The organism is Janthinobacterium sp. GW821-FHT03A03 (assembly GCF_059421435.1).
Window position 1 is genome coordinate 56,762 of record NZ_JBWKUZ010000014.1, and the last position, 54,759, is coordinate 111,520.

Consider the following 54,759-nt stretch of genomic DNA (forward strand, 5'->3'; position numbering starts at 1 on the left):
CATCGAGCGCAGCCTGTCCGTGCGCCCTGCCGCGGGAGCGCCGAAATGAGCGAGCACGCCCACATCCTCTTGGTCGATGACGATCCCGACCTGCTGCGCCTGCTGACCATCCGCCTGAAGGCGGGCAATTACCGCGTCACGGCCGTGGGCAGCGCGGAAGCGGCGCTGGCGCGCCTGGCCGTGGAATTGCCGGCCCTGGTCATTACCGACGTGCAATTGCCGGGCCGCGACGGCCTGGCCCTGTTCGATGAAATCCGCCGCCAGCACGCGGCCCTGCCCGTCATTTTGCTCACGGCGCACGGCACCATCCCCGACGCCGTCGACGCCACGGCGCGCGGCGCGTTTGCCTACCTGACGAAGCCGTTCGACGGCAAGTTGCTGATGGAAAAGGTGGCGTATGCCGTCAACCTGTCCACCGTCATGCCGGCGCCGGCGCCCGGCGACGAGAGCTGGCGTGCCGAGCTGATCAGCCGCAGTGCGCAGATGGCCGAGCTGCTGGCCGAAGCCAGGCTGGTGGCCGGCTCCGACGCCAGCATTTTGATCCGCGGCCCCAGCGGCACCGGCAAGGAGCTGCTGGCGCGCGCGCTGCACAACGCCAGCCGCCGCGCCAAGGCGCCGTTCATCGCCGTCAACTGCGGCGCCATTCCCGAGCAGCTGCTGGAATCGGAACTGTTCGGCCACGTCAAAGGCGCGTTTACGGGCGCCGTCGGCAACCGCGAAGGTTTATTCCAGGCGGCCGACGGCGGCACCCTGTTTTTAGATGAGATCGGCGACATGCCGCTGCCGCTGCAGGTCAAACTGCTGCGCGTGCTGCAGGAGCGGGCCGTGCGCCCCGTCGGCGCCGACCAGACGCGGCCGGTGGACGTGCGCTTGTTGTCCGCCACGCACCGCGACCTCGATGTGGCCATGGGGGAGGGGCAATTCCGCGAAGACCTGTATTACCGCCTCAACGTGGTGACCCTGACCCTGCCGCCGCTGGCCGAGCGTCGCGAAGACATCGCCCTGCTGGCAAACCATTTCCTGCAGAAGCTGGCCGCCAAGTACCAAAAACCCCTGAACGGCTTCGCCCCCGACGCCCTCACGGCCCTGGTGGCGGCGCCCTGGCCCGGCAACGTGCGCCAGCTGGTCAATGTGGTCGAGCAGGTGTGCGCGCTGGCCACGGCGCCGCTCGTGCCCCTGAGCCTGGTGCAACGCGCCTTGCGCGTGCCGTCGCTCGAAGCGCTCAGCTACAACGAAGCCAAGCAGCGCTTCGAGCGCGACTACCTGATCCAGCTGCTGCGCCTGACGGACGGCAACGTGGCCGACGCGGCCCGCCTGGCCGACCGCAACCGCACGGAGTTCTACCGTTTACTGCAGAAATACGAGCTGACGCCGGCCCTGTTCCGGGCCGACGGCGACCCTGTCGCTGAATAGCGACAAAAATAAAGTATTCATAATCAACGACTTATCTTAAAACATTGATATTGTTGCCATGCCTTGTCGCTGTCTGGCGACAAAAGGCCCGCTTTTTCGCGCCGGATCCTGCCGGAAGCGGCCGAAAAAATTGCGTGTGAATATAAGTTGTTGATTTTGAAGGAAATTTAAAAGCTGGCACGGTGCTTGCTACATGGGTAGATGTGACGCTTCAAAGTGTTGCTTTATCTAAGTAAGAAGCTTTTAACTTCATTGAGAGGAACTACCATGCAAACATCGAAACTGTTCAATACCCTGGTCGCCGCTATCGTACTGTCGGGCGCCTCGATCACCGCTTCGCATGCAGCTGACTCCGCCCCAAAAGCACAAGCTCCTGCTAACACTGTCGTGGCCGCCAACGCCGCCGCTGCCGTCCCTGATGAAACCATCACTTCCTCGGCCAAGGCCGCCCTGAGCGCCGATGCGCAAGCCGCTGCCCTGCCGGTCAAGGTGGCAACCCAGCAAGGCGTGGTCGTCCTGTCGGGCGACGTGCCGAGCGCCGAAGCGGGCGACCGCGTCGTGCAGATCGTCGCTTCCGTGAGCGGCGTGAAAGAAATCAAGAACGAGCTGAAAGTCAAAGCCGCCGGCTAAACGTCCTCGCGCTGTACTTTACTCCGGGTTGCCCTGTCTGCGGACAGGGCATTTTTTTGCGCGTGCGCTTGTTGTTGGCAAGCCATGCTGTTAGGCAGATAGCTCGGCAATACGGTTAGAATAGCCAGCACTGGCGCCGTTTCCGGCGCTTTTTGTCATCCATGGCGCAGTGTTGCAAGGCTGGGCCGCTACCAGGCTACCGCATGTCTTCATTCTCTCCCGCCGCCCTGTTGCGCAATCTGAAACCCGACAATTTCACCATCGCCCTGCTCGCCACCGTGGCGCTGGCCAGCTTCCTGCCCTGCACCGGCCAGACGGCCGTCGTCTTCGGCCATATCACCACGGTGGCCATCGGCGCCCTGTTTTTCCTGCACGGCGCCAAGCTGTCGCGCGAAGCCGTGGTGGCCGGCATCCTGCACTGGCGCCTGCATTTGCTGGTGCTGGCCAGCACGTTCATCCTGTTCCCCCTGCTGGGCCTGGCTCTGCGGCCGCTGGCGCTGACTTTCCTCACGCCCGAGCTGTACGTGGGCATTTTGTTCCTGTGCGCCCTGCCGTCGACCGTGCAGTCGTCGATCGCCTTGACGGCCATGGCGCGCGGCAACGTGCCGGCCGCCATCTGCAGCGCCTCGGCCTCGAATTTCATCGGCATCTTCCTCGCCCCCATCCTGGTTGGCTTGCTGGTGGCCAAGGGGGCGGCCAGCAAGTCGTCGTCGGACGCCGTGCTCGCCATCGTCATGCAGCTGCTGCTGCCCTTCCTGGCCGGCCAGTTCCTGCGCCGCTGGATAGGCCGCTGGGTCGACCGCCACAAGGCCATGCTGAAATTCGTCGACCAGGGTTCGATCTTGCTGGTGGTCTACACGGCCTTCAGCGAAGCCGTCAGCGAAGGCCTGTGGCACACGATTTCAGTGGAAACCCTGGTGGCCCTGGGCCTGTTCAGCATCTTGCTGCTGGCCCTGGTCCTGGGCCTGATGACGTTCATCAGCCGCCGCCTGGGCTTTAACAAGGAAGATGAAATCGCCATCGTCTTTTGCGGCTCGAAGAAAAGCCTGGCCAGCGGCGTGCCCATGGCCAAGGTGCTGTTCGCCACACACTCGCTGGGCATGGTGATTTTGCCGCTGATGCTGTTCCACCAGATTCAATTGATGGTCTGCGCCGTGATCGCGCAGCGCTATGCGCGGCGCAAGGATGAGCTGGACAGCGGGAAGGCGGCCGCCTGAGGCTGCCAAGGGCGTGCTTGAAGCAAGTTCAGCCGTCTTGACTTGCGCCATGGCAGAACGCTATATATAAGTGTATATTACGGTCCTTGTTCACCGTTCACTTTACAAGGATACGATCATGCGCCTCACCTCCCTCGCCAAACTCCTCAGTGCCGCCCTGCTGGCCAGCGCCGCCTCGTCCGCCTTTGCCGGCGAGGTGGTGGTGTCGGCCGCGGCCAGCCTGACGAATGCGTTCAAGGATGCGGCGCAGGGCTATGAGGCGCAGTATCCGGGCAGCAAGGTGTCCTTGAATTTTGCCGCCTCGGGCGTGCTGCTGCAGCAGATCGTCAAGGGCGCGCCCGTGGACGTGTTTGCCTCGGCCGACCAGGAAACCATGGATGCGGCGCAAAAGCAGGGCCTGGTGTTGCCGGCCGAGCGTATGTACTTCGTCGGCAACAGCCTGGTGCTGATCGTGCCGCACGATAGCAAGCTGGGCATCAAGAGCTTGACGGACCTGACGCAAAAAAGCGTGACCCGCGTGGCCATCGCCAACCCGGCCAGCGTGCCCGTCGGCCGCTATTCCGAAGGCGCGCTGAAGAAGGCGAAGCTGTGGGATGCGGTGCAGCCGAAAGCCATCAGCACGCAGAACGTGCGCCAGTCGCTCGATTACGTGGCGCGCGGTGAAGTCGATGCGGGCTTCGTGTATGGCACGGACGCGGCCATCATGAAGGATAAAGTGAACGTGGTGCTGGAAGTGCCGCTCGACGCGCCCGTGCTGTACCCGATCGCCACCATCAAGGGCAGCGGCAATGCCGCCGAAGCGAAGCGCTTCGTCAGCTATTTGCAAACGGCGCCGGCGCAAGCCATCCTGGCCAAATACGGGTTTAAAAAGCCATAAAGTAAAACGACTGCACATGGATATCGCCTGGACCGCGCTGGCCCTGTCGCTGAAAGTGGCGGCGTGGGCCACGGCGCTCAATTTGCTGCTCGGCATCGGTACCGGCTATCTGCTGGCGCGCGCCCGCTTTCCTGGGCGTAACTTGCTTGATGCGCTGCTGACCTTGCCGATGGTGATGCCGCCCACCGTGCTCGGCTATTATCTGCTGGTGTTATTGGGTCGGCGCGGCCCCCTGGGCATCTGGCTGCAGGACAACTTCGGCATCAACCTCATTTTTACGTGGCAGGGCGCCGTCATCGCCTCCACGGTGGTCGCCTTTCCCCTCGTCTTCAAGCCGGCGCGGGCCGCCTTCGAAGCCGTCGACGGGCAGCTGGAACAGGCCGCCCGCGTGCTGGGCATCTCTGAAATGGCGATCTTCTTCCGCGTCACGTTACCGCTGGCCTGGCGCGGCATCCTGGCCGGCGTCCTGCTGGGCTTTGTGCGCGCGCTCGGCGAATTCGGCGCCACCCTGATGGTGGCCGGCAGCATCCCCGGCAAGACGCAGACCCTGTCGGTGGCCGTGTATGAGGCCGTGCAGGCGGGCCAGGACGACGCCGCCAACATGCTGGTGCTGATCACTTCGCTCGTCTGCATCGCCGTGCTGCTGGCCGCCGGCCGCCTGGCGCCCGGGCGCATCGTGCACAAATGACCACTATGCAACTCGACCTCGACATCCGCGCCACCTTGCGCTCCGGCAAACGCCGCTTCGACATGCAGGTGCAATGCACGTCCAGCAGCCAGCGCATCGCCGTGTATGGCCCCTCCGGCGCCGGCAAGAGCATGACCCTGAAAGCCATTGCCGGACTGTTTACACCGGAGGCGGGCCATATCCGCCTGAACGGGCGCACCCTGTTCGATTCGGCCGCCGGCGTCAATTTGCCGCCGCAGCAGCGCAATGTCGCCTACCTGTTCCAGGATTACGCGCTGTTCCCGCACCTGACGGTGCGCCAGAACGTGGGCTTCGGCCTGAGCCGCGGCTGGTTCAATCCGCGCGCGCGCGAAAAACTGCAGAAAGTCGAGCATTGGCTCGATGCGTTTCATTTGCAGGAGCTGGCGCACCAGTTCCCCGACGAGTTGTCCGGTGGCCAGCGCCAAAGGGTGGCGCTGGCGAGGGCGCTCGTGGCCGAACCGGCCGCATTGCTGCTCGACGAGCCGTTTGCCGCCCTCGATCCGGCGCTGCGTGTCAAAATGCGCCTGGAACTGAGCCAGTGGCAGCAGCGCCTGGACGTGCCCATGATCCTGATCACACATGATCCCGAAGATGCGCGCATTCTGGGCGAACATGTGCTTTACTTGCGTGACGGACAAATTGACAGCATGGAAGAAAATAAGGCATGGGGTGAACGCATTGGATAAATCAGCGGCAGCGGAAATCGGCCTGCAAGGCTCGGTATGGATGACGGTGGGCGGAGAAAACCTGGGCGGCGCCGGCAGGGTGGAATTGCTGGGCGCCATCGCCGAATGCGGCTCCATCACGCAGGCGGCCAAGCTCGTCAAGATGAGCTACAAGGCGGCCTGGGACGCCATCGACGCGATGAACAACCTGGCCGGCGAGCCGCTGGTGGAACGCCTGACGGGCGGCAAGGGCGGCGGCGGCACGCGGCTGACGCAACGGGGACGCCAGCTGGTCGACAATTTCCGTATCATCGAGCGCGAGCATGCCCGCTACCTGCGCCAGCTGGGCAGCCAGGCGGAGGGCATCGCCGACGATCTTTTACTCATACGGAGAATGGCCATGAAAACCACGGCACGCAATCAATTCCTCGGCAAAGTTGCTGAAATGAAACAAGGCGCCGTCAACGACGAAGTCACGCTGGAATTACCGGGCGGACAGCATATCGTGGCCATCGTCACGCAGGGCAGCAGCGACAGCCTGGGCCTGGCGCCGGGCGCGGAAGCATTTGCGCTGATCAAGGCCTCGTCCATCATCCTCGTCGCTGACAGCGCGGGCGCGCGCTTTTCGGCGCGCAACCAATTGACCGGCACCGTCACGCGCGTGCAGACGGGCGCCGTGAACACGGAAGTGGTGCTGGACTTGCCGCGCGGCGGCACCATCGCCGCCATCATCACGAACCAGAGCAGCACCGACCTGGGCATCGCCATCGGCAGCAGCGTGACGGCGATTTTCAAGGCGTCCAGCGTGATCCTGGGCGTGCCGGCGTAAGCGGCGATGCTGACCAGGTTCCGGGGGCAGACCCGGCAGGTCTGACCCCAGTTTTACGTTGCAGGCTTAATCCTTCAGCCTGGACAACCAATCCGCCGCGGCCGCCAGCGCCTGCTCCAGCTCCTGCGCCGTGCGTGCCAGCAGCGCCGGCACCTCGTCCAGGCGGCCGCCGTCGATGGCTTCCTCGGTGGCGAAGGCGGCGCGGATCAGGCGCTTCGTGCCCAGGGTGCCGACGGAGCCGCGCACGCTGTGCAGGATGCGCGCCACGTCGCTGTGGCGGCCCGCCTGCAGGGCCGTTTCGGCGTCGCGCAGGGGCGTCATGCCCTTGTTCAGCGCGTCTTCCACCATGCGCCGCAGCACGCCGCGCCCCTTGGCGTCGCGCCCCATCACGCGCATCAAAGGGGCCATGGAAAACACTTCTTCATCGGCGACGCGCGCCGGCCCGGCCGTCTGCACTGGCGGGCGCTTCGGCAGGTGGCGCGCGATGACGGCCATCATCTCTTCCACCACCACGGGCTTGGCGATGAAGTCGCTGATGCCGGCCGTCATGCAGCGCTCGCGCTCGGACGCCAGCACGCCGGCCGTCATGGCGATCACGGGCAGGGTCAGGCGCAGTTCCGTGCGGATGATGTGGGTGGCGCTGAAGCCGTCCATGACGGGCATCTGCATGTCCATCAGCACGATGTCGTAGCGCAGCGCTTCCGTGCGCAGCCGTTCCACGGCCTGCAAGCCGTCGCCGACCACGTCCAGGGTGGCGCCCATGTGTTCGAGGATGCCGCGCGCCACGGCCTGGTTCAAATGATTGTCTTCCACCAGCAGGAAATGCACGCCGGCCAGTTGCGTGCCCAGCGGCTGGTGCAGGATGTGCTGTTCGCCGCCGTCGTGCTTGGCGATCAGCGCCTGGTGCAGGGCGTCGAACAGGCTCGATCCCGTGATCGGCTTCATCAGCACGACGTCGGCCTCGGCCGCGCTGGAGATTTCCTCGAGGTGGTTGCGGGCGAAGGCGTTGACCATCACGACGATGGGCTGGCGCTGGCCGGCGGCCGCCTGGCGGATGGCCTTGGCCGTGGCCAGGCCGTCCATCACGGGCATGTGCCAGTCGGCCAGCACCACGTCGTAGGGCTGCTGCTGCGCCAGGCGCTCGCGGTACAGCTCGATGGCGGCAAAGCCGGAATCGACCTCGTCGGCGTTCCAGCCCCAGGCCTCGATCAGCTTGACGATCAGTTCGCGCGTGGTGCGGTTATCGTCGGCCACCAGCAGGCGCAGCTGGCCCAGGGCCGGCGTGCGCCGCGTTTCGGCCGGCTGCGCCAGCAGCTCGAACGGCACGCTGAACCAGAAGCGGCTGCCCTTGCCTTCGCTGCTGGCGACGGCGATGTCGCCGCCCATCATGTGGATCAGCTGCTTGCTGATGGCCAGGCCCAGCCCCGTGCCGCCGAAGCGCCGCGTGATGCTCTGGTCGCCCTGCGAAAACGCGGCAAACAATTGCTGTTGCTGCAACTCCGTCATGCCGATGCCCGTATCGCGCACTTCGAAGCGCAGCCAGGCGCGGCCTTGCTGGCTGTCGGCCAGGCTGACGGCCACCACCACTTCGCCGCTCTCAGTAAACTTGATGGCGTTGCCGGCCAGGTTGACGAGAATCTGCTGCAGGCGCTGGGCGTCGCCCATGAGGCGCCGCGGCACGTCCGCTTCGACGGCGATGGCCAGCTCCAGTTCCTTTTCGCCCGCATTCATCGTCATCGTCGTGGCCAGCGTGTTCATGACCTCGTCGAGGTCGAATTCGACGGGCGACAGCTCCATGCGGCGCGCCTCGATCTTCGAATAGTCGAGCACATCGTTCAGGATGCCCAGCAGCGACTGGCCCGCCACGCGCACCATGGTCAGGTATTTGCGCTGTTCCGTATCGAGCTTGGTATTGCCTAACAGATACACCATGCCCAGCACGGCATTGAGGGGCGTGCGGATTTCATGGCTCATGTTGGCCACGAAATCGCTCTTCGCGCGGTTGGCCGCCTCGGCCCGGTCACGCTCCTGTTCCAGCTCGGCCGCGCGCGCTTCGAGCTCCTGCTGCAGCCGGTCGCGTTCGCTCATCAGGCTGTTGAACGCTTCCGTCAGCTCGCCGATCTCGTCGCGCTGCTGCACGGGAACGGGGGTGAAGCGGCTGCCGCTGGTGCGCAGGGCCTGCAGGGTGTCGCGCAGGCGCACCAGGGGCGAGAGCAGGCGCACGGTGACCCAGCCCAGCACCGACGCGGCCAGCAGCGAGGCGAGGATGCTCCACAGCACCAGCCGGTACAGCACGCCGTCGAACGGCTCGAAGGCGTCGTCGAGGGGCAGCGAGGCGGCCAGCAGCCAGTTCACGGATTTCAGGCGCTTGAAGCTGTTGACGGCCGTGATGCCGCGGCTGTTGGTGCTGACCATGCTGCCTTCGCCGTCGTCCTTCAGCAGCTGCGTGGTGGTCAGGTTGGCGTTCGGCTTGCGCGGCTGCAGCAAGCGGCTGGTGTCGGGGTGCAGCACGTAGCGCGGCACGGCGCCGCGCGTGAGGATGAAGTAATAGCCGCTCTTGCCGATCTTTTCCGTGCGCAAACGCCCCAGCAGGTTATCCTTGTACAGGCGCAATACGCCGATCACCACGCCGGCCACCTGGCCGTCGGCGGCCAGCACGGGCGCCACCATCTGCACGATGGGCATGCCGCTGGACTTGCCCAGCATCGGTTCGGTGATCATGGGCTGGCGCGTGCGCAGCACGGTCTGGAAGTACTCGCGCTCGGCCACGTTGATGCCGGCGCGCCCCGCCACTTCCGGCATGTCGGCCACGACGGCGCCGTGCGCGTTGAGCACCAGCACGTCGTCGAACAGCACCAGCATCGAGCGGCGCGAATAGTACTGGCGCAACTGGGCGGGCTGCGCGATCAGTTCCGGCGGCTGCTGCCTGGCCGTCAGGGTGACGATTTGCAGCAGCATGGCCAGCTTGTCATCGAGCTCGGCGGCGGTGCGGGTGATCAGCGATGACTGCTGGCTCAGCAGAACTCGGGTGAAGTCGTCGCGCATGTGCTGCACCTGGATCATGGTGACCAGCGCGATCATGGCGATCGAGGTCAGGCTGGTTGCCAGCGCGACTTTTGCTTTGATGCCGAGAGGCTTCATGATTTCCTTTTTCGGTACCGGGCGCTACAGGCGGCAGATAATGCCGTTAGGAATTTTCCTATCAATACATCAACTTGGCAAGCGGCGCCGCGCAAATGGCCCGCCCCGCACGGGCTTTTGACGATGTTGCCATATAATTAAAGTCCGAACGTCGTTTATTCAGCGAAATTACGGTGAAATTGGCACACGGCAACCGTGTATGCAGTAAACTTGTTATTGCATTTTCTAAAAGGTACCGACATGACTGAAGCGCTACTCTCTCCAACCTTGCCCACCGTGAACGTGGAAGCGTTGCGTGCGCGATGCTCGACCTGCAGCATGCATCAATTGTGCCTGCCGATGGGCCTCGACGTGGGCGACATGGACAGGCTGGACCAGATCATCGGCCGCCGCCGCAAGATCGCGCGCGGCGCCTCGCTGTTCCGCATCGGCGACTCGTTCCAGAACCTGTACGCGATCCGCCTGGGCCACTTCAAGACCTACCAGATCAATCCGGGCGGCGAAGAGCAGGTGACGGGTTTCCAGATGGCGGGCGAACTGCTGGGCATGGACGCCATCAGCGCCGACCGCCACCACTGTAATGCGGTGGCGCTGGAAGACAGCGAAGTATGTGAAATCCCGTTTTCCAGCCTGGAACAATTGCTGGGCAATATGCCGACCCTGCTGCGCCATTTCCACCGCATGATGAGCCAGGAAATCACGCGCGAGCAAAGCGTTATGTTGCTTTTAGGTAACATGCAGGCGACGCAGCGCTTTGCCGCCTTCATCGTCAACCTGGCGTCGCGCTATGAAGCGCGCGGCTATTCGAGCAGCAAATTCCAGCTGCGCATGTCGCGCGAGGAAATCGGCAACTACCTGGGACTGACCATCGAAAGCGTCAGCCGTTTATTGTCGAAATTCAAGAAGGAAGGCTGGCTGCGCGTGTCGAACCGCGAGATTGAAATCCTGCAGCCAGCGAAATTGAAGGCCATTACGGCCGGTACGGACGTCTGCAAATAACCGCACCGTCAAAACCGACTGCGCGTCGCGCTTTGCGGCCTGCGATGCTCGCTGTGCTATAGCACAGCTGTGCTTCTCAGCCACAAATCACTGCCGCTCGCTACGGTTTTCCCGCCACTGTACGTTATAGTTCCTCATCGGCGTGCAGCGCGATGCTGCGCTGCAGCGGCCAGGTCCAGATGCCGGACAGGCGCCATTCGCGCTTGTCGTTTTCCACCAGCACCTGCCAGCGGCTGCGTTCGAGCATCGGCAGCGCCACCGAGAAATTGCCGGCCGCATCGGGCTGCACCAGCAGCTTGATATCCTTTTCCGGCAGGGTCGCATGCGCCAGGTGCAGCAGCAAAGGCTTCTGGTACGCCTTGCCGAAGCTGTGCACGGAGCCGCTCAGGCGCGCTGCAGCGACGTCATACGCCAGGGTCGTATCCATCGCCAGGTCGCTGGCGATCGTGTCGCGCTTCAAATCCTGGTTGATGGCCTTGCCCTGCTTGTAATAATCGCCCACCACCAGCGCATCGGGTTGCGTAAACGCAATATAGCCCATGAAGCTGCCGACGACCACGGACAGGCCGGGACCGATCATCAGCAGCCATGGCCAGCGGTGCTTGTACCACGGGGCAACGGGGGCTTGCAGTTTCAGACTGTCGGACATTGTGTTCTCCTTGGGGCCAGACCCTGTGGGCCTGCCCCCGGCTTTTGCTTCCGGGTTGAGCATAAAATCAACCCAACGCATGATTGATGATACTCCTGCGGCGAAAATACCGGGGGCGGACCCGGAGGGCCCGACCCCGCATCACCGTTACCGCGGCACGATGAAGACCGCGCTTTCACGCACATGCAGCGACGGGTCGTCCAGCGATTGCAATTCGATTGCAATCTTGTTCGAGCCCTTTTCGCCCACGCCGTGCGGCACGCGCAGGCGGATCGGCCAGCCCAGCGTTTCCGTCGGCTGCAAGGTCACTTCTTCGCGCGTCAGCAAGGTCAGGCCCGGCAAGCCCGATGCGCTGATCTTGAAATGCTGGCTTTGCTCCGAGGTGTTCATGATCTGCAGGCGGTAGACGTTTTCGATCATGCCGTCTTCCACTTCGCGTCCCATCGAACCGCGGTCGCGGATCACGTCCATTTTCAGGGGCGTGCGCAGGGCCAGCGACGTACACACGGCGATGATGATCAGGGCCAGGATGGAGGTGTAGATCAGCACGCGCGGGCGCATGGCGCGCTGGCGTATCTGCTTCGAATCGAAGTTGTTTTCCATCGCATGGTCGGTACTGTAGCGTACCAGTCCCCGCGGCCGGTCGACCTTGTCCATCACGCTGTTGCAGGCATCGACGCAGGCGGCGCAGCCGATGCACTCATACTGCAGGCCGTTGCGGATATCGATACCGGTCGGACACACCTGCACGCACAGGGTGCAATCGATGCAGTCGCCCAGCTTGTCGTTGTTGCCGGCCTTCTTGCTCAGCGCGCCGCGTGGTTCGCCCCGCTTGGCATCGTAGGTGATGATCAGCGTGTCCTGGTCGAACATGGCGCTCTGGAAACGCGCGTAGGGGCACATGTATTTGCACACCTGCTCGCGCAGCCAGCCCGCGTTGCCGTAGGTTGCCAGGCTGTAGAACAAGACCCAGAACCATTCCCAGGGACCAAAGTTGAGGGTCTGCACGGAATGCGCGAGTTCCTTGATCGGCGTGAAGTAGCCGACAAAGGTAAAGCCCGTCCACAGGGCGATGGCGCCCCACACCAGGTGCTTGGCCGTCTTCTTGGCCGTCTTGCGCAGCGACGGGCCCTGCTTGTCGAGGGCCATGCGCGCGCTGCGCGTGCCTTCGATGCGGCGTTCGACCCACAGGAAGATTTCCGTGTACACCGTTTGCGGGCAGGAAAACCCGCACCACACCCGCCCCGCAATGGCCGTGACGAGGAACAGCAGATAGGCACAGATGATCAGCAGGGCCGCCAGATAGATGAAATCCTGGGGCCACAGCACGACGCCGAAAATGTAGAACTTGCGCGTGGTCAAATCGAACAGCAGGGCTTGCCTGCCATTCCAGGTCAACCACGGCAAGCCGTAGAACGCGAGCTGGGTAAGCCACACGCACACCCATCGCCAGGTAGCGTAGCGTCCTTTGGCCTCGCGAGGGTAGATTTGCTCGCGGGCCGCATACATCTTGATGACTTGAGGTTCCATTACATCATTTCACGGGCGTCTGGGGATTCGACAAGCTCCAGACATAGGCTGACAGCACGTGCACTTTTGATTCCCCAAGGAAATCGCTGAATGCCGGCATGGTGTTGTTGCGCCCCTTGCGGATGGTTTCCATGATGGTATCGGCGCTGCCGCCGTACAGCCAGACCTTGTCCGTCAGGTTAGGCGCGCCCAGCATCGGGTTGCCCTTCGCATCGGCGCCGTGACAGGCCATGCAGGCGCCGAACTTGCCCTTGCCCAGCACGGATTTGACGGGGTCCGAGGTGGAGCCGGACAGGCTCAGCACGTAGTGGGCCACGTTCTCGATATCCTTCTCGGAACCGAGCGCGGCGCCCATCGGCGGCATCTGGCCATTGCGGCCGTGCAGGATGGTGGTCTTGATGGTGGCAGGATCACCGCCATACAGCCAGTCCTTGTCCGTCAGGTTGGGGAAGCCCTTGTTGCCGCGCGCATCCGAACCGTGGCATTGCGCGCAGTAGGTCAGGAACAGACGCTGGCCGATGGCTTGCGCCTGCGGATCGGCGGCCACCGTCTTCAGGTCCTGGCTCAGGTACTTGTTGAACAGGGGACCGTAGTCGGCTTCCGCCTTCTTCAGCTCTTCCTCGTACTGGCCCGTGGATTTCCAGCCCAGACTGCCCGCATAGTTGCCCAGGCCCGGGTACAGGAACAGGTAGGCCAGCGCGAAGACGATGGTGATGTAGAACAACCACATCCACCAGCGCGGCATCGGCGTATTGAGTTCCTTCAAGTCCTCGTCCCAGACGTGGCCCGTGGTGCCGTCGGCGGGGGCGCCGGCGGCCACTTTCACTTTCGACTGCGAGTACAGCAGCACGCCGCAGCCGATGATGCCCAGCAGGGACAGCACGATGACATAGATATTCCAGAAGCCATTGGTAAAGTCAGCCATGGTTGCGCTCCTTCGCCAGGTTCATCTCGGCCTCGGCCGGATAGTCGAGCGCCTCGTCGGCGAACGGCAGGCGTGCCGCCGCGTCGAAGTCGCCATTGCTGCGGCTGAAAGTCCACCACAGGATGCCCACGAACGTCATAAAGGAAACCACCGTCATGACGCTGCTGGCGCTGTCAAACAGGTTCTCGATTGCCATGCTAATTCCTTGTTTTGATTAATGTACCGAGGCCTTGCAGATAGGCGACCAGGGCGTCCTCTTCCGTCTTGTCCTGCAGCTGTGCCGGGCCGGCGGCGATTTCTTCATCGCTGTACGGCTGGCCCAGGCGCTTCAGGGCGCGCATCTTCGGCATGATGTCGTCGGGCACCAGCTTGGTCTTCGCCAGCCAGGGGTAGGCCGGCATGTTCGACTCGGGCACCACGTCGCGCGGGTTGTTCAAGTGCGTGCGGTGCCATTCGTCGCTGTAGCGGGCGCCCACGCGGGCCAGGTCCGGCCCCGTGCGCTTGGAACCCCACTGGAACGGACGGTCATACACGAACTCGCCGGCGACCGAATAGTGGCCATAGCGTTCCGTTTCCGCGCGCAGCGGACGCACCATCTGCGAGTGGCAGTTGTAGCAGCCTTCGCGCACGTAGATGTCGCGGCCCGCCAGGCGCAGCGGCGAATACGGCTTCAGGCCGGCGACCGGCTCCGTCGTGCTCTTCTGGAAGAACAGGGGGACGATCTCGACGGCGCCGCCGATGCTGATCACCACCGTGACCAGGGCGATCAGCAGCCAGGGGTTTCTCTCAATCCATGCATGTGAAAATTTCATTTGCTTTTGCTCCTATCAGGCGTGCGCCGCGTTCAGTTCCGGAATGCGGGCGACGGGGAGTTTGCTGCCGCGCAAGGTCATCCAGGTGTTGTAGCCCATGATGCACATACCCGACAGGTACAGCAGGCCACCGGCCACGCGCACCACGTAGTACGGATACGTTGCTTTCACGCTCTCGACAAAGGTGTAGGTCAGGGTGCCGTCCGGATTGACCGCGCGCCACATCAGGCCCTGCATCACGCCGGCGATCCACATGGCGGCGATGTACAGCACGATGCCGATGGTGGCCACCCAGAAGTGCACGTCGACCAGGCGCGTGCTGTGCATCTGCGTGCGGCCCGCCAGGCGCGGCAGCAGGTAGTAGATCGAACCCATGGTGATGAAGCCGACCCAGCCCAGGGCGCCCGCATGCACGTGGGCAACGGTCCAGTCGGTGTAGTGCGACAGCGAGTTGATGGTCTTGATCGACATCATCGGACCTTCGAAGGTGGCGATGCCGTAGAACGACAGCGAAACGATCATGAATTTCAGGATCGGGTCGGTGCGCAGCTTGTGCCAGGCGCCCGACAGGGTCATGATGCCGTTGATCATGCCGCCCCAGCTTGGTGCCAGCAGGACCAGCGAGAAGACCATGCCGATCGATTGCGTCCAGTCAGGCAATGCCGTGTAGTGCAGGTGATGCGGGCCGGCCCACATGTAGGTGAAGATCAGCGCCCAGAAGTGGACGATGGACAGGCGGTACGAGTACACGGGGCGCTCGGCCTGTTTCGGGATGAAGTAGTAGACCATGCCCAGGTAGCCGGCGGTCAGGATGAAGCCCACCGCGTTATGGCCGTACCACCACTGGATCATGGCGTCCTGCACGCCCGCATAGGCGGAATACGACTTGGTGAACGAGGCTGGCATGACGGCGCCATTGACCACGTGCAGAATCGTCACGGCCAGGATGTAGGCGCCGAAGAACCAGTTGGCCACGTAGATGTGCTTGACCTTGCGCTTGATCAAGGTGCCGAAGAACACGATGGCGTAGGCGATCCAGACGACGGCGATGAGGATGGCGATAGGCCATTCCAGTTCGGCGTATTCCTTGCCGCGGGTCAGGCCCATGGGCAGGCTGACGACCGCGCACAGGATCACGGCTTGCCAGCCCCAGAACGTGAAGGCGGCCAGTTTGTCGGAAAACAGGCGCACCTGGCAGGTGCGTTGCACGACGTAGTACGAGGTGGCGAACAGGCCGCAGATGCCGAAGGCGAAAATCACCGCATTCGTGTGCAGCGGACGCAGACGTCCGTATGTCAGCCATGGTATGTCGAGGTTCAGGGCAGGCCAGGCCAGCTGCGCGGCGATGATAACGCCAACCAGCATGCCGATGATGCCCCATACCACAGTAGCGACCGCGAATTGCTTCACGATCTTGTAGTTATAGTTCAGCGATTGATCCACAAAGACTCTCCCTGGAATTACTATTTATGATGGTGGCCAGAGAGTAAGTGTTTGACCGCGAAAAAACTTTGATGTGGATCAAAATTCCCCGGATGAAATAAGCGTAGCGAAGTGGCATCGAAATAAAGTGATATTCCGGTCAAAAAAGCCGTGCAAGATCCCTGCAACGGCTGGCTTGACATGGCGTAAAACGTACCTGGAAGCAATGGCCTACAGTGGCTTGTCCAGACACGCCCAAGGCCCGCCATGGAAGATCCCGAACGCCGCGATCCGTTTGATGCCCAGGTGGACATGGTCGTGGGCAAGGCCGAAGGTACGACCCTGTTCAGTCACTGCCTGCTCGATTGCCTGCAGCAGATGCCGTCGCCGGGCATCGTCATCTTCGTGCATGGCGTCAATTCCGACGGCGAGTGGTAACGCGCGGCCGAAGCCGGCCTGTGCCAGGGCCTGAACACGCGCATGAAGCGCTGCGACGAGCATATAGTCCATGCCACGGCGCAGGCGGGGCAGCTGACGCCGGTATGCTACCGTAGCGAACTGAGCGATGACGGCTATGTCGATCCCGACTACACGGCCGCCACCTTCATCGGGCCGCAAGCGCATTTCTCGCCCGTGATCCAGTTCCGCTGGGGCTACAAGGCCAGCGACAGGGAATTGCAGCAATATGGCGATTCGGTCTACCTGAACGAACACGCTTACTGGGGCGGCGGCCCGTTCGCCAATGGCTGCTCATCGCTGCCTGACCTGTGGGGCGAGGGCCTGTCGGACGCCCTCTTCCTGTTCATCCACATCGAGCATCTGAATCCCGTCAACGACCGCATCGTGCATGCCTGCCCGCCGCGCCCCTATTTCGTGCTGGCCGCGCTGCGCCTGGCGCACCTGGTGGCGGCCATCCGCCGGCAGCAGGCCGACGTGCCGATTACCCTCGTCTGCCACAGCCAGGGCAATATGGTGGGCATGGCGGCCGCATTTCTGGGCAATAAGATGGCCAGGGTGCGGGATGCGGCAGGCAAAAGCGGCCGTTGCGTGGCCGATACTCATGTCTTGTGCAACCCGCCCTACAGCCTGTTGCGCAGAAACGACACGGAAGGCTGGCTGCAGGGGCAGGTCAGGGACGTCGATGGCAATGTGGGCCGGCAAAGCGGCGAGGCGCGCCGCAAGACCCTGGCGGCGTTCTTCGACATCGTGCGAGGTCAGGCCACGGAGCCGCCCCTGTCTGTAGCGCTGGCGGACATGGCCGCCAACGTGCGCCATGATTTCACGCTGGAGAAAGACCGGGCCGCCTATGCCTGCGGCCCGCAGCCCACGACGCGCGGCCGCGTCACCTTGTATTGCAATCCGCACGACCGGGTGATTTCCGCCACGCCCATCCAGGGCATGGGCTGGTTGGGTCTGAGCGCCGAAGAGATCAAGGCCACGCGCGGCGCCGGCGTGTTCAGCCAGCGCGTGTTTGCGCAAGGCTTTCCCGTTGGCCAGCACGGCGATTATGATTATTGGAGCAATCACTATCGCCAGCCCGCGCGGGGCAGCGCCGATTTCTGGCATCCCCGTTCGCCGATCTCCAGATACGAGCCGGACAAGGGCGTGCGCGCCAGTACCAGCGCGGCCGGCAAGGCGGCGAGCGTGCGCACGGCTGCCGCCATGTCGGCCCTCATGAAGATGCTGAAGACGCCCATCAATGCCGTGCCGCCCGACGACTGGCGCATCCCCGTGACGGCGCCCGCCTTGCCGCAGGTGTTTACACCGCAGGCCGTGCGCTTTGGCGTACCCAGCCCGCAGTTCGACCAGAATCTCGATCCGCCCGGCACGCACCGCCATGCGGGCAAGGCGCGCCCGGCAGGCGAGCCGTATGCCGATACAAGCGTGGGCGGCACGCCGCAGGGCGACCGCGATACCGAGGCGGCACTGCGCTACGAAGACCATGCCCGCCTGCGCATGAAGGCCCGCCGCGGGAAGCTCGACGGCCTTGACGGCGAGGCGATGATGGAAGACGACCTGTCCACGGCCACGCCGGAATATTTGCAATGGCGCAAGCAGGAAATCCAGGGGCAGCTGGCGGCCACCTGCGACACGCATGCGACCGACCACTCCACCATCCTGAGCAATCCCCGGCACGCGGAAAAGGCGCTGGCGTATGACGTGGCGATCGGGGTGTGCCATATCAGCGAGGAGGCGATGCGGGAATTGAGGATTGCTGCTGATTGGCGCTTATCGGAGGATACGGATAAGGACGGATCTAGCAAGATATTTCTTGAATATTTCTCTACTGGAAAGTTTATGAAAATGTCTTTGCTGGCATGGGTCAATGTGGTGGCGGCACCGGGAGCATGCCTGCCGAAATAGTGGATGAACGTATGTACAAGCGCCCGGAGACATCCTGATGCGCAACTTGATTGCTACTTTTCCTCGTCGGCTGGGCTGGAGCATGTGCGTATTCAGCTTTGCGTCTGGTATTGCACTCTGGTCGGTATTGCAGGCCCCGCCAGTCGACGTTCCTCTTGAAGAAGGATTGCTGATGAAACGATTATTGTTGATGCCGGGATTGCTGGCGCTTGCCGTCCTTTTCCTGACCTCGGCCTGTGCCAGCAAGGCGCCGATCGCGGCACCGGTTGCCGCCGTTATCCCTGCTGCGCCCGCGCAGCCGTACATGGCGCAGGTGGTGGGCGTGCAGTGGCTCAATCCCCTGCAGCGGCGCGATTATCCGACCGCATGGCAACTGCTGTGGACGCTGGGCCTGGCCAAGCCGAACAAGGACGATAGCAAAGTGAAAGAGAACCCCGTGCGTTTTGGCAAAGTGCAATCAGTCGGCATGATTGCTTATGGTAATAATGGGAAAGAATCATTCGTAGGGTTTCACGAAAAATATGTGTACAAAATGATTATGTTGTTTCATGATATTTACTTTTCTAATCAGGAGTATTTTTACAACGCACACTCGCTGACCGACAAATCCACGCGCCGCGAACTGGCGGGCATTCACGTCGAATATGCCTTGCCGGCTGGACGCCTTATCCAGACGAGGCGGGAAAGTATGTCGTTGAAACGATTACCGATGCCTTCAGCATCGGCAACCCCCATTGCCCCGATTCCTGGACCACGGCCACGCCGCCCGACGTGCGCGTGACCCTGGGTGGTGCCAATGCGGGCTTTACGTCCCTGGCGGCGGGCCTGGCTTACCTGCAGGCCAATCCCGACAAGACGGTGTGGGTGATGAACTGGGATGCGCCCAGCTATCCGCCCAGGGATGAGCAGATCAATGAAAACATGGTCTTGCTGGTCCTGGCCGGCCCCGGCTACAAGACGCAGCGCGCGCCGCTGGCCTGGCTGGGCTTTCCCGCCACGCGCAGTGTCGCCGATTTCAGCGCCGGCAAGGGACAGTCCCCGCGCGCCGTGCAGGCGTGGAGCGCTGCCATCGACGCGGCCGCCCGGAACGCGCAATTGAACGACGACGCCATCGGCTACGTCATCCACGATGCGGGCGCCGTCTATCCTGCCTCGTCGGAGCGCCTCGGTCCGCTGGCGCAAAGCCTGACGCAGCAATTGCCCGACTTCGACTTCAACAAGCAGACGTTCAACATGCCGGCGCTGCTGGGCGAGACGGGAGCGGGCACGGCGTTGACGAACGTGGCACTGGCCATCGCCCATGCCAACCACGTGGGCCGGCCCGTGCTGGTGGCGGGCAGCAGCGACAGCGAGAGCGCGACTGCCGTGGTGGTGGCGCCGCCGGCCGTCGTGCGGCCCGTCGACCACGAACAGCCGTGGTTCCGCGCGCGCGGCGGCAATACCGTGTTTTTACCATGGTGGGGCCGGCGCTTCGATGCGCGGCCGGGGTCGCAGGGTTATTCGCGCTGAGGCGCGGGCGGGGCGGGCGCTTCCGGCGGCGTATCGTCGTCCTGCAGCACGCGCAGGCCCGGTCCGACGAGGTCGTCGAACTGGCCGCTGTCCGAGGCCGTGAAATACACCCACAGGGCGATGAAGACGACCACGACGCTGAGGGGGATGAGGAGGTAGAGAGCTTCCATTAGACTTTCCGCAGGCGCAGGGCGTTGGCGATGACGACCGCCGAGCTGGCAGCCATGCCGACGCCGGACAGCCAGGGGTTTAAAAAGCCCAGCGCGGCGGCCGGGATGGCCGTCAGATTGTACAGGGTTGCCCAGCCGAGGTTTTCGCGGATGATGCGCATGCTGCGCGCCGCCGTCCTGGCCGTGTCCAGCACGGAAACCAATTGGCTCGACAGCAGCACCGTGTCCGCATGGGCTTGCGCCAGCGCGGCGCCGGAACCCATGGCGAACGAGACGTTGGCGCCGCTCAGCACGGCGGCGTCGTTGATGCCGTCGCCGACCATGGCCACGACGGCGCCCGTCGCCTGCAATTGCTGCACGAAATCGAGCTTTTCATCGGGCAGGCACTCGCCGCACGCCGTGGCGATGCCCAGCTCCGCCGCCACGCTTTGCGTCAGCGCTTCCTGGTCGCCGCTCAGCAGCACGACTTGCTTGCCGTGCCGGTGGAAATACGCGACGACGTCGCGCGCTTCCGGGCGCAGCGCGTCGCTGAGCAGGAAACGCGTCAGCCAGCGCCCCTGCGTGCCCAGGTACAGCGGCGTCATGCCCTGCATGCCGACGGCCGTGTCGCCCAGCGGCGGACCGGCGACGGCGGCGACAAAGGCCGCATTGCCCAGGCGGTAGCGCACGCCGTCGACCACGCCTTCGAGTCCCTGGCCCTGCACTTCCTGCAGGTGCTCCGCATGCGCGCGCGGCTGCGGTCCTGGCAACCCTTCGGCGGCGTCAAGGATGGCTTGCGCCAGCGGATGGGCGCTGCCCGCCTCCAGCGCGGCGGCCACCTGCAGGCAGTCGTCTTCCGTCATGCTGTCCAGGCCCTCGATCTGCTTGAGCACGGGCCGGCCCAGGGTCAATGTCCCCGTCTTGTCGAAGACGATGTGCGTGGCGCGGTGCAGGGTTTCGAGCACGTGCGGCTGGACGATCAGCACGCCGCGCCGCAGCAGGCTGTCGGTGGCGGCCGCCAGCGCCGTCGGCGTGGCAAGAGACAGCGCGCAGGGGCAGGACACGACCAGCACGGCAATGGCCACGGGCCACGCTTGCGCTGCATCATGCCAGCTCCAGAAGGCGAACACGGCGACGGCAAACAGCAGCAGGCCCAGCACGAACCAGGCGGCGACCTTGTCGGCCCACTGCGCGATCTGCGGCTTGCCGCTGCCGGCCCGCTCGATGAGTTTCAACAAATCGGACAGGGTGCTTTCGCGCGCCGGCTTGAGCACGCGCAAGATCAGCACCGCACTGGCGTTGATGGCGCCGCCCGGCACCCGCTCGCCCAGTTTGCGGCGCTGGGCCGCGCTTTCGCCCGTCAGCAGCGATAAATCGAGCGCACTCGTGCCTTCGATGATGACGCTGTCGGCGGCGATCGCCTCGCCCGGTTTGACGAGGATGATGTCGCCGACGGCCAGGCTGCCGGCCGGCACCAGGGTGGTGGCGCGGTTGTCGGGGAAGCCCGCCATCAGCGACGCGGACGCGGGCAAGGCGTGCTGCAGCCGTTCCAGCGCCGAGGCGGCCTTGCGGCGCGCCTGCAGCTCGAAATAGCGGCTGCACAGCAGCAGGAAGATGAACATCGTGGCCGAGTCGTAATACACCTCGCCGCGGCCCGTAAACGTCGCCACCACGCTGCCGAAGAAGGCGGCCAGGATGCCCAGCGCCACGGGCACGTCCATGCCCAGGGTGCGCGCGCGCAGGCTGGCCCAGGCGCCCTGGAAAAACGGCATGGCCGAATAGCAGATGGCCGGCAAGGTGAGCAGCAAACTGGCCCAGCGCATCAGGCTGGCCATATTCTCGTCCAGCGTGCCGTCTTCGGCCGCCAGGTAGGAAGGCGCCACGTACATCATCACCTGCATCATCGACAGGCCCGCCACGAACAGCTGGCGGCCCAGCGTCTTGCTGGCCTTTTGCAGTCGTTCGCCATGGCGCACGGCGTCATACGGGTAGGCCGTGTAGCCGACTTGCCGCACGGCCTGCAGGATATCGCCCGGCTCGCATTGCGCACGGCTCCAGCGCACGTACAGGCGCTCCGTGGCGACGTTCAGGCTGGCTGCCTGCACGCCGGGCAGGCGCGTCAATTGGCGCTCGATCAGCCAGACGCAGGCGGCGCAGCGGATGCCCTCGACGGACAGCGTCGCCTCGCAGCTGCTGGCGTCGCGCGCGAATTGCGCGTCGTCATTGCTGTACAAACGCAGTTCGGGCGGCACCATGGCGGCGCCGGCCGCGTTGACGGCGTATTCGTCGCGGTCGCGGTAATACGCGCTCTGGCCGATGTCGACGATGGTCTGCGCCACCGCTTCGCAGCCGGGGCAGCACATGGCGCGCGGCACGTCGTCGATGGTGACGTTCCAGTTCGAGCCGCCAGGCACGGGCAAGCCGCAATGGAAGCAGGCGGAGGATTGTAAAACAGCATTCATAGGTTTGTTTTCATGCGTCTTTTCATGGATGGCCTGTGACGCACAGGGCGTCGAGCCAGCCCAGCGAGACGCCGTTGGCGGCGCGCAGCAGGCCCAGCAGGCCAAAGCCCAGCACCAGCAAGCCGCTGGCGATACGCACGGGACGGCGCTGCATCTGCGCGCGCAGGCGCGTGCCCAGCAAGCCCATGCCCAGCAGGGTGGGCAGGGTGCCCAGGCCGAAGGCGCCCATGGCGGCCGCGCCGCTCAGGGCCGAACCTTGCATCATGGCCGTCAGCAGGGCGCTGTAGACCATGCCGCACGGCACCCAGCCCCACAGGCCGCCCACGGCCAGGGCCTTGAAGACGGTGTCCATCGGCATCAGCGGTTTCAGCAGGGGGCGCACGCGGCGCCAGATGACGTTGCCGGCCGCTTCCAGGCGGGCCAGGCCGCGCCAGGCGTCCATCAGGTACAGGCCCAAAGCCACCAGCATCAGGTTGGCCAGCCAGTAGCCGGCCACCTGCAAGGACGCGAGGTGCAGCATGCCGGCGCCCGCCAGGCTGCCGGCCAGGGCGCCGGCCAGCATGTAGCTGACGATGCGCCCGCCGTTGTAGGCCAGCACGCGCAGCACATTGGTCTGCACGGTTGTCTGCAATGCCGGGCGCGCCACGGCGATGGCGATCACGGGGCGGGCCGGCGCTGCCGCTGCGCTGCCGCTGATCGACAGGGCGCCGACGATGCCGCCGCACATGCCGATGCAGTGCACGCTGCCGGCCAGGCCGACCATGAACAGCGGCAGGAGGCTCAGGGCGTTCATCGGGCGGCGTTACACCGTTTTCGAGTAGCGCAGCGGCTGCGGCGCATCCGGCGTGGCGTTCGCGCGCGCCAGGGTCAGGTAGCGGTCGAAGACCATGCAGATATTGCGGATCAGCAAGCGCCCTTTCGGCGTCACCGTCAGCCAGTCTTCCTCGATGACGAGCAAGCCGTCGCGGGCCAGTTCGCGCAGCTTTTCCAGCTCGCTGGCGAAATAGCTGCGGAACTTGACGGGGTGTGCCTGCTCGATGGTGGCGATCGACAATTCGAAGTTGCACATCAGCATTTGAATGATGATGCGGCGCAATAAATCATCGGTATCGAGCTTGATGCCGCGCGCGATCGGCAGCACGCCTTCGTCGAGCTTTTCGTAGTAGGCGTCCAGCGTCTTTTCATTCTGGCTGTAGACGGCGCCGACGGAACTGATGGCCGACACGCCGCAGGCGATCAAATCGGCTTCCGCGCGCGTCGAATAGCCCTGGAAGTTGCGGTGCAAGCGGCCCTGGCGCTGCGCCACGGCCAGGTCGTCCGTCGGCTTGGCGAAATGGTCCATGCCGATGTAGACATAGCCGGCGGCCGTCAGGCGCGCGATGCACAGGCCCAGCATGGCCAGCTTGGCGGCGCTGTCGGGCATGTCGGCGTCGAGGATGCGGCGCTGCGGCTTGAACAGGTGCGGCATGTGCGCGTAGTGGTACAGGGCGATGCGGTCGGGGCTGGCGGAGATGACCTTGCGCAAGGTTTCCGTCATGGTTTCCAGATTCTGCTTGGGCAAGCCGTAGATCAGGTCGATGCTGATCGAGCGGAAACCGGCGTCGCGCGCCGCCTGCATGATGGCCACCGTCTCCGCTTCCGGCTGGATGCGGTTGACGGCCTTCTGCACGTCGGCGTCGAAATCCTGCACGCCCAGGCTGATGCGGTTGAAACCTTGCGCGCGCAGCGAAAACACGCGTTCGCGCGACACCGTGCGCGGGTCGATTTCGATCGAATATTCGCCGTCTTCATCGGAGGCGAATTCGAAATGCTGGCGCAAATGCGTCATCAGCTCGTCCATCTGCTTTTCGCTCAGGTAGGTCGGCGTGCCGCCGCCGAAATGCAGCTGTTCGATGTGGTTCATGCCGGCAAACAGCTTGCCCTGCATGGCGATTTCCTGCTTCAGATAGCTGAGGTAGGTGGCGGCCTTGCTGCGGTCTTTCGTGATGATCTTGTTGCAGGCGCAGTAGTAGCACAGGGTGTCGCAGAACGGCACGTGCACGTACAGCGACAGCGGACGGCGGCCGCCGCGCATGCGCAGCGCGGCCAGCGCTTCGAGGAAGTTTCCGTAGCCAAAGTCGGTATTGAAACGGTCGGCGGTCGGATACGACGTGTAGCGGGGGCCGGACTGGCTCATCTTGCCGATGATGACCGGGTCGAATTCGACGACCGCATCGAGTTCGGCGGAAGCACTGCTGAGTAGTGTAGGCATGATGTGTTTTGAGGTCTTGAAAGGATTAGGCGGCCAGGCGTTTCAGGCCGGCGCTCTTGCCGGTATTCGCGGCGCCCGCAGCGCCCGACTTGCCGCCAGGCATGGCGACGCGGCGCGGTGGCGGCATTTTGCCGAAATTAAACAGACTCACGGCTTGCGACAGGCTGGCTGCTTCTTCCGCCAGGCGGGTGGCGGCCGCGGCGGCTTCTTCCACCAGGGCCGCGTTCTGCTGCGTCACCTGGTCCATGTGGGCGATGGCCTGGTTGACCTGGTCGACGCCGATGCTCTGTTCGCGCGAGGCGATGGAAATTTCCTGCATGATGGCCGTGACTTGCTTGACGGAACTGACCACCTGTTCCATGGTGGCGCCGGCGCGGTTGACCTGCAGCATGCCGGCGCCCACCTTGCCGACGGAAATCTCGATCAGCTGCTTGATGTCCTTGGCCGCCACCGACGAGCGCTGCGCCAGGTTGCGCACCTCGCCCGCCACGACGGCGAAGCCCCGGCCCTGTTCACCGGCGCGCGCCGCTTCCACGGCCGCGTTCAGGGCCAGGATGTTGGTCTGGAAGGCGATGCCCTCGATCAGGCCGATGATGTCGACGATCTTCTTCGACGAGGTGTTGATGTCGTCCATGGTGGTGATCACGTCGGAAACGATTTCGCCGCCCTGCACCGCCACTTTCGAGGCGGCCACGGCCAGTTCGTTGGCCTGCACGGAGTTGTCCGCGTTCTGTTTTACCGTCGACGAGAATTCCTCGATGCTCGAGGCCGTCTCTTCCAGGCTGGCCGCCTGCGATTCCGTGCGGCCCGACAGGTCCATATTGCCGACGGCGATCTGCCTGGTGGCCACGGCCATGGTTTCGACGTTGATGCGCACGTCGCGGATGGTGGCGATCAGGTTGCTGTTCATCTGCTGCAGCGCGCGCAGCAATTGCCCCATTTCATCCGTGCTGTCCGTCTCGAAACTGCCCGACAGGTCGCCGGCGGCAATGGCGCGCGCGCCGTTCAATGCCTTGCCCAGCGGCTTGAGCACGGACATGCGCAAGGTGTACCAGAGGAAGACGTTGATCAGGAAACCGAACAGGGTGGCGCCGAAGATGGCGTAGTTGGTGATCTGGCCGCCGCTGGCGAACAGGCTGATGAGGCACACCAGCAATTGCAGACAGTTGACGATGGAGGTGGCGGCCCAGATGCGCAGGTTCAGCGACATGTGCGTCAGGCTGTGCAGCAGGTGCGCCAGGCCAGGACGCACGATCTGGCCATGCTTGATGATGATGTTGCCGCCCTGCTTGCTGCGGATGGCCGCATACGCCTCTTCGGCCGCCTTGACCTGGTCCTTGTCCGCCTTCACGCGCACGGACATGTAGCCGATGGTCTTGCCCGCTTCGCGGATGGGCGTGACGTTGGCGCGCACCCAGTAAAAATCGCCGTTCTTGCAGCGGTTCTTGACCAGGCCCGTCCACGGCGTGCCTGCCTGGATCGACGCCCACAGGTCGGCAAACGCTTCGGCCGGCATGTCCGGGTGGCGCACGATGTTTTGTGGCGAACCGAGCAGCTCTGCCTCGCTGAAGCCGCTGACCTGGCTGAAGTACGGATTCACATACACGATATTGCCGTTCATATCCGTTTTCGACACGATGGCCTGGTCGTCCAGGACGAGGACTTCGCGGTTAGTCACTGGCAAATTTTGGCGCATGGTCGCGGCTTCCTGATCAGTTAAATAAGCAATTGGTGAGTAAGACTTGCACGATTGCAAGAACGGAGATCAGTGTAAGGAGTCGACTACGCATTTTTATTGATGTAGATCAAAATCCTCAAGATTGGCTTCGGTAATTTACCGTGCCCCTCAAGCGAGCAGCGGTTTCGTCATGGCGGCTTTTCGTTTATAGTGCCAAATTGGCTATTTATTTTGCCAATAGGCACTATTTGCCTTGGCGGCTTTCTTTGGATTCAGGAGACCCATGGGTTTATTCGATTTTTTCCGCAGCCCTCCCTCGCGCGATGCCTTTGCGCAGATCGTCCTGCGGCAGATCGGCCAGGATGGCCTGGCATCCGGCAGCCGCTATGAACGGGAACAGTTTCGCATCGTGTCGGGCAGCGACGACGGGCATGTTTTCAATCTGGACAATGCCTACCGCGACTATTGCGCCGCGCCGCGCAAGCAGCGGGCACACGTCGTGCAGCACTACCTGAGCATCTACTCGGCTCCCGGCGTGCCATCCAGCTTTGCCGACGCCCGCGCCAGCCTGATGCCCGTACTGCGCAGCCGCCGGCAGGGCGACCATCTGCGCCTGCTGGCGCAGACCGAGCCGCAGCGTCCGGCATTTGCCACTGCCTGCCAGGACTTCAGCGAGGATGCGGTCGTCATGCTGGCCTACGATACGGAAGCGAATATGGCCACCATCGGCCAGGCTACGCTGGCGCAGTGGGGCGTGACGTTCGAACAGGCGCTGGCGGCGGCCATGGACAATTTGCGCGACCGCACGGCGCACAGTTTCGTCGCGTTGGGCGACGGCTTGCTGCTGGGCGACTGGAACGACGCCTATGATTCTTCGCGTCTGCTGCTGCCGGACTTGCTGTACCGCGCCTGCGAAGGCGGCGAACCGCTGGTGATGGTGCCCACGCGCGGCCGCTTCCTGCTGGCGTCGTCGCACCATGCGGCGGGACAGCTGGCCATGGTGGCCCTGGCCGACCAGCTGGCGCGCGACGAGGGGCGGCAGGTCTCGACCGCCCTGTATGGCGTGCGGGACGGGAAAATCGTCGCCTGCGAACCGGCCGAAGCGGCCGTCGCCACGGCGCTGCGGCGTTTCCAGACGATCGTGCGCGCCGATCTCTACAACCAGCAGAAGGCAGAGTGGGAGCAACTCAACACGAGCACGGGCGACGATGTCTTCGTCGCCAGCTGCCTGCTGATCGAACGGCAGCCGGGCGAGCGCGTCGTTTCCGTGAGCAGCTGGGCCCGCGACGTGCATACCTTGCTGCCGCGCACCGATGTCGTGGCGCTCGAGGTGCGCGACGAGCATGGCGAGCGCAGCGGCAGCAAGCTGCTGGCGTGGGACGAGGCGCAAGCCATCGGCGGCTGCCTGATGGAGCAAATCGATTGCTACCCGGTGCGCTACCGCGTGCGCGCGTTTCCCGATGCGCAGTGCGTGGCGGCGGCGCCGGCCTGCGAGCTCTGAAGCCTGGCCGCTAGTCCACGCCCGCCGTCAGCGGCCGCAAGCCGCCCACGGCGTAGCCTTGCGCATAGTCAATGCCCAGGTCGCGGATGATGGCCAGGGTGGCGTCGTCTTCCACGTATTCGGCCACGGTTTTCAAGCCCATCACGTGGCCCACTTCATTGATGGCCTTGACCATGGCGCGGTTGACGGCATTGCTGGCGATGTCGCGCACGAAGACGCCGTCGATCTTCAGGTAGTCGACGGGCAGGGCCCGCAGGTAGCCGAACGAGGAAAAGCCGCTGCCGAAGTCGTCAAGCGAGAAGCGGCAGCCCAGCGCCTTGAGCTTGTGCATGAACACCTGCGCCTGTGGCAGGTTGGCAATGACGGCCGTTTCCGTGATTTCAAAGCAGATCTGCTCGGGCGCGACGGCGTACTGCACGAACTGTTCGGTGATGTAGTCGTGCAGGCCCGTGTCGGCCAGCGACATGCCCGACAGGTTGACCGAATACAGGGCCGGCGCGCGGCGGCGGCTTTCGGCCATGGCTACCAGCGGCGGCAGGCTGTCGCGCACGCTCTGGATATGCTGGCAGACGGCGCGGATGACCCAGCGGTCGATGGACAGCATCATGTCATAGCGTTCGGCGGCGGGAATGAAGGTGCCGGGCAGAATCAGGTCGCCCTTGCCGTTGCGGATGCGGATCAGCACTTCGTCGTGGTGTTCCGGGCTGTCGCGCAGGTGCACGATGGGCATGGCGTACAGGCGGAAATAGTCGTGCGTGAACGCTTCGTTCAGGCGCGAAATCCACAGCATTTCGCCATGCCGCTGCGCCAGCATGACGTCGGCCTCCCGGTACACGTGCAGACGGTTGCGGCCCTGCTCCTTGGCCAGGTAGCAGGCCTGGTCGGCCGCGCTGAGCAGCTCGCTCATGGACTTGCTGTCCTGGCTGATTTCCACGATGCCGATGCTCACGCCCAGCTCGAAGCTGCGTTCGTCCCAGGCGAAGCGGAATTCGCGCACGGACTGGCGCAGCTGTTCGCCGATCTGGCGCGCATGTTCGAGCGGACAATGCGGCAGCAGCACGCCCAGCTCGTCGCCGCCGAGGCGCGCCAGGATGTCGCTGTCGCGCATGCGCCCCTGCAGCATCTTCGCCAGCAGCTGCAGCAGCACGTCGCCGGCGCCGTGGCCGCAAGTGTCGTTGATGACCTTGAACTGGTCCAGGTCCAGGTACAGCAGCGCATGCACGTGGCCGTCCTGCTTGGCCGTGTGCAGGGCGCCGGCCACCAGGTGTTCGAATTCGCGCCGGTTGAGCAGGCCCGTCAGCGCATCGTGCGTGGCTTGCCATGACAGTTCCTGGCTCAGCTTGCGTTCGTGACTGACGTCGCGAAACACGACGACGGCGCCGAGGATGTCGCCCTCGCGCGACCAGATCGGTGCGGCCGACTCCTCGATGGCGATGCGCCGCCCTTCGCGCGTGAGCAGCAGCGTGTGGGTGGACATGCCGATGGCCTGGCGCAGGCGCAAACACTTGACGGCCACGTGCTCGGACGGCTGGCCCGTGTGTTCATCGATCAGGCTCAGGGTTTCCCGGATGTCCTGCCCCTGCACCATGTCGCTGCTCCAGCCCGTCAACAGCTCGGCCACGCGGTTCAGGTAGCGCGTCTTGCCCTGCGGGTCCGTGGTGATGACGCCGTCGGCGATGGAGCTGAGCGTCACTTCGGCCAGTTCCTTGCGCTCGGCGATCATCAGTTCGCGCGCCATGTGCTCGGTGATATCCCAGATGATGCCGAGGGTGCGTTCGGGTTGCCCGGCGGCATCGACGAAGACGTGCGCCTTGGCCGCCAGCCAGTGTTCGCTGCCGTCGGGCCAGACGACGCGGTACTGCAGCGCATAGCCGCCGCGCCGGCGCACGCCGTCCTGCAGCACTTTGATCACCTTGTCGCGGTCGCCGGGATGCACGCAGTCGAGAAAACGGCGAAACGGCTGCGTCAGGGCGCGTTCCTCCAGGCCCAGCAGCGCGGCGCCCTTGGCCGACCAGCTGACCGTGCCGTCGATGACCCGGCCATCGATGATGCGCGAATCCCAGATCGCCATGTGCGCCGCTTCCAGCGCCATCTGTAATCGTTTCTGCAGGTCGCTCATGCCCTTTCCCCTACCCGGATACCGACATAGACAGGCGGGCGGCGGCTAGGTTCCCGGCGCCTCGGCAGAGGTGGCAGGCAGGGCGCGCGCCACGTCGCGCACATTCTTTTGCACGGCCACGGCTGCAAATAGGCTCAACAGGAATGCCATCGCATAAAACCCCTTCTCGCTATTTTGCAGATTAGCGTTCCACAGGCCCACAGTCAATAACAGCAAGGCCAGCAGCACGGAAATCCAGCACAGGCCAAAGTAAATGCCCGTCACGGCGATGCCTTCGCTGCGGTCGCGCACGGATTTTTGCAGCGAGATGGCGGCGAACAGGCCGTACATGAGGATCGTGAAGTAATAGCCCTTCTCGTTGAGCGCCATGCTGGCGTTCCACAGGCCGGACAGATAAGTGACGATGCCGATCAGCAGTGCCGCCCAGGAAGCGCCGATGAAGGCGCTGCTGGGACGTGGGACGGGGGAAGTCTGCATAGGGTCTCCATGGACGGACGGCGCCGCCGGCATGGCCGGGGCGGCAGGCAGGGATGCGCCTGCCGCTCCATCAGACCAGAAAAGCTATTTGCCCGATTTGACCAGGCGCAACAAAGCCGACACGGCCGTGACGCCGGCCAGCACCAGGCCGCCGGCGATGACGCCGGCCACGGCATTGATCAGGCTGGGCGTGACGGCCGCCAGCACGGGGCCGGCGACGGCCACGCTGCCCACCGCTTCTTCCGCGTGGTGCAGCATGGCGCTGGCCCACGGCCAGCCGTGCGTCAGGATGCCGCCGCCCACCATGAACATGGCCAGCGTGCCCACCACGGACAGGAATTTCATCAGTTTCGGCGCCGCCGACACCAGCATGCGGCCCAAGCCGCGCACGCCATCCATCAGCGCGCCCGCGCCCTTGCGCGCGGACAAATAAAAGCCCGCGTCGTCGAGCTTGACGATGCCCGCCACCAGGCCGTACACGCCCACCGTCATGAGGATGGCGATGCCGACGACGACGGCCACCTGCTCGGCGAAGGTGGCCGCGGCCACCGTGCCCAGGGCGATGACGATGATTTCCGCCGACAAAATGAAGTCGGTGCGGATGGCGCCCTTGATCTTGTCCTTTTCCAGGGCGACGAGGTCGACTTGCGGATCGCGCAGCGCCTGCGCCAGCTCGGCCTTGTGGCTGTCGTCCGGGTGCAGGTAGGTGTGGGCGATCTTTTCGAAACCCTCGAAGCACAGGTAGGCGCCGCCCACCATCAAGAGCGGCGTGATGGCCCACGGCGCGAACGCGCTGATGGCCAGCGCGGCGGGCACGAGGATGGCCTTGTTCTTCAGCGAACCGACGGCGACGGCCCAGACGACGGGCAGTTCGCGCTCGGCGCGCACGCCGGCCACCTGCTGCGCGTTCAGGGCCAGGTCGTCGCCGAGCACGCCGGCCGTCTTCTTGGCGGCCACCTTGGTCATCAGGGAAACGTCATCGAGGATGCTGGCGATGTCGTCGAGCAGGGCCAGCAGGCTGGAGCCGGCCATCTCAGCGCGCTCCCGCGGCGGTGGCAGGGAATTGTGCAGCGAGGAAAGTATTGTTTTTCATGATGTTATTCTTGGTTGTACGGCAAGGAAAAGCACCGCTAAGGCGCGCCTGCGATCTTACCCCAGGGATGGCCGGCAGGGTCGCACTGGCCGGGTTAAAATTGCTTCTCGTCACCGTTTTCTGGACACCGCATGCATTTCGCCACCTGGATCGCCTTTGTCTTCGCCGCTTCCATCATCGCCGTCTCGCCGGGATCGGGCGCCGTGCTGTCGATGTCGCACGGCCTGTCGTACGGGGTCAGAAAGGCCAGCGCGACGATTCTGGGCCTGCAGCTGGGGCTGCTGGTCGTGCTGGGCATCGCCGGCGCCGGCGTCGGCTCTTTGCTGCTGGCCTCCGAAGTGGCGTTCAATGTCGTCAAGACGGTGGGCGCCTTGTACCTGATCTACCTGGGCCTGTCGCAGTGGCGCGCCCGGGTGGCGGTGACGGGCGACCTGCATGCGGCGGCCGTGCTGCCGTCGCTGCGCCGGCGCGTGCTGACGGGCTTTTTGACCAATGTGACGAATCCGAAAGGCATCATCTTCATGGTGGCGGTCTTGCCGCAATTCATCAGCCCCACGGCGCCGCTGCTGCCGCAGCTGCTGATCCTGGCCGTCACCATGTGCACGATCGACCTGCTCGTCATGCACGGCTACGCCTTCCTCGCCTCGTCGATGCAGCGTTTTTTTCGCGATGCCCGCGCCGTGAAGAAGCAGAACCGCTTCTTCGGCGGCCTGCTGATGGCCGTCGGCACGGCCTTGTTCTTCGTCAAGCGCGGCAGCCAGGCGGCCGCCTGAAACAGGACAACTTGCAAACATTTGTAAGCCCGCTTGCGATGCCGGCCCGATAGGAATGTAATCGGGCTGTTGTCCATCTTTCATTGCTGTCCGTCCTGCCTGGAGCGCTGCCATGCGTCCGACCCTGCCTCTTCCCCTGCTCAACACCGTGTGCGCCGTGCTGCTGTCCTCGGCGTGCGCCCTTGCCCTGGCGCAGGACCCGCCCGCCCGCGTGGGGCGCATTTCCACCGTCGAAGGGCAGGTCGTGGTGCGCGCCGGCGATGGCGAGGTGCAAAACGCCCTGCTGAACTGGCCCGTCACGACGGATAACCGCTTGACCACCCTGCGCGGCGCGCTGGCCGAGTTTCGCGTGGGCGCCGTGGCCGTGCGCCTCGATGGCGACTCCGAGCTGGACGTGAACGCACTCGATGACGACAGTGTCAGCTTGCACCTCAGCTATGGCACGGTCAGCGTGCGCGTGCGCAATCCCGATGCGCTGCGCGGCCTGGCGCTGACGACGCACCAGGCCCGCGTGACCTTGCCGCAGGCTGGCTGGGTGCGCGTCGAGGCGGGGCGCCCGCCCGGCGTCAGCGTCGTCAGCGTGCTGGAAGGCACGGCCGACGTCGATGGCGCGACGGGTAGCGTGACTTTGCGCGCCGGCAAGCGCGCGGAACTGACGGACGAGGAATGGCGCACGGGCGCCGTGCAGAGGATCGCCTTTGACAACTGGCCCGAAGCCTTGCCCGTCGCGGCACCGGCCTTGCGCTATGTCACGGACGATACGACCGGCTATGAAGAGCTGGACCGCTACGGCGCCTGGCAGGACGACGCCGAATATGGCCCCTTGTGGCTGCCCAGCGCGGTGCCGGCCGGCTGGGCGCCGTACAGCGACGGGCGCTGGACGTGGATCGCGCCGTGGGGCTGGACCTGGGTCGACAATGCGCCGTGGGGCTATGCGCCTTCGCATTACGGCCGCTGGGTGCTGCTGGGCCACCGCTGGGGCTGGGCGCCGGGCCGCGAGCGCGGCCGCGTGCCGTGGGCGCCGGCGCTGGTGGGCTGGGTCGGCGGCAACGACTGGCAGCAGCATGGCCAGCGGCCAGGGCCCGGCGTCGGCTGGTTCCCCCTGTCGCCGCACGACCGCTACGTGCCCGGTTACCGCGCCAGCGCCGACTATGAACGCCGCCTCAACCGCTATGCCGACGGCCGGCGCCCCGTCATGGGGGAGCGCGAACGGCGCGCAGGCATGACCGTGCTGCCGGGCGAACGTTTTGGCGGCGCGCGCACGGTGGACGTGCCGCGCCGCAACCGCACCACCATGCCGCCGCCCGTCATGCAAAGTTTGCCCTTGAGTACGGCGCCTGCGCCGGCCGGCAACTGGCAGCGCCCCGCCGCCGAGACGCCGCGCCGCGACGACGGCTTCCGGCACGACCAGGTCAACCGTCCCGGTCGCCTGCAGACGGATGATGGCCAGACGCACGCGGCGCCCCGTCCCCTGCAGCCGAGCCGGCCGCCCGTGCCGCAACAGCCGCCGGCGCCGGTCCAGCCCCTGATGCCGGCGGCGCCAACCTTGCCGCCCGTGCAAGACCCGGTGGCCCGACCCGGCTGGCGTGGCGAGGAGCCGTCCCGCGTCGAGCGGCCCGCCGCGGCGCCGCGCCCGGACGGCGGCCACTGGGAGCGCGGTGAGCACGGTGAGCGTGGCGGACGCCGCGCAGTGCTGCAGACGGCGCCGCCGCCGTCCTTGCCCTCCCCGCCGCCCGTGGCCGCTCCGCGCCCTGCGCCGCCGCCAATGCCGGCCCCTGCCGCGCGTCCGCCCCAGGAGGCGCGCAGTGCCGAGCGACCCAATCCGCCCCGTGAACGCGGCAATGAGCGGGGCAACGAGCGCGGCGGTCCGGGCCGCAACGGCCGGATGCAGGAAGTGGAGCGCTGACGGCCACGCCGTCTGTCGCGCCGTATCGACGTTCAAGCCGCGAAATGTGCAGTTCGTCACATGCCGGAGGTAAAGCCGCCGTATTGTGCTTACAGTACGACCACTGCTTATCCTCCAAGTGACAGCATCGACTTTTCCGGCTATTTTGTCCAAACGAAATAGTTTTTCGCCAGCTTACCCAGCTGGCTTTTTTTTTCCGCCACGCCGGCGCCATGGCGGCGGGCGCAGCCGCCCGCAAAGTTGGCTACAATACGTCTTTATGCAGCCGCCGCGCGATGTATGCTGCGCCGCCTGTTCTGACCGGCATTGATTGGATAGACTATGCACACCACCCCACCCACCGAAGTGACGATTCCTCCCAGCGAATCGCTGATCGAATACCCGAGCGACTTTCCCATCAAGATCATGGGTCCGACGCATGTCGACTTCGCGCCGACCATGCTGGAGCTGGTCATCAGCCACGATCCGACCTTCCACGCGGGCCGCATGGAAGAGCGCCCATCGGGCAAGGGCAATTACACGGGCCTGACCGTTACCGTGCGCGCCATCAGCCGCGAGCAGCTCGACGCCCTGTACATGGCGCTGTCGGGCCACCCGATGGTCAAGATCGTCATGTAAGGCTGGCTGCCGCCACGCTGGCGCGGCTCTTCGTGAGCAGCCAGACGGCGGCAAAGGCGCCGCTGGCCGCCGCCGTCACCCACAGCAGCGGTTTTTCGCTGCCATCGGTGATGGCGGCGATGACGGCGCCGCAGACGGCCGTGATCGCCATCTGCACGAAGAAGAACAGGCCCGAGGCGCTGCCCGCCCGGGCGCCGTACGGCTGCAGCACGGCCAGCTGGCAGGCGGGAATCGCCATGCCCACCGACACCATCACCAGCAGCATGGGCGCCACCAGCGACGCCACGTGCCGCGGCGCCAAAGTACCGGCCAGCAACAGGCTGGCCGCCCCCGCCACATTGAGCAGCACCGCCACGCCCAGCATGTGGTCGGCGCCCAGGCGCGGTCCCAGCGCGTGAAACAGGCTCGACCCCGCGATATAGCCGCTCACCGTCAGCCCGAACACCAGTGCATACGCGCCGGGCGACAGGTGCATGCCCCTTTGCAGCAGCACGGACGATTCCGCGATGAAGGGGAAATACGTGCAATACACGCAGCCGATGGCCAGCGCATAGCGCAGGAAATACGCGTTGCCCAGCAGGCGGCGGTATAGCGCCAGGGTATTGCCTGGCGGCGCGGCGTCGGCTGGCTTCGTTTCCGGCACGTAGACGATGATCAGCCACAGCGACAGCGCGCCCAGCAGGCACAGCGCGCCGAACGCGGCGCGCCAGCCGAAGGCCGCGTCGAGCACGCTGCCGGCCAGCGGCGCCAGGATGGGCGACAAGCCCATCACCATCGAAATCCGTCCCAGCATGCGCGCCTGCGTGGCGGGATCGAAGCGGTCGCGCACCATGACCCGGCCGATGATGGTGCCGCTGCAGCCGCCGAACGCCTGCAGCACGCGCGCGGCGATCAGCACGTGCACGTCGGAAGTCACGCTGCAGGCGATGCTGGCGAGCACAAAAATGCCCGTGCCGGCCAGCAGCACGGGGCGGCGTCCCCAGCGGTCGGCCAGCGGCCCGCAAGCGAGCATCGAGGCGGCCGAGCCGGCCATGAACAGGCTCAGGGTCAGCTGTAACTGGGCATCGCTGGCATGCAGGGCGTCGGCCATGGCCGGCAGCGAGGGTAAATAGATATCGATGCTGATGCGCGACAGGCAGACCAGCAGCAGCACGATGCCGCCCCAGGCCCACAGCGGCAGAGATGTATTTTTGATCATTTTTCCAGACGTAAGATTGCACGTTGCGCCACGCTGACGCAGCGGTACGCCGAGAGTAGAATGTTTGTGGTGTAATGCGAAGTGCCGGTCAGCACTCATTTCATTGGACCACTTGGACGATCATCACCATGCCGCGAGGAAAATCACCGCACACCCTGGACTTGCCCCGCCCCACCAGCTGGCTCGGCAAGGCCGGTGTCAACAAGCAGGACGGCGCCTATGAAGCGCTGCGTTCGGCCATCCTGGCGAAGATGCTGCCGGCCGGCAGCCGGCTGCCATCGAGCCGCACCCTGGCCGAACGGTGGGAATTGTCGCGCGGCACCATCGAAACCGTGTTCGACCGCCTGCATGCGGAAGCGTACGTGACGCGCGTGCCCGGTTCCGGCACCCGCGTGTGCGCCGTCGTGCCGGAGCGCTTCCTGATGGCCGGCTATGGCGAGCAGAGCCCCGCCGTGCCGGCCGCCGTGCCCGCGCCCGCCCCGGACACGGGCGTGCGCGACGGCTTGCCCTTCGTGGCCCGGCGCGCCGACGCCAGCCTGTTTCCCATGGCCGCCTGGTTCAAGTGCGCCACGCGGGCGCTGGCCGCCGCCACGCCGGAGCAGCTGTGCAGCGCCGATCCGGCTGGCCTGCCCCAGCTGCGCCAGCAGATCGCCGATTTCCTCGCCAGGTACCGCGGCATCCGCTGCGATCCGCACGACATCGTTGTCACCACCGGCATCCGCCACGCGATCGACTTGCTGGCGCGCAACGTCGTGCACGATGGTGACAAGGTGTGCCTGGAAGAACCCGGCTACCCGGCCGCGCGCGCCCTGTTCGCCCTCGCCGGCGCCGTGCCCGTGGACATCGCCGTCGACGCCGAAGGCATCGATGACGCCGCCCTGCGCCTGCATCCCGACGCGCGCCTGGCCTACGTGACGCCGGCGCACCAGTCGCCGCTGGGCGTGACCATGTCCGTCACGCGCCGCCTGGCCCTGCTGGAGTGGGCGAATGACAGCGGCGCCTGGGTGCTGGAAGACGATTACGACAGCGAATTCAATTACCACAGCGCCCCGCTGGCGGCCCTGAAGGCGCTGGATCAATATCAGCGCGTGATTTATTGTGGTAGTTTTAACAAGACCCTGTTTGCCGGCCTGCGCGTGGGCTTCATGGTGCTGCCGCCCGCCTTGCGCCCGCAGCTGCTGCGCACCCTGCAATTGACGGGCTGTTCCGTGGGGATCACGGAACAGCTGGCGCTGGCCGCCTGGATGGCGGACGGCGCCTTCGTGCGGCATCTGCGCCAGGCGCGGCTGGCCTACAAGGAGCGGCGCGACCTGCTGCTGGCCTGCCTGGAACAGACGGCGCCAGGGCGCTACACTATTTCCGGCCAGCAAGCGGGTTTTCATTGCGTGCTGTGGTTGCCGCCGGATGCCGACGAGCGGGCGTTTTGCGCGCGCGCCGCGCAGGACGGGCTGGCGCTGCAGCCCCTGAGCGACTTTTGCCACAGCGCCAGACTGGCGCCGGCCGTGCTGCTCGGCTACACGGCCCTGAGCCAGGCCCAGGTGCGCCACGCTGCGCAAAAATTGGGCAGCTTGCTGCTGTTGCCGGCGCCCGCGGCTCAATGAAACGGCCGCCTGGCTTATAATCACGGCTTCGCCGCAGCGTCCGCAGGGCGCCGGCAGCTGACTACAGAATCTGTCATGACCACCACCCGCACCGAAACGGCGCTGATCCGCGAGCTGGGCCGCGTCGATTACGAGCCGACCTTTGCCGCCATGCGCGCGTTTACCGACGCGCGCACGACGGACACGCGCGACGAACTGTGGATCGTCGAGCATCCGCCCGTGTTCACCCTGGGGCTGGCGGCCGACCGCGGCCATCTGCTGGCCGGCGCCGAGAATGTGCCCGTGGTGCAGACGGACCGGGGCGGCGAAGTCACCTTCCACGGCCCCGGCCAGGTGGTGATTTATCTGCTGATGGACTTGCGCCGCAACAAGCCGGGCGGCAAGCTGTATGCGCGCCAGTTCGTGCATAAAATCGAGCAAGCCATCATCAACGTGCTGGCGGCGTATAATCTCGCTGGCGAGCGCATCGATGGCGCGCCTGGCATCTATATCGCCGGCGGACCAAGCAAGGGTGCGAAGATCGCCGCGCTGGGATTGAAAGTGCGCGGCAACGGCTGCACCTACCATGGCGTGTCGCTCAACGTGGCGATGGACCTGGCGCCGTTTTCCTGGATTAACCCTTGCGGCTATTCCGGCCTGAAGACGGTGGACATGCGCAGCATGGGCGTGGTGGCGCCGCTGGCCGAGGTGCAGCGGGCCCTGGCCCAGGAACTGACCGTATTACTCGATGTAAGCGAAGTAAACAGCGCCGCAGGCGCGCCTCAGGCAGCGGATGCCTGAGCAAACAAACCAACATGCCCGTCAAGGGCTTGCAGCCATGACTTCTGAGACCATTTCCAGCACCGCCCCCGCAGCTCCCGCCTACAACCCGAGCGAAAAGCAAAAAGGCGCCAGCAAGACGTCGCGCATCCCGATCAAGATCATTCCGATCGAGCAAGTCGAGCGCCTGAAAAAGCCGGACTGGATCCGCGTCAAGGCCGCTTCGGCTTCGACCCGTTTCTATGAAATCAAGGATGTGTTGCGCGAAAATAAACTCGTGACCGTGTGCGAGGAAGCCAGCTGCCCGAACATCGGCGAGTGCTTCGGCAAGGGCACGGCCACCTTCATGATCATGGGCGACAAGTGCACGCGCCGCTGCCCGTTCTGCGACGTCGGCCATGGCCGCCCTGACCCGCTGGACAAGGACGAGCCTGCCAACCTGTCGAAAACCATCGCCAAGCTGCGCCTGAACTACGTCGTCATCACCTCCGTCGACCGCGATGACTTGCGCGACGGCGGCGCCGGCCATTTCGTCGAGTGCATCCAGCAAACGCGCGCCCTGTCGCCGAACACCCGCATCGAAGTGCTGGTGCCCGACTTCCGTGGCCGCCTGGAAAAAGCGTTGAATCTGTTCAAGGACGGCTTGCCTGACGTCATGAACCACAACCTGGAAACGGCGCCGCGCCTGTACAAGGAAGCCCGTCCCGGCTCCGATTACATGCACTCGCTGAAACTGCTGAAGGATTTCAAGGCCATGTACCCGGACGTGAAGACCAAGTCCGGCATCATGGTGGGCCTGGGCGAGACGGACGAGGAAATCCTGCAAGTCATGCGCGACATGCGCGAGCACGACATCGACATGCTGACCATCGGCCAGTACCTGGCGCCATCGAACAGCCACCTGCCCGTGCGCCGCTACGTGCACCCTGACGTGTTTAAAATGTTCGAGGAAGAAGCCTATAAAATGGGCTTCACCCACGCCGCCGTGGGCGCCATGGTGCGCAGCTCGTACCACGCGGATGAACAGGCGCACAGCGCCGGCGTGGAATCGGCGCTGAATTTCTAAGCACCTTGCGCCAGATCAAAGCCGCCCGCGATCGCGCTGGCGGCTTTTTTTTGCCTGATTGAAGTGATGTACAACATCCTGTACAATTATTGGCATGTACTTTCAATGGGACGGTGGCACGGCATGAATATCCTGACTTTCAGCGAGGCGCGCGCGGGCCTGAAAAGCGTGATGGACGACGTCTGCAACGACCATACGCCCACCGTAATCACGCGCGTGAATGGCGAACACGTGGTGATGCTGTCCTTGTCGGACTACAACAGCATCGAGGAAACCCTGTATTTGCTGGGCACGGCCAAGAATGCCAGCCGGCTGATGGCGTCCGTGGCGCAGATCAAGGCGGGCAAGGCGCAGCCACGAGCATTGGCGCGGCATGAAAAACCGGAAGACTGAAAACAAGCAGCAGGCGCGCGCCGCCGTGCTGGCCTGGACCGATCATGCCTGGGAAGATTATTTGTTCTGGCAAGAGAGCGACCTGAAAATCCTGCAAAAAATCAATGACTTGCTCGATGAATGCCTGGCCGATCCATTCAAGGGCACGGGTAAGCCGGAACCGCTGAAAGGCGATCTGACGGGTTTTTGGTCACGCCGCATCGACCGCCAGCACCGGCTCGTGTATTTGCCCGACGCGGGCTGCATCTACGTGGCGGCCTGCCGTTATCACTATGACGACAAATAGGCATTGCCCGGCCGTACCGTAACGCGGTAGCGGACGTGACGCGGCTATACTGATCAATGATGTTTTAAAAACATGCTTGACGGGGGAGCCATGGACGTACGCATCGACGCATCGTGGAAGGCGCGGCTGGAGGGGGAGTTTGCCCAGCCCTACTGGGAACGCCTGGCCGCTTTCGTGAAGGAAGAGTACGCGGAGGGGCCGTGTTTTCCTCCGGGTAAATACATCTTCCGCGCCTTCGACCTGACGCCGTTCGGGCAAGTCAAAGTCGTGATCCTGGGGCAAGACCCGTATCACACGCCGGGCGCCGCCATGGGGCTGTGCTTTTCGATTCCCGACGGCACGCCGCCGCAGCCCAGCCTGCAGAATATCTTCAAGGAATTACACAGCGACGTGGGCGTGGCGCGCACGCGCACGGATTTGTCCGATTGGGCCGAGCAAGGCGTGTTCTTGCTCAACAGCGTGCTGACGGTGCGTGCGGGAGCGGCCGGTTCGCACGCGGCCAAGGGATGGGAAAAGCTGACGGACAGCGCCATCGGCCATCTGTCCGCCGAGCGCGAACACCTCGTGTTCATCCTGTGGGGCGGCTACGCGCAAGCCAAGCGCAGCCTGATCGACCCCGGCAAGCACCTGGTGCTGGCGGCGCCGCATCCATCTCCCTTGTCGGCCAGTAAAGGTTTCTTTGGCAGCAAGCCGTTCAGCTTGACGAATGCGTATCTGCAGGCGCATGGCCAGGCGCCTATCGCCTGGGGTGATGGCTGATTCCTGACGGCAACCGACAGCGGCAGGCGTTGCTCCCTGCCGCTGTCTTCGCGCGACTTACAACACCTGGACAGAACCTTAGCGAGCGGATGTGCGGCGTGGCCGAGAAGCGCAGCTGTGCTTTAGCACAGTGAGCATCGGAGGCCGCGCCCCACGCCGCGCAGTAGGTACTGTCAGGTGTTAAAAACTGGTGGACAGGCCTGCGTAGATGCTGCGGCGGGCACCGTGTTGTGGCGCGCCCACGCCCACGCCGGAACCGTCGCGCAGCAAATACGACTTGTCGAACAGGTTGATCAGGGCCAGCCGTCCCTCGACCTTGCCCACCGGCGTGTTCTTCCACGTGTGCGTGAGCGCCGTGTTGACGGTGAAGTAACTCGGCAGATGGCCGGAATTCGGTGCGCCGCCGTCCGGCGTCATGCGCAGGCCGCTGCCGTAGAGGAAGTCAGCGCTCACTTGCGAATCGCCGAAGTGATAGTGGCCGCCGCCCGACAGCGTGTATTTCTGGTCATGATCGAGGTAGACATAGTGGCTGCTGATGTAGTTCAACTCATCGGCGCCAAACAGGGCTTGCCCCGAATTGATGTTGCGGCCTTGCGCCTTTTGCGTGCTGGCGTTGAGGAACAGGCCCCAGTTTTTCTCGCTGTAGATGGCGGACAGCTCCAGACCCTTGGCATAGCCATCCGCATAGTTGAACGGCGTCAAAATCAATGCCTGTCCGAACTGGCCTTCGTCGAGCAGATTGTTGATTTTTTTATAATACACATCGGCCGTCACGGTCAGTTTCGCATTCACCTGGTGGCTGATGCCCACGTCATAGTAGTGCGTGCGCTCGGCCTTGACGTTGTCGGACTGGCCGATTTCCGGTGCATTCGTCGTGTTCGCGTACAGGTCGATGCTGCCCTGCGCGGCCAGCTCCTGCGGCGGCGGCGTGAAGTAGCGCGAGTAGCCCGCGTGCAGGGCCGTACCCGGCGCGATCTGGTAGGCCAGATTCACGCGCGGGCTCCATTGCTGCTCGTTCGTGTAGGCCGAGACCTTGTCGAAGCGGGCGCCGTAGTTCAGGGTCAATGGCTTGCTGATATGCCATTCGTCCTGCAGGTAGACACTGGCCAGGGTGCCCGTCTTGCCGCTGTTGTCCAGAATGCTGACCGGCGTGGTGGAGGTTTGCGCCCCGTCAATGGCGGGGAAGACGGCCACCGTGTTGTCGCTCGTCGTCTTCTGGCGCGTGTAGGCCAGGCCGGCGCGCACGGTGTGGTCCTGGTGCAACTTGTAGCTGATGTCGAACTGGGCACCGGAAGCGCTGTTGGCGCGGCGCGCATCCGAGGCCACGCCGTTGTAGATCAGGTCGCCGATGGAATCGGGCGTGAAGTGCAGTTCCGAGTACTGGTGGAAGGCCGACACCTGGTAATTGACGTCGCCCAGGCTTTTTTGCAGCGACAGCACGAGAAAGCGGTTCACTTCGCGCTGGTTTTCATTCAGCTGCGACGACGGCAAGGTGGACGTGCCCGCCTGCGCGTCGCTGTGGCCGGCCAGCGAGAAGCCCGGCGCCTGGTCCGGGTTGTTCGGGATCTGGAAGCGGCCGTTATAGGTGCCGAACATGGCGCCCAGGCGCGTGTTGTCATCGAGAAAATACGACAGGCTGCCGAACGATTTGTTCTGGCGCGTCTTGTCGTGCAGGGCGCTGCGCGTGTCCTGCGGGTTTTCCACGCCCAGGGCATTGCCCAGGTAGCTGCCGGACAGGTAGTAATTGAACTTGCCCACGCTGCCGAAAAATTCGGCACTCGGCTCCACGTGGTCGTGGCTGCCGACCATGATGCCGATGCGCCCGCCGGGCGTCATGCCGCCTTCCTTCGTTTCAATATCGACGATGCCGGCCGTGCGCAGGCCGAACTGGGCCGGCAAGGCGCCCGTCATGAAATCCGTCTTGTCGATCAAGCGCGTGTCGATGGACTGGCCGAAGCCGCTGATGCTTTCGGGCAATTGCACGCCATTGATGCGGTATTGCACGTTGGCATGGTCGTCGCGCACGTGCAAAGCACCTGATCCCTTTGAATCCTGCGACACGCCCGGCAGGCGCAGCAGCACTTCATTGAACGGCGTGTTGTCGCCCTGGCCCAGCATGTCGACCATATGGCTGTCGATGCTGTAGATGGTGGTGCCGACCTTCGGCGACAGTTCGATGCGCGCGCTTTTCAGATGGGCGGACGTGACTTCCACCTTTTGCATTTCCGGCGGGGCGGCATCGCTGCTGGCGTCGGCAGGCTCGGCCGCATGGGCGGAAACGGTAAACAGGCTGGCAAGGGCGAGCGACAGCGCGCTCAGGCGTGGAGTGTGTTGCATGGTAAACCTCGAAAATAGTCAACGCCAGGCGGCCCGGCGCGCATCAAAGCGCGGCAAAGGGCAGCCTGAAAAGGATGAAAACGGCGTGGGAACTACAGTGAGGCGGCAGGCGGGCCGCGCACGGGCGGCAGGACGAGGATGGCGACGGGCGCCAGGGTAGCGGGCGCGAGGGCCAGCAGGCGGTACGGCAGTAACTGGGCGGGCGGCTCGCTGATGGCCGGCGGCACGGCGATGTCGGCCACCTTGTCGATGACCGTGGCGCACAGCGCGCACTCTTCCGCGTCGAGCGTCGTCTTGTGCAGGTGCGAGGCGGCCGTCGACAGCAGGAACACGAGGGCCAGCGCACTGAACAGCGCCACGCACAGCTGCCACGGCGTGCGCGCGAGGGCGGACGCCGGGGAAGGCTTGCGGGATGGCTGGCGGGTAGACATGGGGGCATAGTAGCAAGAAAATCGCTCCGCTGTCAGCGCTTGCTGCGTGATTTGCGCCAGCGCGAACCTACAAGGTGGCGCGCAGGTCGCGCGGCGACAGGCCGTAATGCTGGCGGAAACGGGCCGCGAAGCGCGAGGGCGAGGCGTAGCCGCAGGCGGCGGCGATGTCGCCGATGGGTAAAATGCCAGCTTGCAATTCCTGCAAGGCCAGTCCCAGCCGCACGTCTTCCAGGATGGCGCGGAAATGGCGCTGTTCCAGGGCCAGCTGGCGGCGCAGGGTGGAGGCGCCCAGGTGCAGCTGGCTGGCGACCTTGGCCACGCTCCAGTCGGCGCCCGGGTCCAGCAGCAGCACTTGCTGCACGCGCGCGGCCAGCGGGTCGCGGCGGTCCAGCAACAGCGGGCCGCAATGGCCGCCCAGTGCCAGGGCCAGCAGCAAGCCTTCCGCCTGGTGCGCCAGCAGCGCGGGCGGTGTGCTGCCCGCCAGGCTGGCCGTCAGCTGGTCCCAGGCCAGCGCCGCGTGGGCATCGAGCGGCACGCACAGGCTGGCCGTGGCCGCCTGGCGCAGCTGGGTATCGACGAGACCGCCATGGCGCGCGCGGAAGCGGGCGATCAGGGCCGGCGAAAAACTCAGCACCTCGGCCCGGTAGCCCTGCGCGCCGGGCAGGTTGGCCACGCCCAGTTCCTGGCCCGCCGGCATCAGCACCACGTCGCGCGTGCCGGCGCGGGTCTGGCGCGCGCCCCATTCCAGCAATTTCGTTCCCTGCCGCACGCGGCACAGGGCGCTCTGGAAGACGGGCACGCGGCGCAGCGTTTGCGCGCGGCGCGCCTCGATGGTGCCGTGGGCGATGCGCAGCTCGCTCAGGGCCACCGCCTCCATGTCATCTGCCATACAGTCCCGTCAGCTGCGCCTTGCCCAGCGCGTTGGCGTTGAGCATGTAGCCGAGCATGGCGCCGCTAGTCTGTTGATCCAATGGCAATTTTTCCGTTTTCAGCGCCCAGACGGTGAGCTGGTAGCGGTGCGGCTGGTCGCCCGGTGGCGGGCACGCGCCGCCGTAGGCGCTGTCGCCGTAATCGTTGCGTCCCTGTACGGCGCCCGCCGGCAGGGTGCTGGCCGTGGCGCCGCCCGGCAAGGAGGTGGTGCTGGCGGGCACATTGAACACGCTCCAGTGCCACCAGCCGCTGCCCGTGGGCGCGTCCGGGTCGTACAGGGTGATCGCGTAGCTTTTCGTGCCGGCCGGGGCATTGCTCCACGACAATTGCGGTGACAGGTTGCCGCCCGTGCAGCCGAAGCCCCGGAATACTTGCGCGGAAGCCAGGCGCTGGCCGGGGGCGATGTCGGTGCTGGCGACCGTGAAATCGGCCGCATGGGCGCCCAGGTGAAGAGCGAGGCCCAAGGTGACGGCGAGGAGGCGGGAGGCGGTCATAGTTTTCCTTTCGATCAGTATAGGGGAAAGTGTATGCCGCGCAACATAACCGCGCGATGCCGATGCGCTCGCTGATGGTGCCGAAACGCTCGTTTTTATGCGAATCCGCCGTTGCCATGAGCGTGTTGTTCGATTCCTTCCTTTCTTGCTGCGCGTGATTTTCCCCGCGGGGCTTTCATGCTATCGTTCCGCAGCCAAAAATTTCCCAAAGATTCCATGTCCCGACGCCCGCTCAAGTGGTTGCTCAGCAAACTGCACCTGTACGTGGGGCTGTGGTTCGGCGCCCTGTTCGTCCTGCTGGGCTTGACGGGTTCCGCCATCGCCTGGATGCCGGAACTCGACGCGTATCTGAATCCGACCTTGTTGCAGGCGAGCACGCCCGCGCCGGGCCAGGTGTTCCAGGTGACGCCGCGCACGCTGCAGGCGGTGGTGGATGGACTCGCGGCCGACCCCGCCTACGGCAAGCCGAGCCAGCTCAATCCGCCCGCCGACGCGCGCGACGTGTACGTGGCTTCGTACCGCCAGGCTGGCAAGCCGTCCCCGTTCAGCCAGGCCGTCGTGCGCCAGGTGATGGTCGACCCCTACACCTTGCAGGTGAAAGGCGAGCGCGACTGGGGCCGCTTCGGCCTCACGCGCCCATTGCTGATGTCGGGCATGTTTCATTTGCACCGCTATGTATTGTCCGGCGACGCGGGCAAGACCATCACGGGGATCTCGGGCGTGGCCCTGCTGCTGATGGCCGTCAGTGGCATCTGCCTGTGGTGGCCGCGCCTGCAGTGGACGGCGATCCGGCGTGCCTTGACGGTGTCGCATGGCGGCTCCTGGCCCCGGTTTAACTACACGTTGCACAAGGCGGCGGGCTTCTTTGCCGCGCCCGTGCTGGCCGTGCTCGCCTTTTCCGGCATCTATTTCAATTTGCCGCAATTGATCGTGCCCGTGGTGGGGCTGGTGTCGGCGGCGCCGGACACGGCAAAACTCAAGAATGTGCAGCAGGAGGGCGCCGTGCTCGATGCGGGCCAGGCCATGGCCGCCGCGCAGCAGCTGTATCCGCAGGCGCGCGTGTCGCGCATCGTGCTGCCGGCGAAACAGGACCAGCCCTATGAGATCCGCGTGCGCCAGCCCGGCGAGATCGCCGACGGCGACGGCGCCACGCGCATCACCCTGGACGCGCGCAGCGGCTTGCCCCTGCGCATACGCGATCCCTTGCAGGCGCCGGCCGGCGATGTCTTCCTGGGCTGGCAATTCCCCCTGCATACGGGCCAGGCGTTTGGCGTGGCCGGGCGCGCCTTCATGACGGTATTTGGCCTGATGCCCTTGCTGTTCCTGCTGACGGGCACCCTGGTGTGGTGGAAACGGCGGCGCGGCCGGAAATAAGCGGCGGCCAAACCGTTGCCGGAAAAATTGCTATCATCATAGTATTTTCCGGCAGCCTTGCCGCTGTCCGGCATCACCACGACAACAAGGAAAAGCAGAGACCATGAGCAATCCCGAGATCACCGTAGCCATGTTGAATGAACGCGGCACGGGCCGCCTGCCCGGCCACCTGGGCATCGTCATCACGGCCGTGGGCGACGGCCAGCTGACGGCGGAATTGCCCGTGCTGCCGCACTTGCTGGCGCCGAATGGCTATTTGCACGCGGGCAGCGTGGTGACCCTGGCCGACACGGCATCCGGCTATGGCTGCATCGCCAATCTGCCCGAAGGCGCGATTAATTTCACCACCATCGAGCTCAAATCGAACCACCTGGGCACGGCCCGCGAAGGCACGCTGACCTGCACGGCCAAGGTCGAGCACAAGGGCCGCAACACGCAGGTGTGGGATGCCGTGGTGAAAAGCAAGGAAACGGGCAAGACCATCGCCCTGTTCCGCTGCACGCAGATGATCCTGTATCCTAAATAAGCTTACATTTTCACCCAGTTACCTTTATACAAGACTGGTCCCGTCGGTCCGTCCGGATTCGGCGAACCGCCTTTCGGCTCCAGGGTAACGGCCAGCAAGGCCACGTCGCTGCCGATGGCGCGCTGCGACAACGCCAGTTTCACGTTGCCCTTGTCGGCCAGTAAACCCAGGGAGCGCGGGTTGCCGCTCTTCGGCACGGCCCACAGTTCCAGGTCGCGGTCGGCGGGCACGGGCGCGTTGGCCACCATGCGCACCTCGAGCGCGCCGTGGCGGCTGTCGGCCGTCAGTAGCAATGCCGTTTGCGCCTTCTCGTCCGTCAGGCTGGCCACATAGCTGATCTGCGGCGCCTCCATCACGCGCGTGGCCAAGACGATCACCAGCAAGGCGGCGATGGCGCTCGACGCCATGCCCAGGCCGCGCCAGAACGACAGCGCATCGCGGAACAGGAACCAGCGGCCCTGCGGCTTCAGGTGCAGGCGCTGCTCGATCTGCCGCCACACGCGCCCGGGCGGCGCCACGGGCGTGGCAAATTCCGCCATCGGTTCCAGGCGCTGGCGCCATTGCGCCGTGATATGGCGCAAATCGGCGTCGTTGTGCAGCCAGCCTTCGAAACGCCGCCGCGCGCCCCCTTTCAGGGTGCCCAGCACGTATTCGGCCGCCAGTTTCTGGCGCAGCGGGTCATTGCCGCGGATATTCATGATGCCTCCCGTTTCGCCAGGCATGTGCGCAGCCGTTCCAGGCTGCGGCGTATCCACGTCTTGACGGTGCCGACCGGCAGCGACATCTGCTGCGCCACTTCGCTGTGCGACAGGTCGTGATAAAACGCCAGCGCCACCACCTGCCGGTGCAGCCCTTCCAGGGCTGACATGCAAAATGCGAGCGCCTTGGCGTCACCGCTCAGCTGCAGCGCTTCGATCGGCGTGGCCTGGGGGTCCCGGAGTGCGTTCATGACTTCGCTATCAAACTGGTCGGCATCGATTTCCACGGTATCGTCGCTGCGCCGCAGCACATCGAACGCCTTGTTGCGCACGATGGTGGCCATCCAGGTCATCGGCGCGGCCAGATGGCTCTGGTAAGCGGCGGCGTTGTTCCAGATGGCGACGAACCCCTCTTGCAAGGCTTCTTCAGCGAGCTCTTGCTTATGCAATATACGCAGCGCGAAGCCAAACAGTTTCGATGCAGTGGAGTTATACAGCTGGCGGAACGCCGTGGCGTCCTTGTTGCCGGCGGCAAGCAGCCAGGTTTTCAGTTGCTGCGGGTCGGGCTGATGGGCGGCGAGGGACACGGCTGGCCTTCACGAGGTGAATGGGATCACGCCTGGGAAGGTTATAACAGATTGGCAACCTTTAGCAACAAGGTTTTGTGCGGTGTTCTCCCGCCTTTAACGTCTCACAGAAGCGTAGCGAGCGGAAGCGAGTTGCGGCAGAGAAGCGGAACTGTGCTTGAGCACAGTGAGCATCGCAGGCTGCAAATCGCGACGCGCAGCAGCTTATGTGAGACGTTTAGCCGGCGATGGCCGTTTCCAGCAGCTTGTGCAGTTCGGCAAATTCCGGCTTGCCCACGTAGCGCTTGAGGATCTTGCCCTGCTTGTCGAGCACGAAGGTGGTGGGCGTGAGGGCCACGTCGCCGTAGGCCTTGGCCGCCTCGCCCGTCACGTCGAGCGCCACCTTGAACGGCAGCTGGCGCGTTTCGGCGAAGTTCAGCACGTAGTTGGCCGGATCGTATTTCATGGCCACGGCCACGAATTCCAGTCCCTGCCCCTTGTACTTGTTGTAGGTGTCGATCATTTCCGGCATTTCCGCCACGCAAGTCGTGCACGACGTGGCCCAGAAATTGACCATCACCACCTTGCCGCGCAGGCTGTCGGAGGTGATTTTCTCGCCATGGATGCCGTGGAACGTCACGTCCGGCGCGCTTTGCTTGTCGTTCAGCGACAGATAGCCGGCTGCCGCCACGCCCGCCACGAAGACGGCGATGAGGGCTGGCTTGATCCAGGACTTGCTTGCGGATGGCGAAGTGGACATGGCGAAGTTGAAATAAGTCACTAGAGTAGCGCGACGATGCGGTCATTATAGCTGCATCGTCGCGCCATTGCCGTAGGTCAAACGGCGGAGGCGCTTACTGCTGCACCGTATCGCTGACCGTGTTCGTCGTGCGCTGCTGCGGCGGATCGGGCTGCAATTGCTTCAGTTCCGCTTCCGAGATGTAGTCGAACAGCTTGATCACCTTCTGCACGCCGCTCACGCCGCGCGCCACGTCGGAGGCGACCGTGCCTTCACGCTGGGTGACTCTGCCCATCAGGAAGACGGTGCCGTTTTCCGTGACGACCTTGAAGGAGGCGGCCGAGATGGTTTTCATGTCCACCAGGCTGGCCTTGACCTTGGCCGTGATCAGCGCGTCGTTCGAGCGCGAGGTGTAGCTGGCGGGGCCGGCGATGATCAGCTCATTGGCCACCGATTCCACGCCTTCGATATTGCGCACTTCGCGCTCGACGGCGTTTTTCATCGCCTCGTCGCGCACTTCGCCCGTCAGCAGGACGCGGCGGTTGAAGCTGGTGACGTTCACGTGGCCGGCGTCGCCGACGATGGAGGGGACGCGCGACTCGCCCTTCAGGGCGATCGACTTGTCTTCGGTCTGGGCGCCCAGGGTGCGGCGGTCCGCCGCGGCAACGCCGCCCATCACCGCGCCGCCGACCATCAGTTCGATGCAGCCGGTGAGCGAAGTGAGCATGGCGCCGCACAGCAGTGCGGTGGCCAGCGGGCGCTGTACGCGTTTCCAGCCTGGGCCAGTACCGAATTTAGTCATTCACGTCTCCTCCGAATAGGGCGACGTCGATGCCGTCGCAGATGCAGTGTATGGTGGTCAGGTGGACTTCCTGGATGCGCGCCGTGCGCTCGGCCGGCACGCAGATGTGCACGTCGGCGTCCGTCAGCATCTTGCCGATGGCGCCGCCGTCCTTGCCCGTCAGCGCCACGACGCGCATTTCGCGCTCGAGCGCCGCTTCCACGGCCGCCATCACGTTGGCCGAATTGCCCGACGTGGAAATGGCCAGCAGGATGTCGCCGGCCTGGCCGAAGGCCTGCACCTGCTTCGAGAAGATTTCGCGGTAGCTGTAGTCGTTGGCCACGGCCGTCAGGATGGATGTATCCGTCGTCAGCGCCAGGGCCGGCAGCGGAAAGCGTTCGCGCTCGAAGCGCCCGACCAGCTCGGCCGCGAAATGCTGGCAGTCGGCGGCGGAACCGCCGTTGCCGCAGGCGAGGATCTTGTTGCCGTTGGACAATGCATAAAACATCAGGTCGATCGCCTGCGCAATGGGTTGCGCCAGTACGGTGGCGGCCTGGATCTTGAGTTCGGCACTTTCGTGGAAGTGCGAGAGGATGCGTTGATTATTCATAGTCTGCCGATTATAGTGCAGCCGCGCGGCATGGCGGACAAGCACTGTTAAAAATGCTTACATATCCAGAATGTTTTTCAGCCAGCTGATGCGCCCGGCGTCGATGCACAGGGCGTCGAAGCGGCACGGCGGCAGTGTCTGTTGTCCTTGCAGCCAGGTTTGCGCGGCCACCACCATGCGCCGCTGCTTGGCCGGCGTGATGCTGGCCAGGGCGCCGCCGTAGGCCGCGCCCGAGCGTTGCCGCACTTCCACGAAGACGATGGCGGCGCCGTCGCGCATGATCAGGTCCAGCTCGCCGCCCCGGCACAGATAGTTGCGTTGCAATAGCACCAGTCCTTGCAGCAGCAGATACGCGAGCGCATCGTCTTCCGCCTGCCGTCCCTGTTCCCGTTTGGTCCAGAAGGGCGGCATGGCGCCAGTCCTTATTGTACCGGCGGCGCGGCCGGCGGGGCCGGTGGCCAGGTGCCCAGCACGCCCTGCTGGTAGCTGGCGGCCTGCTCCGTCCGTTCGAACACGCTTTGATCCTTCTCAAAGCGCACGGCCAGGCGGCCCGTTACGCCGTCGAGCGTGAAAGGCGCATTGGGCCGCAGCGCCAGTTCGCGCGCCACGCGGAAGGCATCGATGCCCAGCGCGTACAGGCGTTCCATGTCGGCCGTCAGGCGGCGTTCGCCCGGCTGCGGCGGTTGCGGATACACCATCACCTGCGGATGGTCGCGCTGCACCTGCCATGGCAGGTCCAGCAGGCGCGCGCCGTCGAGTTCGGGCCCGCTGGCGCCGCGCCCGGCGCCGGGATTGAGCGACGAGGTGCCGTACAGGGGCAGGTCGCTGCCGATGGCCACGCGCAGCTGGCGCGCCTGGTCCGCGTCCAGCGCGGCAAACAGCAGGCCCGGCGGCGTGGCAGCCAGGCGTGCGCGCAGCTGCACCAGTTCCGCATCGCTCAGGTAGCCGTTCGTGGCCGTCAAGTCCATGGTTTCGATCTTGCCGCCCTGGCGCAGCCATTCCTGCTTGAAGGCGGCGCTGGTGCGGCGCTGCGACGGCGAACCGGCCGACAGGATCAGCGCGCTGGCGCCCGGCTGTTCGCTGGCGGCCCAGGCGGCCACCTGGCGCGCTTCCGCCTCGATCGACAGGCCCATCACCAGCAGCTTGGCCGGCAGGCGCGCCTCGCCGCGGTTGTCCGGGTGGTTCAGGGCGACCGTGGGCTTGCGTACCAGGTCGCTGTTCGCGACGGCCGTCACGGCCGGGCGCGACAAGGGACCGACGACGATGTCCTGTTCTTCCTGCGCCTGTGCAAACTTGTTCAGCACGTCGGTGCTGCCGTCGCCCGTGTCGATCACCGTCACTTCAAAGCCGCTGCGGTCGCGCTCATACGCGGCCATGAAGCCGGCGCGCAGCAATTCGGCGGCCGGGCCCAGGGTGTCCGAGCGCAGCGGCAGCAGCAGGCCGATGTGGTGGACCTTGCCGTCGGCCGGCGCCGGCGCCGTGGCGGCCGGCATGTCCTGCGGCGTGCCGGTGGCCGGCTTGCTGGTGATGGGCGCCAGCGGCGCGCCGTTGCCGTCATACGCGGTAATATCGGGCACGGCCACGGCGAATGTCACGGGTTCGGGTGCGGGCGGCTTGGGCGGAACGGGGGGCGGCAGCGGCTTCGGTGGCGGGAGCGGCCTTGTGTTAGATTCAATAGGCGCGCACAATTGCCCGGGCGCGTCGCAAGGCGTGCTGCAAGCGCTCAGCATGCCGGTCGCGGCACAAACAAGCAGTAACTTCACACTATTAGCAAGCATTCAACCTCCAAAATGACCGTACAAGAAATCAGTTCCATCGCCAGCCTGCCCATCATGACAGAGGCGGCGCACCAGGTCTATCCTATCGCAACATTGTATGTAGTGGCCACGCCGATCGGCAATGTGACCGATATCAGCCTGCGCGCGCTGCATTTGCTGAGCCTTGCCGACGCCGTCGCCTGTGAAGATACGCGCAATACGGCGCACCTGCTGACGCGCTTTGGCCTGAACAAGCCATTGATTGCGGCACATCAACATAACGAACGCGAAGTGGCGCAGACGTTGATTGCGCGCCTGCACGCGGGCGAGCGCATCGCCCTCGTTTCCGACGCGGGCACGCCGGCCGTCTCCGACCCCGGCGCGCGCATCGTCGACGCCGTGCGCGCGGCCGGCTTGCGCGTGCTGCCCCTGCCCGGCCCGTCGGCGGCCATCACCGCCATTTCCGCCAGCGGCCTGCTCAATGACCAGTTCTACTTTGTCGGCTTCCTGCCGGCCAAGGCCAAGCAGCGCGAAAACATGCTGCACGGCTTGCGCGGCGTGACGGCGACGATGGTGTTCTACGAGGCGCCGCACCGCATCCTCGATTGCGCCACGGCCCTGGCCGAAGCGTTCGAGCCGACGCGCCAGGTGGTGTTTGCGCGCGAGCTGACGAAACTGTTCGAGGAAATCCACCGCTGCCCCCTGTCCGAAGCGGAAAGCTGGATCCGTGCCGACGCGCACCGCGAAAAAGGAGAATTCGTCATCCTGCTCGAAGGCGCGACCGAGGCGCAGGACGCGGAAGACGTGGAAGCGGAACGCATCCTCAACATCCTGCTGGCCGAATGCAGCGTCAAGCAGGCGGCGAACCTGACGGCGCAGATCACGGGGCGCAAGAAAAACGCCCTGTATGAGCGGGCGTTGCAGTTGAAGGGGCAGGAATAGCTTGATTCCAGCATACCCATATTGTGTAGGATCCTGCCCAAGTGAGTATGTTATTAAATAATCACCACTTGCAACCGCTATCCTTCTTGTCGAGCAACATCAGCACGGGCGCCAGCAAGCCTGCGCCGGAATAGGCGCTGCGGCAGTCGCCGCGCTTGCCTTGGGCGATGTCGCGCGCCAGCTGGCTTTCCGTTTGCAGCGGTTTGTCGGGGATTTGCCCCACGGCCGTGCCCACCTTGGACGGGTCGCGCTCGCCCGCCATCGTGCGCGCCGTGCGTTTGGCCGCTTCCATGTCGAATTTCGGCGTTGCCGGGCTTTCTTGCCTGAAGGTATCGGGACTGGCCGCCGGCGTGGCCGGTGATGCCGGGACGACCGTGATGGCTTGCGGGCTGGACGCTGGCGCTTCGCGGGCAGCGGCGGGTTTCGGCTTGCTGACGGGCTTGGCTTCCCGCTTCGGCTTGACCACCTCGACGGGCGGCGGCGGAGGCTTGGCGGCCAGCGGGCGTATCCATACGGCGATCGATTCCACGCGCGGCGCGGTGTCCGGCGGCGCAGGCGGCTGCACATGACGCCAAAGATAGATCAAGGCGCCATGCAGCAGCAAGGATACGCCGACGCCCAGCGCGATGCCGCGGCGATACGGCATGGGCTGGCCGCCGCCGCTTCTTTCTATTCTGAACTCCATTGCCGTCGTCGCCATCATGTCTGTCGGGAGAACTTGCCAAGCCAGTGTCGCATACTTCAATCGTTTTGAAAAATACATGAGTCGCAGTGCCGCGCGTAAATAATTTACACAGAGTTTCACCTGACCCTTGACCGAAGTCGATACGGCCTGTATTATCTTGGTCTTCGGAGTGTGGCGCAGCCCGGTAGCGCACCTGGTTTGGGACCAGGGGGTCCAAGGTTCGAATCCTTGTACTCCGACCAAATTTGTAGAAAAAAACCCAAGAGTTTCGGCTCTTGGGTTTTTTTTCGTCTGTCTTTCGTACATGCGGCATGCAGTAAAAAGGGGCCGTCGGCCCCTTTCGTTTAAGCTGCGCGTTTCGCCGCAATCGCGTTGCCGGCGCGGCTGGAGCCCTTGCGCCCCAGCTGCTGCGAGATGAACTGGCCCGCGTCGACCACCAGATCCAGGTCGATGCCGGTGTCTATCCCCAGTCCCTGCATCATGTACAGCACGTCCTCGGTGGCCACGTTGCCGGTGGCGCCCTTGGCGTAGGGGCAGCCGCCCAGGCCCGACACGGACGAATGATAAATCGCAATGCCCGTTTCCAGGCTGGCGTAGATGTTCGCCAGCGCCTGGCCGTAGGTGTCGTGGAAGTGGCCGGACAGGCCGCCCACGTGGAAAGCCGCGATGGCGCGTTCCATTACCGCCTGCGTCTTTCTCGGCGTGGCTACGCCGATGGTGTCGGCGATGTCGATCTCGTCGCAACCGAGGTCGCGCATGCGGCCCACCACGTCGGCCACGGCGTCGAGCGGCACGTCGCCCTGGTAGGGGCAGCCGAAGGCGCAGCTGATGCTGCCGCGCAGGCGCAGGCCGTGTTTCTTGGCCGCCTTCGCCACGCCTTCGAAGCGGGCGATCGATTCGGCGATCGAGCAATTGATGTTCTTTTGCGAGAATGCCTCCGAGGCGGAGCCGAAGATCACCACTTCATCGGCCTTTGCCGCCAGCGCCGCCTCAAAACCCTGCATGTTCGGCGTCAGCGCCGAATAAATGGTGCCCGGGCGGCGCGCGATCTTTTCCATCACTTCCGCGCTGGTGGCCATCTGCGGCACCCATTTCGGCGAGACGAACGA

Annotated in this window: 55 protein-coding genes and 1 tRNA gene (2 of these 56 only partly in view); 27 read left to right on the forward strand and 29 right to left on the reverse strand. The window is 64.7% G+C overall.

Annotated elements, in window-relative coordinates; all coding sequences use genetic code 11:
• The 8 genes from AC07VI_RS21310 to AC07VI_RS21345 form a co-directional block, all read left to right on the forward strand.
• Positions 1–49: the final stretch of a hypothetical protein gene (locus tag AC07VI_RS21310; RefSeq protein WP_226936154.1), read on the forward strand. Its footprint begins 494 nt before the window's first position; 49 of the gene's 543 nt are visible here — the last part of the coding sequence; its start codon lies off the left edge, out of view; it ends in the stop codon at positions 47–49.
• Positions 46–1,413: a sigma 54-interacting transcriptional regulator gene (locus tag AC07VI_RS21315; protein WP_086144266.1), complete on the forward strand. Its 1,368-nt coding sequence runs from the start codon at positions 46–48 to the stop codon at positions 1,411–1,413. The genes AC07VI_RS21310 and AC07VI_RS21315 overlap by 4 nt, the downstream gene beginning before the upstream one ends.
• 267 nt (positions 1,414–1,680) lie before the next feature.
• Entirely contained in the window at positions 1,681–2,043 is a 363-nt protein-coding gene (locus AC07VI_RS21320) for a BON domain-containing protein (protein WP_070223276.1), read from the forward strand.
• A gap of 203 nt (positions 2,044–2,246) precedes the next feature.
• Complete coding sequence (locus AC07VI_RS21325) at positions 2,247–3,260, forward strand: bile acid:sodium symporter family protein (protein WP_086144265.1); 1,014 nt, start codon at positions 2,247–2,249, stop codon at positions 3,258–3,260.
• A gap of 118 nt (positions 3,261–3,378) precedes the next feature.
• Positions 3,379–4,137, forward strand: a complete 759-nt coding sequence (gene modA, locus AC07VI_RS21330) for a molybdate ABC transporter substrate-binding protein (RefSeq protein WP_492991969.1) — start codon at positions 3,379–3,381, stop codon at positions 4,135–4,137.
• Between the two features lie 16 nt (positions 4,138–4,153).
• Positions 4,154–4,825, forward strand: coding sequence for a molybdate ABC transporter permease subunit (modB, locus tag AC07VI_RS21335; RefSeq protein ID WP_086144263.1), 672 nt, complete (start codon positions 4,154–4,156; stop codon positions 4,823–4,825).
• Between the two features lie 5 nt (positions 4,826–4,830).
• Complete coding sequence (locus tag AC07VI_RS21340; RefSeq protein ID WP_086144262.1) at positions 4,831–5,532, forward strand: sulfate/molybdate ABC transporter ATP-binding protein; 702 nt, start codon at positions 4,831–4,833, stop codon at positions 5,530–5,532.
• Positions 5,533–5,572: 40 nt separating this feature from the next.
• Positions 5,573–6,340 carry a TOBE domain-containing protein gene (locus AC07VI_RS21345; protein ID WP_086144429.1) on the forward strand — a complete coding sequence of 256 codons (768 nt, stop codon included), beginning with the start codon at positions 5,573–5,575 and terminating at the stop codon, positions 6,338–6,340.
• Positions 6,341–6,406: 66 nt separating this feature from the next.
• Here the strand turns inward: AC07VI_RS21345 and AC07VI_RS21350 are convergent, their stop codons facing one another.
• Positions 6,407–9,481, reverse strand: coding sequence for a response regulator (locus AC07VI_RS21350; protein WP_492991966.1), 3,075 nt, complete (start codon positions 9,479–9,481; stop codon positions 6,407–6,409).
• A 240-nt stretch (positions 9,482–9,721) separates the two neighbouring features.
• On the opposite strand from AC07VI_RS21350, the gene fnr reads away from it, so the two are divergent.
• A complete protein-coding gene (gene fnr / locus AC07VI_RS21355) occupies positions 9,722–10,480 on the forward strand; it encodes a fumarate/nitrate reduction transcriptional regulator Fnr (protein WP_086144260.1) in 759 nt (252 codons plus the stop codon).
• A 124-nt stretch (positions 10,481–10,604) separates the two neighbouring features.
• On the opposite strand, the gene AC07VI_RS21360 is transcribed toward fnr, so the two are convergent.
• From AC07VI_RS21360 to ccoN, 6 genes are all read right to left on the reverse strand, one after another.
• The gene (locus AC07VI_RS21360; protein WP_086144259.1) at positions 10,605–11,129 is read right to left on the reverse strand and encodes a FixH family protein; all 525 of its coding nucleotides are present in this window, start codon (positions 11,127–11,129) and stop codon (positions 10,605–10,607) included.
• Positions 11,130–11,276: 147 nt separating this feature from the next.
• Positions 11,277–12,659 (reverse strand): cytochrome c oxidase accessory protein CcoG, encoded by a 1,383-nt coding sequence (gene ccoG, locus AC07VI_RS21365; RefSeq protein ID WP_086144258.1) that lies wholly within the window; start codon positions 12,657–12,659, stop codon positions 11,277–11,279.
• Positions 12,660–12,663: 4 nt separating this feature from the next.
• On the reverse strand, positions 12,664–13,584 hold the full coding sequence (gene ccoP / locus AC07VI_RS21370) for a cytochrome-c oxidase, cbb3-type subunit III (protein WP_086144257.1): 921 nt from the start codon (positions 13,582–13,584) through the stop codon (positions 12,664–12,666).
• Positions 13,577–13,780, reverse strand: a complete 204-nt coding sequence (locus tag AC07VI_RS21375; RefSeq protein WP_086144256.1) for a cbb3-type cytochrome oxidase subunit 3 — start codon at positions 13,778–13,780, stop codon at positions 13,577–13,579. The genes ccoP and AC07VI_RS21375 overlap by 8 nt, the downstream gene beginning before the upstream one ends.
• Position 13,781: 1 nt before the next feature.
• Positions 13,782–14,396, reverse strand: a complete 615-nt coding sequence (gene ccoO / locus AC07VI_RS21380) for a cytochrome-c oxidase, cbb3-type subunit II (protein ID WP_086144255.1) — start codon at positions 14,394–14,396, stop codon at positions 13,782–13,784.
• A gap of 15 nt (positions 14,397–14,411) precedes the next feature.
• Positions 14,412–15,839 (reverse strand): cytochrome-c oxidase, cbb3-type subunit I, encoded by a 1,428-nt coding sequence (gene ccoN, locus AC07VI_RS21385; RefSeq protein ID WP_046681775.1) that lies wholly within the window; start codon positions 15,837–15,839, stop codon positions 14,412–14,414.
• Positions 15,840–16,085: 246 nt separating this feature from the next.
• On the opposite strand from ccoN, the gene AC07VI_RS21390 reads away from it, so the two are divergent.
• The 4 genes from AC07VI_RS21390 to AC07VI_RS21405 are packed head-to-tail and all read left to right on the forward strand — an operon-like array spanning position 16,086 to position 19,691.
• A complete protein-coding gene (locus AC07VI_RS21390; protein WP_492991962.1) occupies positions 16,086–16,256 on the forward strand; it encodes a hypothetical protein in 171 nt (56 codons plus the stop codon).
• Positions 16,257–16,298: 42 nt separating this feature from the next.
• Complete coding sequence (locus tag AC07VI_RS21395; RefSeq protein WP_492991959.1) at positions 16,299–18,182, forward strand: T6SS effector phospholipase Tle3 domain-containing protein; 1,884 nt, start codon at positions 16,299–16,301, stop codon at positions 18,180–18,182.
• Positions 18,183–18,219: 37 nt separating this feature from the next.
• Positions 18,220–18,963, forward strand: coding sequence for a hypothetical protein (locus AC07VI_RS21400; protein ID WP_492991957.1), 744 nt, complete (start codon positions 18,220–18,222; stop codon positions 18,961–18,963).
• Positions 18,954–19,691 carry a hypothetical protein gene (locus tag AC07VI_RS21405; protein WP_492991955.1) on the forward strand — a complete coding sequence of 246 codons (738 nt, stop codon included), beginning with the start codon at positions 18,954–18,956 and terminating at the stop codon, positions 19,689–19,691. The genes AC07VI_RS21400 and AC07VI_RS21405 overlap by 10 nt, the downstream gene beginning before the upstream one ends.
• On the opposite strand, the gene ccoS is transcribed toward AC07VI_RS21405, so the two are convergent.
• From ccoS to AC07VI_RS21430, 5 genes are read right to left on the reverse strand one after another with little or no spacing between them, the layout of a single operon-like run.
• Positions 19,679–19,861 carry a cbb3-type cytochrome oxidase assembly protein CcoS gene (gene ccoS / locus AC07VI_RS21410; protein ID WP_086144252.1) on the reverse strand — a complete coding sequence of 61 codons (183 nt, stop codon included), beginning with the start codon at positions 19,859–19,861 and terminating at the stop codon, positions 19,679–19,681. The two genes, AC07VI_RS21405 and ccoS, sit on opposite strands and share 13 nt — an antisense overlap.
• A complete protein-coding gene (locus AC07VI_RS21415; RefSeq protein ID WP_492991951.1) occupies positions 19,861–22,302 on the reverse strand; it encodes a heavy metal translocating P-type ATPase in 2,442 nt (813 codons plus the stop codon). Before AC07VI_RS21415 ends, ccoS begins: the two co-directional genes overlap by 1 nt.
• Before the next feature lie 22 nt (positions 22,303–22,324).
• Positions 22,325–23,095 carry a sulfite exporter TauE/SafE family protein gene (locus tag AC07VI_RS21420; RefSeq protein ID WP_099374804.1) on the reverse strand — a complete coding sequence of 257 codons (771 nt, stop codon included), beginning with the start codon at positions 23,093–23,095 and terminating at the stop codon, positions 22,325–22,327.
• Between the two features lie 9 nt (positions 23,096–23,104).
• Positions 23,105–24,553 (reverse strand): oxygen-independent coproporphyrinogen III oxidase, encoded by a 1,449-nt coding sequence (gene hemN, locus AC07VI_RS21425; RefSeq protein WP_086144249.1) that lies wholly within the window; start codon positions 24,551–24,553, stop codon positions 23,105–23,107.
• 25 nt (positions 24,554–24,578) lie between these two features.
• The gene (locus AC07VI_RS21430; RefSeq protein ID WP_086144248.1) at positions 24,579–26,249 is read right to left on the reverse strand and encodes a methyl-accepting chemotaxis protein; all 1,671 of its coding nucleotides are present in this window, start codon (positions 26,247–26,249) and stop codon (positions 24,579–24,581) included.
• 265 nt (positions 26,250–26,514) lie between these two features.
• Between AC07VI_RS21430 and AC07VI_RS21435 the strand changes: the two genes are divergently transcribed.
• A complete protein-coding gene (locus AC07VI_RS21435; RefSeq protein ID WP_492991949.1) occupies positions 26,515–27,732 on the forward strand; it encodes a DUF1444 domain-containing protein in 1,218 nt (405 codons plus the stop codon).
• A 10-nt stretch (positions 27,733–27,742) separates the two neighbouring features.
• Here AC07VI_RS21435 and AC07VI_RS21440 read toward each other — a convergent pair whose 3' ends face one another.
• The 3 genes from AC07VI_RS21440 to AC07VI_RS21450 all read right to left on the reverse strand — a co-directional run bounded on the left by AC07VI_RS21440 (position 27,743) and on the right by AC07VI_RS21450 (position 31,360).
• On the reverse strand, positions 27,743–29,851 hold the full coding sequence (locus AC07VI_RS21440; protein ID WP_492991947.1) for an EAL domain-containing protein: 2,109 nt from the start codon (positions 29,849–29,851) through the stop codon (positions 27,743–27,745).
• A gap of 45 nt (positions 29,852–29,896) precedes the next feature.
• Positions 29,897–30,328 carry an inner membrane protein YiaA gene (gene yiaA / locus AC07VI_RS21445; RefSeq protein WP_086144245.1) on the reverse strand — a complete coding sequence of 144 codons (432 nt, stop codon included), beginning with the start codon at positions 30,326–30,328 and terminating at the stop codon, positions 29,897–29,899.
• 84 nt (positions 30,329–30,412) lie between these two features.
• Positions 30,413–31,360: a DUF808 domain-containing protein gene (locus AC07VI_RS21450; RefSeq protein ID WP_492991946.1), complete on the reverse strand. Its 948-nt coding sequence runs from the start codon at positions 31,358–31,360 to the stop codon at positions 30,413–30,415.
• Between the two features lie 192 nt (positions 31,361–31,552).
• On the opposite strand from AC07VI_RS21450, the gene AC07VI_RS21455 reads away from it, so the two are divergent.
• From AC07VI_RS21455 to AC07VI_RS21465, 3 genes are all read left to right on the forward strand, one after another.
• Entirely contained in the window at positions 31,553–32,194 is a 642-nt protein-coding gene (locus AC07VI_RS21455; protein WP_086144243.1) for a LysE family transporter, read from the forward strand.
• Positions 32,195–32,306: 112 nt separating this feature from the next.
• Entirely contained in the window at positions 32,307–34,100 is a 1,794-nt protein-coding gene (locus AC07VI_RS21460; protein ID WP_494808818.1) for a DUF6600 domain-containing protein, read from the forward strand.
• A gap of 321 nt (positions 34,101–34,421) precedes the next feature.
• Positions 34,422–34,718, forward strand: coding sequence for a DUF493 family protein (locus AC07VI_RS21465; RefSeq protein WP_086147466.1), 297 nt, complete (start codon positions 34,422–34,424; stop codon positions 34,716–34,718).
• On the opposite strand, the gene AC07VI_RS21470 is transcribed toward AC07VI_RS21465, so the two are convergent.
• Positions 34,711–35,916, reverse strand: a complete 1,206-nt coding sequence (locus AC07VI_RS21470) for a multidrug effflux MFS transporter (RefSeq protein ID WP_492991942.1) — start codon at positions 35,914–35,916, stop codon at positions 34,711–34,713. The two genes, AC07VI_RS21465 and AC07VI_RS21470, sit on opposite strands and share 8 nt — an antisense overlap.
• Positions 35,917–36,044: 128 nt before the next feature.
• On the opposite strand from AC07VI_RS21470, the gene pdxR reads away from it, so the two are divergent.
• The 6 genes from pdxR to ung all read left to right on the forward strand — a co-directional run bounded on the left by pdxR (position 36,045) and on the right by ung (position 40,780).
• Positions 36,045–37,517, forward strand: a complete 1,473-nt coding sequence (pdxR, locus tag AC07VI_RS21475; RefSeq protein WP_492991940.1) for a MocR-like pyridoxine biosynthesis transcription factor PdxR — start codon at positions 36,045–36,047, stop codon at positions 37,515–37,517.
• A 75-nt stretch (positions 37,518–37,592) separates the two neighbouring features.
• Complete coding sequence (gene lipB, locus AC07VI_RS21480; RefSeq protein ID WP_076564619.1) at positions 37,593–38,297, forward strand: lipoyl(octanoyl) transferase LipB; 705 nt, start codon at positions 37,593–37,595, stop codon at positions 38,295–38,297.
• Between the two features lie 37 nt (positions 38,298–38,334).
• A complete protein-coding gene (gene lipA, locus AC07VI_RS21485; protein WP_086147462.1) occupies positions 38,335–39,342 on the forward strand; it encodes a lipoyl synthase in 1,008 nt (335 codons plus the stop codon).
• A gap of 123 nt (positions 39,343–39,465) precedes the next feature.
• The gene (locus AC07VI_RS21490; RefSeq protein WP_070223351.1) at positions 39,466–39,735 is read left to right on the forward strand and encodes a type II toxin-antitoxin system Phd/YefM family antitoxin; all 270 of its coding nucleotides are present in this window, start codon (positions 39,466–39,468) and stop codon (positions 39,733–39,735) included.
• Entirely contained in the window at positions 39,716–40,021 is a 306-nt protein-coding gene (locus AC07VI_RS21495) for a Txe/YoeB family addiction module toxin (RefSeq protein ID WP_086147461.1), read from the forward strand. Before AC07VI_RS21490 ends, AC07VI_RS21495 begins: the two co-directional genes overlap by 20 nt.
• Before the next feature lie 90 nt (positions 40,022–40,111).
• The gene (gene ung, locus AC07VI_RS21500; RefSeq protein WP_492991938.1) at positions 40,112–40,780 is read left to right on the forward strand and encodes a uracil-DNA glycosylase; all 669 of its coding nucleotides are present in this window, start codon (positions 40,112–40,114) and stop codon (positions 40,778–40,780) included.
• A 180-nt stretch (positions 40,781–40,960) separates the two neighbouring features.
• On the opposite strand, the gene AC07VI_RS21505 is transcribed toward ung, so the two are convergent.
• The 4 genes from AC07VI_RS21505 to AC07VI_RS21520 form a co-directional block, all read right to left on the reverse strand.
• Positions 40,961–43,117, reverse strand: a complete 2,157-nt coding sequence (locus AC07VI_RS21505) for a TonB-dependent receptor (RefSeq protein WP_492991936.1) — start codon at positions 43,115–43,117, stop codon at positions 40,961–40,963.
• A 92-nt stretch (positions 43,118–43,209) separates the two neighbouring features.
• Positions 43,210–43,548: a hypothetical protein gene (locus AC07VI_RS21510; RefSeq protein WP_086147458.1), complete on the reverse strand. Its 339-nt coding sequence runs from the start codon at positions 43,546–43,548 to the stop codon at positions 43,210–43,212.
• A 67-nt stretch (positions 43,549–43,615) separates the two neighbouring features.
• Positions 43,616–44,437 carry a helix-turn-helix transcriptional regulator gene (locus AC07VI_RS21515; protein ID WP_492991934.1) on the reverse strand — a complete coding sequence of 274 codons (822 nt, stop codon included), beginning with the start codon at positions 44,435–44,437 and terminating at the stop codon, positions 43,616–43,618.
• Positions 44,427–44,972, reverse strand: a complete 546-nt coding sequence (locus AC07VI_RS21520) for a YbhB/YbcL family Raf kinase inhibitor-like protein (protein WP_492991932.1) — start codon at positions 44,970–44,972, stop codon at positions 44,427–44,429. Before AC07VI_RS21520 ends, AC07VI_RS21515 begins: the two co-directional genes overlap by 11 nt.
• 216 nt (positions 44,973–45,188) lie before the next feature.
• Here AC07VI_RS21520 and AC07VI_RS21525 point away from each other — a divergent pair, with 216 nt between their 5' ends.
• Both AC07VI_RS21525 and AC07VI_RS21530 read left to right on the forward strand, forming a co-directional pair.
• Positions 45,189–46,346, forward strand: a complete 1,158-nt coding sequence (locus AC07VI_RS21525; RefSeq protein WP_492991930.1) for a PepSY-associated TM helix domain-containing protein — start codon at positions 45,189–45,191, stop codon at positions 46,344–46,346.
• Between the two features lie 103 nt (positions 46,347–46,449).
• The gene (locus tag AC07VI_RS21530; protein ID WP_086147455.1) at positions 46,450–46,872 is read left to right on the forward strand and encodes a PaaI family thioesterase; all 423 of its coding nucleotides are present in this window, start codon (positions 46,450–46,452) and stop codon (positions 46,870–46,872) included.
• A 2-nt stretch (positions 46,873–46,874) separates the two neighbouring features.
• Here the strand turns inward: AC07VI_RS21530 and AC07VI_RS21535 are convergent, their stop codons facing one another.
• From AC07VI_RS21535 to AC07VI_RS21565, 7 genes are all read right to left on the reverse strand, one after another.
• Positions 46,875–47,570 (reverse strand): anti-sigma factor, encoded by a 696-nt coding sequence (locus AC07VI_RS21535; protein WP_086147469.1) that lies wholly within the window; start codon positions 47,568–47,570, stop codon positions 46,875–46,877.
• Positions 47,567–48,157 (reverse strand): sigma-70 family RNA polymerase sigma factor, encoded by a 591-nt coding sequence (locus AC07VI_RS21540; RefSeq protein ID WP_086147454.1) that lies wholly within the window; start codon positions 48,155–48,157, stop codon positions 47,567–47,569. The genes AC07VI_RS21535 and AC07VI_RS21540 overlap by 4 nt, the downstream gene beginning before the upstream one ends.
• Before the next feature lie 217 nt (positions 48,158–48,374).
• Positions 48,375–48,896, reverse strand: a complete 522-nt coding sequence (locus tag AC07VI_RS21545; protein WP_086147468.1) for a peroxiredoxin family protein — start codon at positions 48,894–48,896, stop codon at positions 48,375–48,377.
• A 94-nt stretch (positions 48,897–48,990) separates the two neighbouring features.
• A complete protein-coding gene (locus AC07VI_RS21550; protein ID WP_086147453.1) occupies positions 48,991–49,677 on the reverse strand; it encodes a BON domain-containing protein in 687 nt (228 codons plus the stop codon).
• Positions 49,670–50,266, reverse strand: coding sequence for a phosphoheptose isomerase (locus tag AC07VI_RS21555; RefSeq protein ID WP_034752465.1), 597 nt, complete (start codon positions 50,264–50,266; stop codon positions 49,670–49,672). Before AC07VI_RS21555 ends, AC07VI_RS21550 begins: the two co-directional genes overlap by 8 nt.
• A gap of 57 nt (positions 50,267–50,323) precedes the next feature.
• Entirely contained in the window at positions 50,324–50,677 is a 354-nt protein-coding gene (locus AC07VI_RS21560) for a YraN family protein (RefSeq protein ID WP_099374797.1), read from the reverse strand.
• A gap of 11 nt (positions 50,678–50,688) precedes the next feature.
• Positions 50,689–51,861 (reverse strand): penicillin-binding protein activator, encoded by a 1,173-nt coding sequence (locus AC07VI_RS21565; RefSeq protein WP_253251970.1) that lies wholly within the window; start codon positions 51,859–51,861, stop codon positions 50,689–50,691.
• A 195-nt stretch (positions 51,862–52,056) separates the two neighbouring features.
• On the opposite strand from AC07VI_RS21565, the gene rsmI reads away from it, so the two are divergent.
• Positions 52,057–52,965 (forward strand): 16S rRNA (cytidine(1402)-2'-O)-methyltransferase, encoded by a 909-nt coding sequence (rsmI, locus tag AC07VI_RS21570; protein WP_086147451.1) that lies wholly within the window; start codon positions 52,057–52,059, stop codon positions 52,963–52,965.
• Between the two features lie 61 nt (positions 52,966–53,026).
• Here rsmI and AC07VI_RS21575 read toward each other — a convergent pair whose 3' ends face one another.
• Positions 53,027–53,611, reverse strand: a complete 585-nt coding sequence (locus AC07VI_RS21575) for a hypothetical protein (RefSeq protein WP_086147450.1) — start codon at positions 53,609–53,611, stop codon at positions 53,027–53,029.
• A gap of 204 nt (positions 53,612–53,815) precedes the next feature.
• Here AC07VI_RS21575 and AC07VI_RS21580 point away from each other — a divergent pair.
• Positions 53,816–53,892, forward strand: a tRNA-Pro gene (locus AC07VI_RS21580).
• A 102-nt stretch (positions 53,893–53,994) separates the two neighbouring features.
• Here AC07VI_RS21580 and AC07VI_RS21585 read toward each other — a convergent pair.
• Positions 53,995–54,759, reverse strand: partial view of a hydroxymethylglutaryl-CoA lyase gene (locus AC07VI_RS21585; protein WP_086147449.1) — the 3' portion only. Its footprint extends 156 nt past the window's final position; 765 of the gene's 921 nt are visible here — the last part of the coding sequence; its start codon lies beyond the right edge, outside the window — the gene reads right to left on this strand; it ends in the stop codon at positions 53,995–53,997.

What these genes read in the sequence shown, in the direction of transcription:
- AC07VI_RS21490 (WP_070223351.1), top strand. Translation starts at nt 39,466, where the DNA reads ATGAATATCCTGACTTTCAGCGAGGCGCGCGCGGGCCTGAAAAGCGTG.
- pdxR (WP_492991940.1), top strand. Translation starts at nt 36,045, where the DNA reads ATGCCGCGAGGAAAATCACCGCACACCCTGGACTTGCCCCGCCCCACC.
- fnr (WP_086144260.1), top strand. Translation starts at nt 9,722, where the DNA reads ATGACTGAAGCGCTACTCTCTCCAACCTTGCCCACCGTGAACGTGGAA.
- AC07VI_RS21360 (WP_086144259.1), bottom strand. Translation starts at nt 11,129, where the DNA reads ATGTCCGACAGTCTGAAACTGCAAGCCCCCGTTGCCCCGTGGTACAAG.
- AC07VI_RS21575 (WP_086147450.1), bottom strand. Translation starts at nt 53,611, where the DNA reads ATGCCGTATCGCCGCGGCATCGCGCTGGGCGTCGGCGTATCCTTGCTG.
- AC07VI_RS21395 (WP_492991959.1), top strand. Translation starts at nt 16,299, where the DNA reads ATGAAGCGCTGCGACGAGCATATAGTCCATGCCACGGCGCAGGCGGGG.
- AC07VI_RS21505 (WP_492991936.1), bottom strand. Translation starts at nt 43,117, where the DNA reads ATGCAACACACTCCACGCCTGAGCGCGCTGTCGCTCGCCCTTGCCAGC.
- hemN (WP_086144249.1), bottom strand. Translation starts at nt 24,553, where the DNA reads ATGCCTACACTACTCAGCAGTGCTTCCGCCGAACTCGATGCGGTCGTC.
- modB (WP_086144263.1), top strand. Translation starts at nt 4,154, where the DNA reads ATGGATATCGCCTGGACCGCGCTGGCCCTGTCGCTGAAAGTGGCGGCG.
- modA (WP_492991969.1), top strand. Translation starts at nt 3,379, where the DNA reads ATGCGCCTCACCTCCCTCGCCAAACTCCTCAGTGCCGCCCTGCTGGCC.
- AC07VI_RS21470 (WP_492991942.1), bottom strand. Translation starts at nt 35,916, where the DNA reads ATGATCAAAAATACATCTCTGCCGCTGTGGGCCTGGGGCGGCATCGTG.
- ccoP (WP_086144257.1), bottom strand. Translation starts at nt 13,584, where the DNA reads ATGGCTGACTTTACCAATGGCTTCTGGAATATCTATGTCATCGTGCTG.
- AC07VI_RS21560 (WP_099374797.1), bottom strand. Translation starts at nt 50,677, where the DNA reads ATGCCGCCCTTCTGGACCAAACGGGAACAGGGACGGCAGGCGGAAGAC.
- AC07VI_RS21325 (WP_086144265.1), top strand. Translation starts at nt 2,247, where the DNA reads ATGTCTTCATTCTCTCCCGCCGCCCTGTTGCGCAATCTGAAACCCGAC.
- AC07VI_RS21515 (WP_492991934.1), bottom strand. Translation starts at nt 44,437, where the DNA reads ATGGCAGATGACATGGAGGCGGTGGCCCTGAGCGAGCTGCGCATCGCC.
- yiaA (WP_086144245.1), bottom strand. Translation starts at nt 30,328, where the DNA reads ATGCAGACTTCCCCCGTCCCACGTCCCAGCAGCGCCTTCATCGGCGCT.
- AC07VI_RS21455 (WP_086144243.1), top strand. Translation starts at nt 31,553, where the DNA reads ATGCATTTCGCCACCTGGATCGCCTTTGTCTTCGCCGCTTCCATCATC.
- AC07VI_RS21430 (WP_086144248.1), bottom strand. Translation starts at nt 26,249, where the DNA reads ATGCGCCAAAATTTGCCAGTGACTAACCGCGAAGTCCTCGTCCTGGAC.
- AC07VI_RS21460 (WP_494808818.1), top strand. Translation starts at nt 32,307, where the DNA reads ATGCGTCCGACCCTGCCTCTTCCCCTGCTCAACACCGTGTGCGCCGTG.
- lipA (WP_086147462.1), top strand. Translation starts at nt 38,335, where the DNA reads ATGACTTCTGAGACCATTTCCAGCACCGCCCCCGCAGCTCCCGCCTAC.
- AC07VI_RS21415 (WP_492991951.1), bottom strand. Translation starts at nt 22,302, where the DNA reads ATGAATGCTGTTTTACAATCCTCCGCCTGCTTCCATTGCGGCTTGCCC.
- AC07VI_RS21350 (WP_492991966.1), bottom strand. Translation starts at nt 9,481, where the DNA reads ATGAAGCCTCTCGGCATCAAAGCAAAAGTCGCGCTGGCAACCAGCCTG.
- AC07VI_RS21390 (WP_492991962.1), top strand. Translation starts at nt 16,086, where the DNA reads ATGGAAGATCCCGAACGCCGCGATCCGTTTGATGCCCAGGTGGACATG.
- AC07VI_RS21440 (WP_492991947.1), bottom strand. Translation starts at nt 29,851, where the DNA reads ATGAGCGACCTGCAGAAACGATTACAGATGGCGCTGGAAGCGGCGCAC.
- AC07VI_RS21340 (WP_086144262.1), top strand. Translation starts at nt 4,831, where the DNA reads ATGCAACTCGACCTCGACATCCGCGCCACCTTGCGCTCCGGCAAACGC.
- ccoG (WP_086144258.1), bottom strand. Translation starts at nt 12,659, where the DNA reads ATGGAACCTCAAGTCATCAAGATGTATGCGGCCCGCGAGCAAATCTAC.
- AC07VI_RS21535 (WP_086147469.1), bottom strand. Translation starts at nt 47,570, where the DNA reads ATGAATATCCGCGGCAATGACCCGCTGCGCCAGAAACTGGCGGCCGAA.
- AC07VI_RS21375 (WP_086144256.1), bottom strand. Translation starts at nt 13,780, where the DNA reads ATGGCAATCGAGAACCTGTTTGACAGCGCCAGCAGCGTCATGACGGTG.
- ung (WP_492991938.1), top strand. Translation starts at nt 40,112, where the DNA reads ATGGACGTACGCATCGACGCATCGTGGAAGGCGCGGCTGGAGGGGGAG.
- AC07VI_RS21495 (WP_086147461.1), top strand. Translation starts at nt 39,716, where the DNA reads ATGAAAAACCGGAAGACTGAAAACAAGCAGCAGGCGCGCGCCGCCGTG.
- AC07VI_RS21555 (WP_034752465.1), bottom strand. Translation starts at nt 50,266, where the DNA reads ATGAATAATCAACGCATCCTCTCGCACTTCCACGAAAGTGCCGAACTC.
- AC07VI_RS21450 (WP_492991946.1), bottom strand. Translation starts at nt 31,360, where the DNA reads ATGGCCGGCTCCAGCCTGCTGGCCCTGCTCGACGACATCGCCAGCATC.
- ccoS (WP_086144252.1), bottom strand. Translation starts at nt 19,861, where the DNA reads ATGGAAGCTCTCTACCTCCTCATCCCCCTCAGCGTCGTGGTCGTCTTC.
- AC07VI_RS21465 (WP_086147466.1), top strand. Translation starts at nt 34,422, where the DNA reads ATGCACACCACCCCACCCACCGAAGTGACGATTCCTCCCAGCGAATCG.
- AC07VI_RS21520 (WP_492991932.1), bottom strand. Translation starts at nt 44,972, where the DNA reads ATGACCGCCTCCCGCCTCCTCGCCGTCACCTTGGGCCTCGCTCTTCAC.
- rsmI (WP_086147451.1), top strand. Translation starts at nt 52,057, where the DNA reads ATGACCGTACAAGAAATCAGTTCCATCGCCAGCCTGCCCATCATGACA.
- AC07VI_RS21315 (WP_086144266.1), top strand. Translation starts at nt 46, where the DNA reads ATGAGCGAGCACGCCCACATCCTCTTGGTCGATGACGATCCCGACCTG.
- AC07VI_RS21345 (WP_086144429.1), top strand. Translation starts at nt 5,573, where the DNA reads ATGACGGTGGGCGGAGAAAACCTGGGCGGCGCCGGCAGGGTGGAATTG.
- AC07VI_RS21420 (WP_099374804.1), bottom strand. Translation starts at nt 23,095, where the DNA reads ATGAACGCCCTGAGCCTCCTGCCGCTGTTCATGGTCGGCCTGGCCGGC.
- ccoO (WP_086144255.1), bottom strand. Translation starts at nt 14,396, where the DNA reads ATGAAATTTTCACATGCATGGATTGAGAGAAACCCCTGGCTGCTGATC.
- AC07VI_RS21320 (WP_070223276.1), top strand. Translation starts at nt 1,681, where the DNA reads ATGCAAACATCGAAACTGTTCAATACCCTGGTCGCCGCTATCGTACTG.
- AC07VI_RS21525 (WP_492991930.1), top strand. Translation starts at nt 45,189, where the DNA reads ATGTCCCGACGCCCGCTCAAGTGGTTGCTCAGCAAACTGCACCTGTAC.
- AC07VI_RS21530 (WP_086147455.1), top strand. Translation starts at nt 46,450, where the DNA reads ATGAGCAATCCCGAGATCACCGTAGCCATGTTGAATGAACGCGGCACG.
- AC07VI_RS21400 (WP_492991957.1), top strand. Translation starts at nt 18,220, where the DNA reads ATGCGCAACTTGATTGCTACTTTTCCTCGTCGGCTGGGCTGGAGCATG.
- AC07VI_RS21545 (WP_086147468.1), bottom strand. Translation starts at nt 48,896, where the DNA reads ATGTCCACTTCGCCATCCGCAAGCAAGTCCTGGATCAAGCCAGCCCTC.
- AC07VI_RS21510 (WP_086147458.1), bottom strand. Translation starts at nt 43,548, where the DNA reads ATGTCTACCCGCCAGCCATCCCGCAAGCCTTCCCCGGCGTCCGCCCTC.
- lipB (WP_076564619.1), top strand. Translation starts at nt 37,593, where the DNA reads ATGACCACCACCCGCACCGAAACGGCGCTGATCCGCGAGCTGGGCCGC.
- AC07VI_RS21550 (WP_086147453.1), bottom strand. Translation starts at nt 49,677, where the DNA reads ATGACTAAATTCGGTACTGGCCCAGGCTGGAAACGCGTACAGCGCCCG.
- AC07VI_RS21435 (WP_492991949.1), top strand. Translation starts at nt 26,515, where the DNA reads ATGGGTTTATTCGATTTTTTCCGCAGCCCTCCCTCGCGCGATGCCTTT.